The sequence below is a fragment of the Streptomyces sp. NPDC031265 genome, from assembly GCF_055570295.1.
Genome location: NZ_JBVIHM010000007.1, coordinates 1 through 42,683, shown reverse-complemented (window position 1 = coordinate 42,683; position 42,683 = coordinate 1). Strand labels below are relative to the sequence as shown.

Sequence of the window (42,683 nt, the reverse complement as noted above, 5' to 3'; positions counted from 1 at the left end):
CGACGAAGTGAAAAATCAAGCCTGTGATGCTCCGTTCCCTCCACTTGCCCAACACCGGGGGGGGCCTGGGGAAGGGGCGTTTTGCGCCGGGAGGGGTTTTCCCCCTTCGCCCGCGAGGACAACCTGGACCGCCACGCGGTCAGGCGCGGACGAGATGCGGGACCGGACCCTTTCCAAGATCGTGTGGGTGGCCGACCGCGGCTTCTCCTCCGCCGAGAACCACCGCTACCTGCGGAAGGGCGACCACGCCCACATCATCGGCGAGAAGCGGTCTCGCGGCGCTCGAGGGTCGCGGCAGACGACCTCCCTCTCCGCCTAGGACTTGCCGGGCTTCAGATCGCCGATCACCCCGATCCGGATGCCCAGCCACGGATAGGTGTGGTTGTAGAACACGTTGTCCTGCGGCTGCAGCCCGACAGCGGAGGGCCACATCTGGAAGGCCGGTGCGTTGGAGACCCCGCCGTGGAGCCGCCGCCACACCCGCAGGGAGCTCCGTCCGGAGGGGGGCGCCGTGATCGTGTCGGTCCACTCGACCGCATTGCCACCCTGGTCGAGAGTGCCCCACGGCGAGGTGGTCCTCGCCCCGCCGACCGTGCTGAGGCTGCCCTGGTAGACCTCGGCGTAGGTGCTGGGGTCAAGTCCCAATGGGTTGACGGTGGAGCAGGCTTCGGGCTGCAGTTGTCCCGGGCACCAGCTCGGAGCCGGCTTTCCGCTCGCGTGGTACGAGGCCAGTGGCTGGGTCGCCGCGTTGGTGACGTCGCCGGTGGCGGGGTTGAGGGCGGTGGGGTTGGGGGCGGTCGCGTCTCCGTCGCCGAAGACTCCCGGGTTGGTCGGGTACTTCCAGTAGGAGTAGGTGCCGCCGCCGCGCGGGTCGTAGTAGGCCGCCTTGATCCATTCGTCCTGACTCGGCAGGACGAAGCCCGAGCTGTGGGCTCGGGTCGTATTCGGCCGGGCCAAGTCGTACATTCCGCGCTCGGTCCGCGCCGACAGTTCGACCTGATAAGTGACATAGTTGAAGCGGCCGTTGCTGCTGGACCGCTTGGAGACCAGTCGGCCGTTGTAGAGCGAGTTGACGAAGCGTGCCGCCCTCAGGAAGTTTGCGAAGCCGTACGGCTTGTCCCCCCACTCCGGAAAGGCCACCGAGTAGTGGCTGCCCCTGTGGGCGCTGCCGGAGAAGTTGATTTGGCCGTACCTCGGCCATGCCGACGAGCTCTCAATCTCGTCATAGAGACCGAGGCGGTCGCGTCCCTCGGGATCGGCCGTATTCAGGAACGCCACCCACTGCTTCACGGTGACTTCGAGCTGCCCGATCTCGTAGCCATGGCGCACGCCGCCGACACTCAGACACTTGCTCGGGGTGGGAGCTTCGGCGCACGAGCGGTACAGGGCGTCCTTGAACGGGACAATGCCCACCGAAGGATTACCGGGCGCGCCGACCTTGGCGGTCCTGAGTGTGATGACCGCGCCCCTGTCGGAGGGGTTGTCCCCAGAGGGACGCGGCTCGGCAGCAGCACCGGAGCCGGCCGTCACGGAGGTGGCGAGCAACGCCGACAGCCCGCACGCCGCTACGACGGCACTGCTGAGGCGAGTACGGCGGGAAACGAAGTGCATGAGCATTCTCTTTTCGGCCATGGCAGCCCTCTCCGCGGCAACGGCCAGCGCGGATCGGACCGACGATCACTCAACGGTCGACGCCACGCTAACCTTATTCACTACTCTCCGCTTTCGCTGCGTCACGGAAACCGCATGTCTGGCCGTGGGAGGTCTGGAATTTCGGTCGCGACCGGGCGCGGGAGTGAATCCCATGGGCCGCCCGGTGCAGGAAGGAGGAAAGAGCGGAAGGCGGGTGGGGTGCCCCTATGCCTTTGGCCGAGAGGACAGTCCGTGTCCCTGACAGGCGCGGCGCGGAAGGGCCCGGTTCCCTGTGCTCGGACGCTCTGTCGAGATGTGGCAGCAGTATCGGCGACCGGCCCGAAGCCGGACTCCGAACCGCCGTCAGGTCAGGCCCGTGACGTGCCGACCCTGCCGAGATGCCGGACGAAGAACCGGGCCGAGTTGTCGACCTCGAATCCGGGCACCTGGTTATGCCTGCCCGGATAGGCGTACAACACCTTTTCCTTCGAGGCGCAGGCGTCGACCAATGCGAGACCGGATTGGCGGTTGATTTGCTCGTCGTCCCACGGGAGCAGGAACTCGATCCGAATGGTGATCTGGCTGGCCGCCTCGGTCAGGGCCTCGTACACGAAGCCCCCACCGAAGGCCGCAGCGGTGAACGTCAAGCCGCCGTAGCCGACCGGCGCTTCGGTGCCGATCTCGGGCAGAGCCTGGAGGGCGTCCAGGGTTGCCTGCCATTCCGGCACGGCGCGCTCCGCCAGTGAGCTGTTGCAGTCGACGACGATCGGGCCGATCGGCTCTCCTGCCGCCCGAGCTCGCCCGTAGCGGATTCCCCTTCCCACACGCAGAGGCTCCGCCCCGACATTCGGGGCGGAGCCTCTGTGGCCGTTGTCGCAGGCCAGGACATCTAGGAACAGCAGATCGCAGCCGGGCGGCAGCGCATCACCGACGGGCCGCGAAAAAACGGCCGCCCCGACCGTCTCCCGGCTATTCGACCACTTGGTGTCGGGCAGGAAGCGGACCTTGACACCGGTCTCGTGGCAGCAGAGCCGGCGCTGCGTGAGTCCCTGGCCGGACTGAGTAACCCCAAACTCATCCGCCGGTGTTCGCAGCTGAGGCCCGCGCCCGACACGGGAGAGCAGACCGGCATCCCGCCATACGCACCGGCTGCTGGCCAGGCGAATCCTGCATCTCACCGAGGAGATCAACGACCTCACGGCCCGGATCGGCACTGCGATCGGTTCCTGCGCACCCCAACTCCTGGGCCTCTACGGCGTCGGCCCGGACACGGCAGCGGCTTTGCTGACCACAGCCGGCGACAACCCGACCGCCTGGCCAGCAGGCATCGTTTGCCGCCCTGTGTGGTGCCAGCCCCGCGGAGGCATCGTCCGGAAAGACCCAGCGTCGCAGACTCAACCGCGGCGGCGACCGCCATGCCAATTCAGCGCTTTATGCCATTGTCACAGCCCGCCTGCCCTGGGGCGCCCGCACCCGTTCCTCCGTGGAACGACGCGTTACCGAGGGCAAGACACGACGCGAAGCCATCCGATGCCTCAAGCGCTATGTCGCCCGCGAGATCTACCAAGCCCTCCTCACCTCCAGGAGGCAATCTCCGGCACCGGCCTCCGCCGGTTGACATCCCTAGGGGCATCAAGCGTGCTCACGTCTTCCACGGCACTGTCACTGTCGCAGCGATCAAGCTATGGCTTCGGGCAGCACCCTGCTCGGCCACCCGTTGATCCACGCTTGACCTCAAGCATGCTTCAGGTTCTACGTTCATGGTCATCGGCAACAGCCAACAAAGGAGACAGTTCCCATGACCACGACCGCCGTTCCCGAGACCTACCGCAACGCTGTCGTCGCCCACATCATGGTCGACGGCGCCGCGAACGCGATCGACTTCTACACCCGAGCATTCGGTGCCGAAGAACTGTTCCGCCTCAACGGCCCGGAGGGACGCATCGTGCACGCCGAGGTCAGGATTCAGGGCTCCACCCTCATGCTGGGCGACGCCGAGGGACCACTCTTCAGTGCACCGACGGCTGTCGGCGGCACCACCGTGGGCCTACACGTCTTCGTCGCTGACGTCGATGCGCTCGCGCAGCAGGCCACCGCGGCCGGCGCGGAACTCCTGCAGCCACCGGCCGACCAGTTCCATGGCGACCGCACGACCATGTTGAAGGACCCCTACGGCCACGTCTGGGTCTTCCTCACCCACTTGGAAGACCTCACGCCGACCGAGGTGGCCCGCCGAGCCCGGGAACTCTTCCTCTGAACGATGATCCGCCGACAGTCCCTAGGGTTGCGAGCATGTCCGGAGTGGATGACCAAGCGGCTCCCCAGGTGTCGGACGACGTCTCGGACGTCGTCGTGGTGGAGGGGCATGCCCAGTCCTACCGTGGCAATGTGCATGAGGAGCTCAAGGTCGTCCTGGTGCCCGACTCCGGTTTCACCGTGCGGCGGCGCGGCACGACGTTCCGGGCGGCCCCGGGCCAGTTGGTCGCTCTGCATGCCGATGATGCGCATTCCGGAGGGCCGGATGGCGACGATCCCGCGCGCTGGCTCATCATGTGCGTGGCACCGTCGTTGATCTCCGAGGTCGCCGCGCCCGACGCGGTGCGGTTCGGTGATCCGGTGATTCGGGACGACGGGGGCCTCGCTGACCGGTTCCGGGCCGTGCACGGGTCTCTGTACGGGCTGGCCGGACGACCCGTTTCGGCGCTGACCCGGGAGACGGGGGTCCTGGACTTCGTCGCGGCACTGGCCCGGCGCACGCCCGACGTAGCGGGCGAAGCCAAGGGTACGGGGGCGGCGCGGCGTGCCCCCGAGCTCGTACGCGAGTATCTGCGGGCGCACCTCACCCGCAATGTGACGCTCGACGAACTGAGCGTGGTGGCGGGCGTGAGCAAGTACCGGTTGGTGCGCGTCTGCACGGCGTGGTTCGGACTGCCGCCGCACAAGCTGCATCTACGGCTCCGGCTCGACCGGGCACGGGAGTTGCTGCGGCGAGGCAGCGCGATCGCCGAGGCCGCGTACGCGACGGGTTTCCACGACCAGTCGCACCTGACGCGAGTGTTCGCCTCGGCGTACGGCGTCACCCCGGCCGTGTATCAGGCGACGTTCCGTGGCCCGGCCCGTCCACGCCGTGCCCCGCGCTGACGCGGGCGGGGCAAGAACGTGCAATACGGCGGGTGACCGCCGCTCCTAGGTTTCCTCCTGGGCCGAGGAGATGCCTCGGCACGATCGAAGGGGACGCACATGCCGATCGAGAAGATCGAATTCGACAACGACGGTTACCGGCTGGTGGGCGACCTGCATCTGCCCGTGCCGGGTACCGAGCCGCGCGGCGCGGTCGTGCTGACGGGCCCGTTCTCCGGAGTGAAGGACCAGGTGGTCGGGTATTACGCGGCCCGGTTCGCCGAGCGCGGATATGTGGCCCTGGCCTTCGACCACCGCAACTGGGGCGACAGCGAGGGCACGCCGCGCCAGCATGAGGACGCCACGGCCAAGGTCGCGGACCTGCGGAGCGCCGTGGGGTTCCTGGCCGGGCGGCCCGAGGTCGATGCTGAGAGGATCGCGGTGGCGGGGGTGTGCCTGGGCGGGATCTATGCCGCGCAGCTCGCCGCGTTCGACCCCCGTGTCAAGGCGGTGGCGCTGATCGCGGCGGCGTACAACAACCCCACGCTGATCCGCGAGCGGTTCGGGGCGGACAACTTCGCCGCTTTGATGGGGCAGTTCGCGCAGATCGCGCAGCAGCAGGCGGACACCGGAGAGGTCGCGTACTGGCCTGCGGTCAATCCGGAGGGCATGCCCGCCGGCAACCCCGGCCCGGAGCCCTTTGCCTACTACGGCACCGAGCGCGGAGCCCGGCCCGGCTGGGAGAACCGCTGCACCGCGCTGTCGGTGCTGCAGGAGCTGACGCTCGACGTGGACGCGTACCTGCCGCTGGTCACCGCGCCGTTGCTGATCGTGCACGGCCGCGGTGACCAGGCCGTCCCTGTGGCCGACGCGGAGGCAGCGTTCGCCAAGGTGCCCGGGCCGAAGGAGCTTCTCGTGCTGGATACGAGCAACCACATCGACCTGTACGACGACGATACGTATGTCCTGCCGGCCGTCGCCCGCGCCGCCTCCTTCTTCGACGCGAGCCTGTGATGCGGTACCGACTGCTGGGCCGGACCGGGCTTCGGGTCTCCGAAGCGTTCCTGGGCACCATGACGTTCGGCGAGGACTGGGGATGGGGCGCCGGCAAGGAGGAGTGCCGGGCGATGTTCGCCGCGTACGCGGAGGCCGGCGGGAACGTCATCGACACGGCCAACCGGTACACGGAGGGCAGCAGCGAGCGCATCGTCGGCGAACTGCTGGGATCCGACCGCGACCGCTTCGTGCTGGCCACGAAGTACACGCTGACCATGGACGGCACCGACCCCAACGCGAGCGGCAACCACCGCAAGAACCTGGCCCGTTCGGTGGAGGGAAGCCTGCAGCGCCTGGGCACCGACTACATCGACCTGCTGTGGGTGCACATCTGGGACCCCAACACGCCGGTAGAGGAGACGATGCGGGCCCTCGACGACCTCGTCCGCGCAGGCAAGGTGCTGTACATCGGTATCTCGGACGCTCCCGCGTGGTTGATCTCCCGCGCCCAGACCATGGCCGAACTGCGCGGCTGGACACCTTTCGCCGGGCTGCAGCTTCCCTACAGCCTGGTCAAGCGCGACATCGAGCGTGAACTCCTGCCCATGGCAGCGAACCTGGACCTGTCGGTGGCCGCGTGGTCGCCGCTGGCCGCCGGGGTCCTGTCCGGCAAGTTCACCCGGTCCGGCGGTGACGGTCCCTCGCGGGTCGACCGCGCCACCGTCGCCGAACGCGACCTGACGATCGCGCGGGCCGTCGACGCGGTCGCCGACGAACTCGGGGTGTCCTCCTCGCAGGTCGCCCTCGCGTGGACCAGAGCACACCAACCGTGGATCCACCCGATCCTCGGCGCCCGCAACCCGGCCCAGCTGGCCGACAACCTCGCCGCGATCGACCTGCGACTGCCGGACGACGCCGTCGTCCGGCTCGACAAGGCGAGCGCGATCGACCTCGGTTTCCCGATGGACTTCATCCTCGACACGACCAGCGACTTCGTGTACGGACCCAGCGGGCAGCGGACCGACGGCCGCCACGGACAGTACTGACACAGTGCGGTTCCCCCGGTCACGACCGGGGGGCCACGTGCGTGAGCTTGTCGGGGTTGAGGACGGCGAAGATGCCGTGGACCAGGCCGTCCTCGCGTACGTCGAACGTGACGAGCTGGCGGCCGCCGTCGACCTCGGTCCACACCGCCGGCGAGCCGTCGTTCACCTCGACCAGCCGCGTGGCGCCCAGACCGTATCGGGCGAGAAGGCCGGCCAGGAACGCCAGGACGTTCGCGCGCCCCTCGACCGGCCGCAGCGCGGCGCGGACCTTGCCGCCTCCGTCGTTCCAGACCACCACGTCCTCACTCAACAGGTCGGTCAGGGGGGTCAGATCGCCGTGCTGCGCCGCATCGAGGAAGCGCCGCAACAGCTCGCCGTGCGCGTCCGCGTCGAGGTGGAACCGTTCGCGGCCGACGGCGAGGTGACGGGCCGCGCGGCTGTGCAGTTGACGGCAGTTCGCCGCCGTTACGCCGACGATCGCGGCGATCTGGTCGTAGGGCAGCTCGAACGCCTCCCGCAGCACGAACACCGCCCGCTCCGGCGGGGCCAGACGCTCCATCAGGTGGATGGTCGCGTAGGCGAGCGAGTCTCGCAGCTCGGCGGTCTGGGCCGGACCGAACGCTTCGGCGGCGACCGGTTCGGGCAGCCACGGCCCGGTGTACGCCTCGCGCGTCACGCGCGCCGACCGCAGTTGGTCCAGGGCCAGGCGCGTGACGACGGTGACGAGGAAGGCGCGTGGGACGCGGATCTCGGCGCGGTCCTCGGCGGACCAGCGTAGATACGCCTCCTGCACCACGTCTTCGGCATCCCACATGCTGCCCAGGAGCCGGTATCCGAGGCCCAGGAGCAGCGGCCGGTACTCCTCGAAGACGGCGTCGGGGGATTCTGGTGCCGTCGGTGGTGTGGTGGTCATCGGTGGCCCCTCCGTCGGTCTTCCGTGCAGCGGATGCTCGGTCGCATCATGCCGCCTCGGCGGCGGCGGTCAGGCCCTCGCGCCAGGAGGCGTACCGGGGACGCCAGTTGAGGGTGAGGCGGGCCCGGGCGTTGTCGGCGCCGCGCAGCCGGTCCATGAACGCGACACCCCAGCCGCCGACCGCGAGCCGGGCCAGGGCAGCCGGAGCGTTCTTGGGCGCGGGTGCGCCGAGCCCGGAGGCGAAGACCGGCAGCCACGTGTGCAGCGGGGCCGGGTCGTCGTCGACGACGTTGAGGACGCCACGGGTGTCGCGGTCGAGTGCGGCGACGATCGCGGTGGCCGCGTCGTCGGCGTGTGTGAAGGAGAACACCGCGTGGCCGCCGCCGACCAGCGGAACCTTGCCCGCCCTGACCTGGGCGGTGAAGGCGCCGTCGGCGGCGTACGCGGAACCGGGGCCGTACAGGTGCCCGAACCGCAGGACGATGCCGCCCGCCGCGACCGTCTGCTCCTCCAGCGACTCCAACGCGGCGAGCACCGGCGCGAACTGGCGGGGGGTCGCATCTCGCCACAGCGGGTCGTCCTCGTTGGCGAGTCCGGCGCCCGGCTGGTAGCCGTACGCCAGCCCCTGGGCGACGACCCGCCGCACACCCGCCGCCCGGGCGGCCTGCATCAGGTTGCGGGTGCCCTCGGTGCGCAGCCGGTTGGTGAGCGCGAAGTCCCTGGCGAGGTGGCGCGGGTTGACGTCGGCGGGGATGGCGGTGAGCAGGTTGACGACCGCGTCGGCCGCGGCCTGCCGTACCGCGGCGAGCAGTCGGTCACGGTCGAGCGCGTCGGCGGTGACGACGTCCGCGCCGGTCGCTGCGAGCGCGGCGGTGCGGCGGGGGCCGCGGGACAGGGCGACCACGTCGTGGCCGACGGCGGTGAGCAGGGGGACGAGACGGCTACCGATGACGCCGCTCGCTCCGGCAACGAGAACACGCATGATGACGGACTCCAGAGTTCGTGGTCCGGCGGCCCGACATGGCGTCGGTCGCGCGCTTGCACCGTCAGGACGGGCGACCCCACGATCCCGTGACAGATAACTGCTGTGATCCAGATCACGGCGCGGGGGAGCGGTGTCGAGCCCGGCTGACCGGATGCGCGCTGCGCGATCCGGCCGCGGCAGGAAGAGGCTCGCCAGGAGTGGGCCGGCCCTCCGTCCTCCCAGGGGTGGTGGAGGTGGTCGGCCTAGGTTTGTGATGCTGCGCGCGACACCGTCTTCGACACCGCCCGCTCATCCGCGTCCGCCAGCCAGATGTCGTTTCGTGGGGGTGTCGTTGAGGTACGGAGAGTGGCGTGTGCTGGGGATATCCGAGGTTGGTTGAGACCGTATGAGCGCGGTCTCGCGGGGGCATAGACCTGCTGACTTGGGGAGGTCTCGTTCTCGTTGAGGGTTTCTCGGTGTTCCTCGGGTAGTCCCGCCCTCTAAAGGCCGGTGCGTGTTTTCCCTGGTCGCAGTGATCTGCGCCGATCCGGGGCAGCCAGGGGGACCACTACCGGCGGGGTGTGCGGGGTTGGTTCACGGTGGGCGATGATGGTTTTCGGCGAGGTGGTCCAGGCGAACGGCTTCCAGTGACGCTTTGGTGATGCGTTCGGTGCTGTCGAGAATGCTCGTGATCGCGGCTTGGCGGATCAGGTGGGTGAGGCTTCCGATCCGCCCTGCGGTCCGTTGGTGGAGGTAGGCGGCGTGGCGGGGGAGCGTGTCCGTCCGGTGCGTACGGAGATCGAGCGTTGCTTCCACTCCCGCGATCAGTTCACGGATCGGCTCGCGTTTCCCGAGCCGCGCCGGGAGCGCCCCGCATTCCACCAGGGAGGCCCGTGCGGCGAGTTGAGCCCCGCGCACCCCACTGAACAACGCGGTGGCGGTGACGTCGATGCCCGCGTACACGAACGTCGCTTTGATGCGTTCGGTGAGGTCTTTGAGCAGGTCGGCGGTTTCCGGATTGCCTTGTCAGCCACGCGCGTGTGAAGCAGTCGTATCGGCCTTCCCGCACTGTTGTCAGTGGCTCCTACTGCCGTTGGCATTGTGCCTGTCGGTGGACCCGTCCACCGCCTCCGCCTCGGGCGGCAAGGTGACCCAGGACACCCATGTTCCCCACACCGCCAGCAGCTTTGTTTGTCCCTGCCAGGGCACCCAGCGCGTCTACATCGGCTGTTCTTTCACCGGACATGCAAGAGGCGGGGCCCAGATCCGTTAAGGATGTGGGCCCCGCCTGAGAAGTTGGTTGGGAGCAGGGAGAACGCCCTGCTGTCAGGGGATCAAGCCTTGGAAGCCGTCTTCGCGTCGACCTCGGCGAAGAACTCGTCGGCCACCTCCCGGGCCCGCGGCAGATCAGCCAGTGGCTCGCCGACCATACGGCTGGCCAGCTCAGTGGCCAGACCAAAGACATCCTCGCGCAGCTCTGCCTCGGCCAGGATACGGTCGGCCTCCAGCTGCACCTTCGCCTCGGCGACCAACTCGTCACGCACCTGCTGCCCCTCTGCGCGCAGCGCGGCAATGAGCGCGACACCTTCCTCGGTTGCTGCCTGACGGGTTTGCGCAGCCTTGTGCCGAGCGGCGCTCAGCTCAGCCTGGTACTCGGCGTGGATGCGCTCGGACTCCTCGCGAGTCTCCTCCGCCCGCTCAAGACGACCTTCGATCGCGTCCTCGCGCGCCGCCAAAGTCTTCTCAAGGCGGGGGAGCAGGACCTTCGCGATGATGGCCCATACCGGCACGAAACAAATCAGTGCAACTACGAGGTCGAGGATTTTCGGTTCAAGAGGTCCCATGTTCACAATCGTATCGTCGCCCTTCAGGGCCACAGCGGCCGGCTACGAGGCCCTCTCTCCACCAAAGAGCCTGCGCAGCAAGGAGGTTGACCTCATGTACCGCAAACACTTCTGACCAAAAGGCCTCATACCGATGAATAGCACCCGACCTAGTACTGCAGCCGCAGTTAATTGACTGGCTCGCGAGCCGCTCGTTGAGCCAGTCATGGGTGGGGATGTCACGGTTGACGAGGTGCAGGGCTGGGCTGCGGGCCTGGATGGTCTGCACGCTCGGATCAGCCACTGTTTCCGCAGATCAGAGCCACGCCGCAGGGTCCTGGAGTACATGCGGGGGCTTCTGGCTCCGCTCGAACGCAAGAACGGTTGGACATTGGCTGAGCAAGCCGGCGAGCGATGCCCGGACGGCATACAGCGGCTGCTGAACCAGGCCGATTGGGACGTCGATGTCGTCCGTGACGAGGTCCGCGACTTCATCCTGGAACATCTCGCCTTGCGAGACGGGGTGTTGATCGTCGATGAGACAGGATTCATCAAGAAGGGCGTCCGTTCCGCCGGAGTGCAGAGGCAGTACACGGGCACCTCGGGGAAGATCGACAACTGCCAACTGGGTGTGTTCCTCGCCTACGCCTCCGCGGGCGGTCGGGCGCTGATCGACCGCGAGCTGTACCTGCCCACGGCATGGACCGAGGATCCGGCGCGTCGGGCCGACGCCCGGATCGGCGAGGAGATCGCGTTCGCCACCAAGCCCGCGCTCGCCCAGGCGATGCCGGCCCGGGCAGTGGCCGCCGGGGGTGCCGTTCCGGTGGGTGACCGGTGACGAGGCCTACGGCCAGAACCCCGTTCTGCGGGGCTGGCTGACCGAGCACGAGATCAGCTATGTGCTGGCTATCGCCTACAAGCACTGGCTGGGACCCCGAGGCCAGAACGCCCGCACGCTTGCGGCGATCCTGCCCGAACACGCCTGGGAGATCCGCTCGGCCGGCGACGGCGCCCACGGCCGGCGTGAGTATGCCTGGGCGCTGGTACTGCTGCCCGGCCAAGCCGACGGCTTCGACAATGCGCTGCTGATCCGCCGAAGCCTGGCAGACGGCGAGCAGGCCTACTACCTAGTGCACGCCCCCTCCGGCACCCCGCTGGCCGACATCGTCCATGCGGCCGGAGCCCGCTGGGCGATTGAGGAGACCTTCCAGGCCGCGAAGAACGAGGCTGGCCTCGACCACTACCAGGTCCGCCACTACCAGGCCTGGTACCGGCACATCACCCTCGCGATGGCAGCCGCCGCCCACTTGGCTGCAGTCCGCGCCACGGCCCACGAAAAGGGGGAGCTGGCCCCGACCTGATCCGACTGAGCATGAACGAGATCCACCGCCTGCTGGCCAAGTTTGCGTACGCCGTCCGGCACGAGGTCGAGCACATTCTGCACTGGTCCCTTTGGCGTCGGCGCCACCAACATCGCGCCCGCACCAGCCACTACCGCTGCCGCGGTCACCGACCCCCGTAACTGCTAGGTTGGCAACGCTAGTCCTGACGGGTTGCCAGTGATGCGCCCGCCCGGCCGTTTCGCGGCCGAGGCCGGAAGCGTAGGGTGCCGGGTGTGATCGAACTGAACTTTCGGGCGATGGACCGGAATCGTCCGGCAAAGTCGTACCTGGTGCTGGCACTTGTCGTCCTGGTCGTCGAAGGGTTCGCGGCGTTCGTCAAGCTCGGCGCGGTGGGCTTCTTCTGGCTGACGGGCGGAAGCATCGCCCTCCTCGCCCCGCTTGTCCTCCTGTCGTCCCGGAGCTGGAGCAGGGTCGGGGCCGAGGGAATAACCATCTGTTGGGGCCTTGGGCATGGCCGCACCTACCCCTGGCACGAGATCCGGTGGATCGACGTGCGCGAGACCAAGGGCCAGGGCTCGTCGTCGTACGCGGTCCGGATATTCCTGGAGGGCGGGCGGCGTCGTTCGCTGCCCGGGCTCTACCGCAGCGACATGCATCCCGCCCCCGACTTCGACGAGCAGTTCCAGCGGGTCGTCAACTGGTGGGAGCTGAGCACGGACCAGACCGCACGGGTCCGGCCCCCGAAGCAGTTCCGGGACCGGCTGACTCCCACCGTGATCGGCCTCGTCGTCGTACCCGTAGCCGTTGTCGTCGTGATGGTCGTCGCTCTCGTGATCCTCGCGCCGCACTAGGGTCTTCTCCTGACCGGCTCGGCGCTGATCCGAGCGTGCAGACCATCCAGGCCCGCAGTCCAGCCGTGCACCTCGTCAACCGTGACATCCCCACCCATGACTGGCGCAACGAGCGGCTCGCGGGCAGTCACGTCAACTGCGGCTGCAGTACTAGCAGGGCTCGACGGCCGGGGGTGTCCACCCCCGCCATCCGTGGTCGGCACTCCACGCCGCTTTGACTCGGTCCTCCCTGCCTCGTATCGTGCCCCGCCAACCCAAGAAGACCGCCGCCCCGAAGTCCTGAAATCAACCAGCGGGTTACTTTGCTCCTGGGGACAGAGCTGGGAGTCCGGGGCCCACCCTGCAGGCCGAGTTGAAGAACCTGCCCTGGCGGGACATCCCGCTGCTGGACAAGAACCGCACCGCCGGTCACGGCCGCGACGAGATCCGCCGCCTCAAGGCCGCCACCGTGACCGGCCTCGCCTTCCCGCACGCCGTCCAGGCCCTGCAGATCGTGCGCCGCCGCCGAGACATCCGCACCGGAAAGGTAACCATCGAGCGCGTCTACGCGGTCACCAGCCTGAGCGCCGAGCAGGCCACCGCGGCCCAACTCGCCACGATCGTGCGCGGGCACTGGCAGGTCGAGGCCCTGCACCACGTGAGAGATGAGAGACGTGACCTTCCGCGAAGACGCATGCCGCGTCCGGACCGGCAACGCACCCCGAGCCCTGGCCACACTCCGCAACCTCGCGATCGCCCTGACCCACCTCGTCGGCTGGACCAACCACGCCAAAGCGGCCGACCACTACCGGTCACGTCCCGAGCACGCACTCGACCTCATCGCGCCCACCAGCTGAGAAAGATCGTTCCCTAGGCTCGGACCTGTGTGTTCACCCCCTTTTTAGCCCGTACGTGGGCGGAGTCGAGGGTGACCCGGGAGACGTCGATCAGTCCGGCGTCGTCGATGGTGGCTGATTGCTCTGTTGTGCTGGTGAACCTCGAGCAGGGCCCTTTGCGGCCTGGGCCGACGTCGGCGGTACCGAGCGAGGACGTCGCTTCCCCCTGGCGGCTATCGGCACTCTGCGGCAAGAGTTCCGCTCGCCCCGGACCTTCGGGTCCGGGGCGAGCGGAGCGTTGGCGTTGCTGCTCGATGGTCGGTCAGATGAGGGTGTTGTACGTGTTCCAGCCGGTGCCGATCTTGGTGCGGGCGGCGAACGGAGATGCCGGGTTGCCGGTTCCGCGGTAGTGCCAGAGTCCGCCGTCACTGTCGACGGCGAGGAGGTCGGCTTTGCCGTCGCCGGTGGTGTCGGCGGTGGTGAGGATGCGGGTGTAGGTGTTCCAGCCGCCGCCGATGTGGGCGCGCGTCGAGTAAGGGGCGGCGGGGTTCCCGGTGCCCCGGTAGAGCCAGAGGACGCCGTCGCGGTCGCGGGCGAGCAGGTCCGCTTTGCCGTCGCCGGTCAGGTCGACCCCGCCGATGAGTTCCGTGTATGCGTTCCAGCCGCCGCCGACCTTGGTGCGGGTCTGGAACGGGGAGGCCGGGTTGTCGGTGCCCCGGTAGAGCCAGAGGACGCCGTCGCGGTCGCGGGCGAGCAGGTCGGCCTTGCCGTCTCCTGTCAGGTCGCCTGCGCCGGTCAGTATCGTGTAGGTCTGCCATCCCCCGCCAATCTTGGTCCGAGACGCGAAGGGGCTCGTGATGTTGCCCGTGGCCTTGTAGTACCAGAGGGTGCCGGAACCGTCTCGGGCCACGAGGTCGCCGGTGCCGTCGGCCTTGAGCGTGGAGAGCTTGGTGAGCGTGTTGTATGTCTGCCAGCCGCCACCGACCTGGGTACGGCGGGTGTAGTGGGAGGGGTCGCGGTCGGGGCTGGACTGGTACTGCCACAGCACTCCCGCGCGGTCGCGGCCGTAGAACGCGGCGCGGGCCGTCGCGGGCAGGGTGCCGTCGATGAACTCAAAGGTCTTGCGGATACTGCCGTAGACGACTCCGCTTCGGTCGAACGTCTCGATGGTGCCGTTCAGGTAGCCGGCCGGGAGGCTCCACTGGGCCTTGAGGCGCAGCTGCTGCACGACGGGGTACCGGTCGTCAGGCCAGGTCTGCTGGGGAAGTTCCAGGATGAGGGAGCCATCCGCGGTGATGATCCAGGCGAGGGGCGTGAAGGTGGTGCCGTCGCCGGAGTACTGGACCTGCAGGGCCTGGGCGAGCTGGCCGGCGGTGTAGCCCTTGTCGGCGATCTCCTCGGCGGTGAACAGCCAGCGGTTGCGGGTCGCGGCGGGCGGGGTCCGCATGGTCATGCGGGTCTCCAGCCGGATCTCGGCGGGTTCTGCCTGCCCGGTAACGACGGGGATGGTGGGCTGCCAGCCGGATCCCTGGCCGGGAGAGGTCCACGTGGATCCCAGGAGGGCCTGGCCGACCGTCATGGTGGTTTCGGGAGAGGTTCCTCGGGCGTTCCACAGTGTGTCGGTGGCGCCGTCGACGACATAGGCCCCGACGTACAGCGTGCGGGCCACCAAGCCATCGGCGGCCACGTGCAGGTGAATGGTGCCGGGGGTCAGCGCGGCTCCGGGGATTCCGTCGTGGTCGCTGTCTTCCTTGCCGAATTCGGCGTAGCGGGGGCGGCCGGGAAACTGGTGCGTGGTGACCGGGACACCCGAGTCGTCGGTCAGAGTGAGGTTCTCGTCGCCCGGGGCACCGAGGGTGAGCAGGAGATAGGAGTCGGCCTCAGGCGGGACGGTGAGGGTGATGTCGATGTCGCCGGCTGACCCGTAAACATCGATGGCCTCGGACGTGTGCAATGACAGAACGGGATTGGTCGTCTGCGCGGCCGCGCTCTGCAAGGGGGTGACACCGAGGGCGGTGCCGAAGACCGCTGCTGTCACCGCTGCGCGGTGCCGTCTGCCTATGTGCATGGAGGGACTTTCTCACGGGCCGCCGCCGGTTTTGGCGGCGGGCGCGGGCGGGTGTGGAGGGAGTGGGCGCGGCTGGTGCCGGCAGGGCGTCCTGCTGGCACCAGCCGGGGCCTGTGACGTTGGGTGCCGGGCCCGGGCGGGTCCGGCACCGGGGCATCAGCTGAAGTTGTTGAGCAGGTGGACGCGGTCGAAGGTCCAGCTGGTGGCGGTGGACCAGCCCGGCAGGGGGTTGTTGAACCCGCTGCCGGTCGAGAGCCAGGTCAGCATCTTCACGGTGCCGTTGTCGAAGCCGTACATTGCGCCGATGTCGTCGCGCCCGTCTCCGTCGTAGTCACCCGCGACGATCTTCATGTTGGGGTAGTAGTAGCCGCCTGCCGGGGCCTGCCAGCCGATCTTGGGGTTGTCGAACTTCCCGTCCGTGGTGGCGTTGCTGACGAAGGTGTGCAGCGCGTCTCCGCCGTCGGCCTGGTCGTACCAGGCAGCGATGTCGTCCTTTCCGTCGCCGTTGAAGTCGCCGGCCACGATGTGGGTGCGGGCGAACTGGAAGTTGGTTGCCTGCCAGGAAGCTGTGCGGTCGTTGAAGCCGCCGTCCTCGCGGGCGAGGAAGCTGTGCATCTGCACGTGCCCGTCGCTGTACCCGTAGAGCACCCCGAGGTCGGAGCGTCCGTCACCGTCGAAGTCACCGGACGTGAACTGCATGTTGCGTACGTCGTAGTTGCCCGCGGGCGCAGAGTACGACGCCAGAGGAGCGTTGAAGCCGCCCCGGATGTCCGCGGTGAAGGTGAACAGCCGGTCGCTGCCGTCTCCGTAGGCGTACCAGACCGCGAGATCGTCGCGTCCATCGCCGTTGAAGTCTCCCGAGCGCATCGTCATGTTCCCGAACGCCCAGTGTCCGGCCGGAGCGCCCCAGGACGCCGTCGGCTGGCCGAAGCCGCCACCTTCTTGTCCGAGTGCCGTGTAGAGCTTGACGCTTCCGTCGTTGTAGCCGTACAGGGCCGCCATGTCGGCACGCCCGTCGCCGTTGTAGTCGCCGGTGGTGAACTTCATGTTGCCCGCGAACCAGTCGCCGCTGATGGCCGAAGCCTTGGGGGCGGCGGTGAAGCTGCCGTCCGAGCTCGACAGGAACGTGTGCATCCCGTCATGGCCGTCGCCGAAGTCGTACCAGTCCGCCAGATCGTCGCGGCCGTCGCCGTCGTAGTCGTGCTGCAGCGCGGTACCGCTGGACCACTGGGCCTGGCCGACGGAGTTGTACACGACCAGATTTCCTCGGTCCTGCAGGAGCGCGTATCCGTTGGCGGTTCCGGAGGACGCCGACCAGCCGAGTGTGCCGTCGGCCTTGTGGATGGCGAGCGTGCCGTCGCTCTGCATGACGGCCGTGGCGCCGGCTCCGCCGGAGGGCGACGACCACAGGGCCTTGCCGGCATTGGAGGTGATGCTGAGGGTGCCGGTGGTGAAGGTCAGCTTGGCGGAACGGGACTTGAAGGTCTGCCCTTCGGTGATCACCGTCCCGGAGGGAATGCGGATGCCACCGGTGCTGCCGTCGATGGTGAAGTTGCTGCCGAAGCTGGAGACGGTACGACCGGAGAGCTTGCCGGCCCAGCCGACCATGGTGTTGTCGGCCTGGCGCGCCCACAGGTCGGGCACCGGGTTGCTCTTGTCGTCCTTGTCGCCCGTGAGGTCGCCGATGGAGCTCAGGATGGGGTAGCGGGCTGTGGTGTAGCCGGAGCCGATCTTCGCCGAGTGCTGGGGGTCGAGGCTGCCCCACTTGGACAGGTCGAGCTTCTCGTCGCCGGGCTGCGAGTCCGCCGTGGGCTGACCGAAGGAAACGAACAGGTCGCCGGTGGCGATCTCCCGCAGCCACAGGTCGGGCAGTCCATCGCCGTTGGTGTCGCCCGGTGCGATCACCGTGTACTTGTCCCAGTCGGTACCGCCGACGGCGACCGGGCCACCCTTGCGGGACAGGTCGAGGTTGGTGTCACCGCGGTAGAGGTAGAGCAGCTTGCCTTCCTTGACGAGGAGCTCGGTCACCCTGTCGCGGTTGAGATCGCCTGCGGCCACGATCTGGTCGGCGTCCTTCCAGTGATCGTCGGCGGTGTAGCACTCCAGCGTCTCGTCGACCTCGGGGCAGGCGACCGAGAGCTCGCGGCCGAGCGCGGCTTCGCCGAGTCCGCTCTGCTCCAGCATGCCGTCTCCGTCGTTGGCGTACGTCCACAGTCGCTTCCGCTTCTGGGCCGGGTCGTACTCAAGCGATACGAGGTCGGTGGCGCTGTTCTGCCGCCATCCGCCCCGGTAGGTGATCTCGGTGTTGCTGAACGACTTACCGCCGCTGGCAGCAGCGGAGAACTGGCCATTTCCCTGTCCCGTGTGGGTGAGCAGGGTGCCGTTGGAGTCGACACTCCAGAGGTCGTTGTTACCGTCGCCGTTCAGGTCACCCGGCAGGTCTCGTTCGCCACGGCTGTTGGCGTAGTAGAGGTAGCTGGCTGGGTTGGACCGGTTTCCGGCGGCGTCAACGCTGTATGCGTACACGAAGTGCGGCCCCTCACCCGGGGGCCGGATCGGTGCGGACACCACCCCCGCCTGGCAGGCGCCCGCAGTGGCCTTCTGCGGGGACGGATTCGTGTCGGTCCACCACCAGATGGAGTCGACGTCCTTCACCGTGTTGGGGTCGAAGGTGAAGCAGCCCAGGTCCTTGGCCTTGCCCGTGTGGGCACGGTCCCAGCCAGCCGTGCCGTTCGGGAACTCTGCGGACTTGATGAGCGGCGGGTACGTGGGCCGGTCGCGGTCCACGGAGAACGTGCAGGTCGGGCTCGGCTTGGACTCCGCCTGCTGGTTGTCGGCAGCCGTGACGTTCCAGGTGTAGCTGCCGGTGGGCAGATCGGCGTCCGCGACCGGCAGGGTTGCGACCGACCAGTTGGCCGCGTCGACGGTCTTCTGCAGGAAGGGCTGGCTCTCTCCGGCCCTGGTCACCGAGAAGTGGGCGTGGAGGGGGCCGGCGTCGTCCTGTCGCACCCTGGCGTACAGGCTGATGTGGGTGTTGCCCACGGAACTTCCGGCTTGGCAGCTGGTGTACGGGAAAGTGCCCAGCCCGTCCGGCCGCTCCGGTACCCGGTTGAACTTGGTTTCCAGGACGGCCGTCTTGGGGTCGAACTTCTTCCAGCTGAAGGTGTTTTCTTCCGGCTGGTCGCCCTTCTCGTCCTCGGCTGTCGCGCTCAGCCCGAGGGTGATGCTGGCCTTGCCCTGGTCGGCGACCGTCTTCATCTTCGGGGTCACGTCGAACTCGAGGTTGCCCGCCGGGCAGGAGGAGCTGCTCCAGCCCTTGGACTCGTCAACGGTCTTCAGCGGTGTGCTGCCGACCCGTCCGGGCTGGTTGTTCCAGTTGGTCTTGCGGGAGATGGGGCCGGTCTCCCACAGCTGCACGGGACGGGCCTGGCAGGACCACGACCACACGTTCTTGATCCGGAACGTGGACTGGACGACCTTGGCGCCCTTGAGTTTGGCGGTGTCCATCTGGAAGAACGAGCGGGATACGCCGTCGGTCTCGTGCTCGAACCCGACGCGCGCCACGTCCTTGGCGTCGTAGTAGGAGTTGGTGGGCCACTTCTTGTAGACGCGGGTCCAGTGCTGGCGCTCGCTGTAGCTCGACCCGCTCCACAGCGGGTCGATGTAGACCGGGTACTTGGTGTCGGAAGCCCCGAGGAGCGTCTGGTCCGGGACGATGCTGAGCGTGCTGCTGCTCAGGCTCGAGGGCATCAGGGAGCTCTTGGCGCCGGCCGGCTGGTCAAAGCCCGAGCCGGTCGCCGACGCGGGGGCGGTGAGGCCTGTCTTGACCTGGCCGCCGTCGCTGCTGAGGGTGGTGGAGTCCCACATCACCGGAGGCGGGCTGGAGAACACCGCCTGGCCGGCCGGGTCGACGGCGGAGATGACACCCGTGTCGGCGTCCTTGGACACTGCCAGGCCCGCGGCCTGCAGGGAGTACTTGACTGTCTCCAGTTCGGGGTTCTTGGCCGCCTCTGCGGTCTTGACCACCAGAAGTTGCGAGAAGCCGTCGACCTCGGCCTTCAGCTGCATGTCGACGTCGGGCAGCACGTTCGCGTAGGTCGCGACGTTCTCCGCCAGCGTGGGCTTGGGGAGCGTGCGGGGCCAACCGAGCGTCAGGGTGCGGCCGTCGCGTATGCCCTTGAGCAGCAGCCCGTCGCCGCCGCCGGAGAACACCACACTCACCGTCGAGGCCTTCGGCACCACGCTGCCGTCAGCGGCGAAGACCAGGGTGGGATCGGCGGCGACCCAGGCGCCGTCGCGGAAGACGCGGATCGGTGAGCCGTAGCGCTTGACGGAGAACGAGCCGTCCGGGTTCGCCCACTCATCCGAGGACTCGGTCCGCGCTGAGACCACCTCGGCAGGCTGACCCGACGCCTGAGCCGCAGCCAGAGCTCGCTCCTCCTCCGGCAGCCCGCTGTCGGCCGGGGCGTCGGTTGCGGCTGCGGACACGCTTCCTTGCGGCGCGGCGCTTGCGGGTGCCGAAGCCAGGAAGCCGGTCACGCCGACAGCGCCGCCCACCCCCATGGCCAGTATGCGTCTGAGTCGCCGTCGGGAGACGTACCCCCGGCGTGTAATCGACATCGTGCGACCTTTCGCGTGTAGACAGAAAATAAGCAGCAGCTTATATCGCGCGAATTGGAAGCAGAGAGCCGGGTATCGGCGCTGTTTCATTTCAGAGGAACGGCAAAAGGCGAGTAAATCTTACACGTGTAAAGGTGAGGTAAATGTGGGCAAATATGACACTCTCCAGCCCTAGACGCGCGACTGACCTGCATGGTTGTACTGACAGTGACTTGAAGTTTGCCCTCTGAATTAGTAGTCACGCACCCTCGTGTTGCATCTGGGTATTTACGGCCAGCGGCATGGTGGAAATCAAGCCAACGGCTCCCCTTGCTATCGTTCGGCCGTAATTTTTTGAACCATTCAAGGGGTGGAAGCGTGGCCAGATTTGGCATGCGCGGGCTCACGGTCGCCTTGGCCGTAGCCACAATGACGGGAGCGTTGCCGACCATGTCGGTCGCAGCGGCGGATCCCGGGCCGAAACTACCGGGGCTGGTCCAGCCCAAGGCTGTTCCCGTGACGAAGGTCGCCGCCGGGGGCAAGCAGCGTCGTGACGACGCCGCCCTGCACCGCTGGAGGGGAACACCGCGCGTCACCTGGCCCGCGGCGGGATCCGCCGACATCGACCTCACGGGCACGGGAGCGCGGCGTGCGCCAGCGGCCGCTGCTCGAGGGGCCGCCAAGCTCCCCGTGACGGTGTCGCCAGCAAGCTCGAAGACACGCGAGGGCAGCCGCCCGGCGAAGGTGAAGGTCTCGGTCGCCGACCGTACCAAGGCGCGCCAGGTCGGCGTCGAGGGCGTCCTGCTGTCGGTGGGCCGCACGGACGGCGCCACGACCGGCGGTCCGGCCGAAGTCAGCGTGGACTACTCCTCGTTCGGTTCCGCCTACGGCGGCGACTGGTCCAGCCGCCTGCGCCTGGTCCAGATGCCTGCCTGTGCGCTGAGCACGCCGGACAAGGTCGAGTGCCGGACCCAGACGCCTCTGGGCACGCGTAATGACGCAAAGTCGAAAACACTGACCGCCACGGTGGAGATCGGCCCGCAGAGCGGCACTACCGCTTCCGTACGCCCTGGTGTCAGGAGCGCGCTGGTCGGCGGTGCGACCGTGCTGGCGGCGACGGCAGGCTCCGAAGGAGCGGGCGGCGACTACAAGGCCACCTCGCTTCAGCCCTCTGGTTCGTGGACTGCGGGGGGCTCCAGCGGCGCCTTTACCTGGAACTACCCCCTCGGCACTCCTGCTGTGCCCGGCGGGCTGCAGCCCAAGCTGAGCCTGGATTACTCCTCGCAGACCGCCGACGGCCGCACCTCGTCCACCAATAGCCAAGCTGATTGGGCGGGTGACGGCTGGTCGCTGCAGCCCGGTTTCATCGAGCGCCGCTACAAGCCCTGTGACGACGACAAGGACGGCGCCACCAACAGCACTAAGGTCGGCGATCTGTGCTGGCAGTCCAACGACAACGCCACCCTCTCTCTGGGCGGTAAGAGCACGGAGCTGGTCTACCAGGCGGGCAAGGGCTGGCACCCGGCCTCCGACTCCGGCGAGAAGGTCGAAAAGCTCACCGAGTCCGACTACGCGACGGCCAACGGGGACAACAACGGGGAGCACTGGAAGGTCACCGCGACTGACGGGACCCAGTACTTCTTCGGCCTCAACCGGCTGCCGGGCTGGCGCGACGACAACCCCGCCACCACCGACAAGGACCCCGACCCGGTCACGAACTCGACACTGACGGTGCCGGTCTTCGGCAACCAGTCGGGCGAGCCCTGCTATGACTCCTCCTTCGGCTCCGCCTCCTGCGACCAGGGCTGGCGCTGGAACCTGGACTACGTCGTCGATGCGCACGGCAACGCGATGGCGTACTACTGGAACAAGGAGACCAACAACTACGCCCGCAACATGTCGCTGACCACGGGCACGGGCACCCCGGCCAAGTACAACCCGTCCGGCTACCTCGACCACATCGACTACGGACTGCGCTCGAACGCCGTCTACACCGGCAAGGCCATGGGCCAGGTCGCCTTCGGCGTTGACGACCGATGCCTGCAGGACTGCACCTTCGACGCAGCCCACGCCGCGAACTGGCCTGACGTTCCGCTCGACCAGTTCTGCAAGGACGGTGACGACTGCAAGGGCAAGAGTTCCCCCACGTTCTGGTCCCGCAAGCGCCTGACCACCGTCATCACCAGGGTGCTGACCGGCGGAGCGTACAAGAACGTCGACTCCTGGAAGCTTGACCAGGACTTCCCCGACGGCGCGGGCGACGGCATCCACCGCCCGATGTGGCTCAAGTCCATCACCCGCACCGGCCTGGCGGGCGGCACCGCCCAGCTGCCGCCGGTGATGTTCAAGGGCCAGGGCCTGTCCAACCGGGTCGACAAGACCGGCGACGGCCTCGCCCCGTTCTTCCGCATGCGGCTGAGCCAGATCACCACCGAGACGGGCGGCACCATCGGCGTCACCTACGCCGAGGAACCCGACTGCAGCCCGACGAACCTGCCGCCGACGGACGGCTCGAACACCTCCCGCTGCTACTCGGTGAAGTGGCCGTACGAGGGCGAGAAGGCCAAGCGCGACTGGTTCGTCACCTACCCCGTCACCCAGGTCCTCCAGGGCGACAACCTCGCCGAGACCCCCGACGTCGAAACCGACTACACCTACCTCGGCGGCGTGGCCTGGACGAAGAGCACGGACGAGTTCACCAAGGCCGAGGACCGCACCTACTCCATCAACCGCGGCTACGGGAAGGTCCAGACACGGACCGGAACCCCCAACGAGACCCGGACGCTGACCGAGACGCGCTACTTCCGCGGCGTCGACGGCGCGGAAGCCGAAGACTCGGCCGGCGCTAAGGTAACCGACCGCGAGCAGTTCGCCGGAATGGCCCGGGAGAAGGCGACCTACAACGGGAACGACACCAAGAAGCTCGTCTCCGCGACCTCGTACACGCCCTGGCTCTCGGCCGTGACCGCAACGCGCACCCGCACGGGTCTGCCGGACCTGGAGGCGTACCACACCGGCACGGAGTCGGAGCGCACCCGCACCCCCGTGAGCGGTGACCGCGAGCGCACTACCAAGATCACCCGTAGCTTCGACGAGTACGGCATGGTCTCCAACGTCTCCGATCTCGGCGACGAGGACGTGAACCGGGACGAGACCTGCACCACCACCAGCTACACCCGCAACACCAGCAAGTGGATGCTGGACAAGGTGGCCCGGGTCGTCGTCGCCAGCGTGCCGTGCACCCTCGGCGCGCAGTTCCCGGGCAACATGATCAGCGACACCCGCACCTTCTACGACGGCGCCAGCTCGCTGACCGCCGCGCCGACCAAGGGTGAGGTCACCAAGACCCAGAAGCTCAAGGGGAACGCCACCGGCACCGAGGACTCCGACTGGGACACCGTCTCCAGCACTCCCTCCACGTGCGGCAGCGACAGCAAGCAACTCTGCTATGACCAGTACGGCCGCGCCCTGGCCACCACGGATGCCTACGGCAAGACCACCACGACCGCCTACCTTCCCGCCGACGGGGAGCCCACCACCAAGACATCGGTGACCAACACGCGCGGCCAGGCGGTCGTCACCACGTTCGACCCGCTGCGCGGGCTGCCGACCACCGTCACGGACGCCAACAACGGTGTCACCAGCACGGCCTACGATCCGCTGGGTCGCAAAACAGGTGTCTGGCTGCCCACGCACACCCAGGCCGCCTTCGCGCAGTACCCGAACTACAAGTACGACTACCTGGTCCGCAACGACGGCCCGATCATCGTCACCACCGGCAAGCTCAACAGCCACTCCACCTACACCACCAGCTACGACTTCTACGACGGACTCCTGCGCCCGCGTCAGACTCAGACCATCGCGCCGGACGACTCCGGACGCGTGGTGAGCGAGACGTTCTACAACAGCCGCGGTGAAGCCTGGTGGTCCTCGGGCACCTACTGGGCCGAGGGCAAGGCTGAACCGGTCCTGGTGACTGGCAAGACCACCACCTACCCCAACTCGACGGAGACCGAGTTCGACGGGGCCGGCCGCCCCACCGCCGTCATCTCCAAGCACCTCGGTGACGAGACCAAGCGCACCACCACCAGCTACACCGGTGACACGACCACCGTCACCCCGCCCCAGGGCGGCACCACGACCAAGACGGTCGTGGATGCGCGCGGCCGCAAGACGGCCGTGTACAACAATGGCGACCCCAAGCCGGCCGTCAGCTACGCCTACAACAGCCTGGGCCAGCTCGCCGAGGCGCAGGACGCAGTCGGTGCCAAGTGGACGTACGCCTACGACCTACGGGGCCGCCAGATCCGTGCGGACGACCCGGACAAGGGCACTTCCACTACCACGTATGACCAAGGCGACCGGGTCACGGACGTCAAGGACGCCCGGGGTATCACCCTGCACACCGACTACGACGACCTGGGACGACGCACCAAGCTCACCCAGGGCACCACGGTCCTGTCGGAGTGGACGTACGACGGCGCGGTCAACGGCAAGGGCAAGCCCTACACCGCCACGCGTTATGTCGACGGCAAGCCGTACACGAACACCAACCTGTCCTACACGCTCAACGGTGACCCGGTCGGCATCCAGGCCACCATCCCCGACAGCCAGGGCGCGTTGGCCGGCACCTACAAGTGGACCACCGCCTACGACGCGGTGACCCGCCTGCCGCAGTGGACCCAGCAGCCCGCCATCGGCGGCCTGCCACTAGAGAAGCTGTACTACGGCATCACAGGCAGCACCGACCTGCCCGACACCCTCTACGCGGGCAGCGACCCGATCGTCTCCCACACGCTGTACGACCACTACGGCCGCACCCAGCGCGAGGAATACGGGGCGCTCGGCAAGAAGGTCTACGCCTCCTACACGTACGACGACCACACCAGCGCGCTCACGAGCGTGACCACCGACCGTGACCTGGGCCCCGCCCGGATCGACGACACCCGCTACACCTACGACCCGGCAGGCAACATCACGTCCATCACCACCGGCTCCGGCCAGGACACCGCCCGCACCGTCGACACGCAGTGCTTCGTCACGGACAACCTGCGCCGCATCACGCAGGCGTGGACGGCCACCGACCAGTGCAAGACGACGCCGACCGATGCGTCCTCGGCCACAGTCGGCGGGCCGGACGCCTACTGGACGTCGTACACCTACGACGCGGTCGGCAACCGCACCACCGAAACCCAGCACAAGACCACGAGCGGCCCGGCAGCCGACGCCGTACGCACCTACACGGCCCCGGCCGCAAGCAAGCACGCCCTGCCACAGGTCACCGAGACGGGCCCCACAGCCCACACCGAGACATATGGCTACGACCAAGCGGGCAACACCACCAGCCGCAAAACCGGCACCACAGCTGACCAGACACTGACCTGGGACACCGAGGGCCACCTCGCCACCGTCACCCAGAGCAGCGCCACCACCAACTACCTCTACGACGCCGACGGCAACCGCCTCACCCGCACCGACTCCACCGGCACCACCCTCTACCTACCTGGCGGCAACGAACTCGTACTGAAGTCGGGCACAGTCACCGGCACCCGCTACTACAGCTACAGCGGCAAGACCGCCGCGGTCCGCACCGCAGGCAAGCTCACCTTCCTGCTACCCGACCCGCACGGCACCACCACCAGCCAGGTCGACGTCACCACCCAGGCGATAACGCGCCGCAGGACCACGATCTTCGGCGCCCCGCGGGGCACGGCACCCACGACGTGGACCGGCGACAAGGGCTTCGTCGGCGGCACCAAGGACCTCGACACCGGCCTCACCCACCTCGGCGCCCGCGAATACGACCCGAAGACGGGCCGCTTCATCAGCGTTGACCCCCTCCTCGAAACCGGAAAACCGCAATCCATGGCGGGGTATACCTACGCCGAAAACAACCCGGTGGCAGCGTCGGATCCCACCGGGTTCGCATCGATCAGCTGCGAAATGGGTAAGGACTGCACTTCCGACGAAATCGCGAGCGAAGAGACCAGCACACCGCCCCAGAGCCCACCCAGTTCCGGGTCTTCGTCCTCGGGGTCTTCGGCCGGAGGGGGAGCGGTTGCGAAGACAACATGCAACTCGCAATGCATGGCTCAATTCTACTTCCGGCAGTGGCAGCTGCAGAATCTGCGGCAGCAGCGTGCTGATGCGATCCGAATGGGATTCGGTTCAAATTCTCTAACTGGGGTACCGGTCAAGATTTCGGACGATTGTGACGAGAAGTGCCGAGCAATTCTACTCGAACTGCAGATCCAGTCACTAAGTGGGCCTGCATCGGCGCCCGGCGGGCATGGAGAGTCCGCTTGGGGAAAGGCTAAGTCTCTATTGGGTAAGGGGGTGGGAAAAATCAGTAAGGGCGTAGACAAGCTGACCCCGTTCTCGAATACCGCTGGCGTTTGTGTCAGCTTCGGCGCAAGTGTCGGATTTGGGTATGAGGTGTCAGGCTGCTTCATTCGAACCAATCGACCGGACGGGAAGACGGATTATGGATTGAGCGGGACGATTGAGGAGCAGTCAGGAGGCGGAGCAGGAACATCTATGGGGGCAGGCCTCATGTTCAGTAATGCCGACGACTTCAATCAGGTTCGCGGTATGTCTTCAGGGTTTGGCGCTTCGGCGGGGCTTGGTCTTGGGGTGAGCGTCAGCCAGCGGGGAACCTACGCCACGCGAAACAGTGACGGTGATACCGTCCAAAGTATTTACACCGGGTTCGGCCCGACGGCGGGTGTGGAAGGAAACTTCGGATCCGGCAAGACGGGTATCACCAGACTCTTCACCTGGTGATATGCTAGCCGTGTAGCCGGACTGCGGCACTTTCGGTATGCGGTCCGGCTGCCGGTTGCTTTCTCCGCCGTAAAAGCCTCGAATTCAACTCGCTTTGGAGGTTCACCGTTAACGCGCTATGGGGTCTCGCGGTTGGCGTAATCGGTCTTATCGTTGCATGTGACTACCGAAATTCGGCGATACGTGTCTACGATCTCATTTCAAGATTCACTCCAGGGGGGGCACCTGACCCAAGATTCTTCACCCCCAATACCGTCAGATTCGTTTGGGGGGTTCTGGGGATTACAGGTGCGACGGTCTTCACTTTCCACGTCGTCGAAGCTTTGTCGGGCTGAAGCCGGTTACCTCGATTCGAGCCGCTTGCCATAAATGCAAAAATAGGCGCCCGCCCTACTGATGTCAGCCTCTACGAGGCGTGAATGGCGCCTCGGTCGCCGAGGCAGCCAGCCGAACAATGGGTTCGGTGTGGCCGGTGGTCATGAGCAGCTCCTTCAGGAGGACGCGGCAAAGGGGGCGCCGTGCCCGCTGAACTGCGTGCACACGGCTTTGGGTGGTGAGGTCGTCAGTTCTGGACGGGATGTCGATGATCACCAGCCGTGCGTCGGTGCTCACCTGCGTCAGACTGAGCCTTTTTCAACCTGACCGCGATGCCGGGCTGTTGGGGGTCAACGGGCTGTACGTAACGACGAAGCTCCTGGTAGACGGGTTCTCGACGAAGATCATCCGTGTCCGCCAGGAGCTTCTCGTGCTTGTCTACCCGTCCTCGATTGATCTGTCCAGCAGCACCCTGCGGTACCTGACCGCGCAGCTCGCAGTTCGGCAACGGGAGATCGGTACGCGGTGGCGACGACTGCCCGCCGGCCGTCAGGCCCTGCTCGCCTTGGCCCACCTGCGGTGCGGAGACACCTATGCCCAGCTTGCCGCCGGGTTCGGAATCGGCATCGCGACTGTCTACCGGTACATACGCGAGGCCATCGAAGTCCTGGCCGCTCTCGCACCGACCCTGGCCGAGTCGATGGAGACCGCCCGGACGAAGGCATTCGTGATCCTGGACGGCACCCTGCTGCCGATCGACCGGATTGCCGCTGACACCCCGTACTACTCGGGCAAACACAAACGGCACGGCATGAACGTGCAGGTCCTCACCGACCCGTTCGGCCGACTGCTCTGGGCGTCCCCGGCCCTGCCCGGCTCCACCCACGACCTGACGGCCGCACGAACCCACGGGATCGTCGACGCGCTCGCCGCCGCGGGACTGAAATGCTGGGCGGACAAGGCGTACCAAGGCGCCGGCCGACACATCCGAGTCCCCTTCCGTGGCCGCCGGCTCAAGCGATGGAAGCGACGACACAACAGCAGCCACGCCAAGATCCGGTGCCTCGGCGAGCAGGCCATGGCCGTCCTGAAAGGCTGGCGCCTACTGCGGAAGCTCCGCTGCAGCCCCAACCGGATCACCAACATCGTGAAGGCTGTCCTCATCCTTCACCACGCCTCAACCTGAGGTTGGAAAAGGCTCAGTGTCTGTCTGATCAAGTCGCCTTCGCGTCAGCACCGTGTACTGCCAGGGCTGCCTCAGCGGCTGGCCACGCTGGCCGATCCGCGCCGCCGACGCGGGACGCGTCACCCGTTCGTGAGTGTGCTGCTGATCGCCGGTTCGGCCGTGCTGGCCGGCGCCCGCTCGTTCGCGGCCATCGGCCAGTGGGCGAAGTCTGCCCCGCAGGAGGCCCTGGCCCGGCTCGGCGCTCGCACCACGGCCGCCTTCAATCTCCGTGTCGCGCCGAGCGCGGCGACCATCCGCCGAGTCCTGAACGCCGTCTGCCCCGGCGGGCTCGCGGACCTGCTCGGTGCCGACCCGACCGGAACGGACACCCTGGCCGTCGACAGCAAGAGCGCCCGCGGCTCGCGCACCGCCACCGGCCCCGCCGCACACCTGCTGGCCGCGATGACCGGCACCGGCCTGGCCGTCACCCAGCTGCGGGTGCCGGACAAGACCAACGAGATCGCCTGCTTTGCCGCCCTGCTGGAACCGTTCGACCTGACCGGCGTGACGGTGACCGCCGACGCGCTGCATACCCAACGCGACCACGCACGCTTCCTGGTGGAGGAGAAGAGAGCCCACTACCTCATGGTGGTCAAGGCCAACCAGCCCGGACTGCTGCGTCAGTTGAGGTTGCTGCCGTGGAAACTCGCCACCGCACGGCGCTACGACCGCGAGACGGGGCACGGCCGCAAGGAAACGAGAGCGACCAGGGCCCTGACCGTCACCGAACTGGGGCTGGACTTTCCGCACGCGGTCCAGGCCGCGAGGATTCTGCGCCACCGCACCGACCTGCGCTCGGGCAAGGTCACACGGCAGACGATCTACGCACTCACCGACCTCACAGCCCGCCAGGCATCCCCACAGCGCCTCGGACAGCTGGCTCGCTCCCAGTGGGTGATCGAGAATCGGCTCCACTTCGTCCGCGACACCGCCTTCGCCGAGGACGCCTCGAAGATTCGCACGGGACAGGGGCCACAGAACATGGCCACCTTCCGCAGCTTCGCGATCAACCAACTACGAGCAGCAGGTCATACCAACATCGTCGCCGGTATCCGCGAGATGTCTTACGAGCCCTTCCACCGCCCGCTGGACCTCCTCGGCCTGGCCTGATCAGCAACGATCCAAGATCGTCAGACCTTGCAACAGCCCTGGGCCACCGGGAAAGACTTACATATCGAACGCGTGAGCGGGAAGGCGTTGGTGGACGTTGTCCGGATCCCGCTCGGGAGGCTGTCACTCCGCAAAGTGAACGACGTTTTCCCGCAGAGCCCCGTGCTGCGCTAGCGTCCCTGTCGCGCCCAAGCGCCGCCCCCGTGCCGGGGGATGAACCAGTGCACGCATCGGTCTGGGACCCGCAGACCGACGCCCGCCGCGAAGTCCCCCCGCCCCCTGGGGCGCCACCCAGTTGACCACCATCCTCGCGGGCCAGGCCGACCGCACCGCGAAAGAGATGACGGCTCTGGCCAACCGGGCCAGCCTGGACGGTGGCAGGCGGGAGGCGGTTGACATCTGCTGCCGTTATCTGGCCGGGCACCTTGACCGGCTCCGCTACTACACCGCGCTCGCAGGCGGCTGGCCGATCGCCACCGGTGCCGTTGAGGGCGCCTGCCGTCATCTGATCGGCGGCCCTCTCGACATCACTCGCGCCCGCTGGGGACTCACCGGCGCCGAAGCGATTGTGTCTTGATCGAAAACGGCGACCTCGACACCTACTGGCGGCATCACACCCGCGGGAGCACGAACGCCTCTACCCAGCCCCTGATCAACGGGACTACGGCCGCACGGCTGAACAGGAGATACGGGATCTCCTGTCCCGAACCTCCCCGCAATACGCGGCGGGGGCGGTGTCAACCAGATCGGGGTGCTCACCCCGGCCGCGACGCGCACGCAGCGCATGGCCCTGCGCTGGCTGACCCGGCGCCCCGCCCAGCGCATCGCCCTGGGCACCGTCGCCGGATCGCTGCGGCTCGCCCCCGCGGCCGTCGCGCTCGTCAGTCTGGTCGTCGGCCTGTTCGCCATCCGCCGCGGAGTCCCGGTCGACGTCGCCCTGCCGGCGACGCTCCTCGCCCCGCTGCTCGCCGAACACCTGCCCGACCAGCTGGACAGCCGGGCCCGCGAACATGTCCGCATGGTCGAAGGCGACGTCGCCTGCCGCTACCTTCAGCGCCTCGCCGTCCTGAACACCTCCCTCGTCCAGGCCGCCGCCGGCAGCGACCGCTACGAACTGCGCCGCTCGGCCGAGGTCGGCCAGGGCTTGCTGTGGGATGCCGCAGGCCTCCTCCAGACCCAGGACAGCCGCTCGGCCTCAGCCGACCTCATCGCCCGCGAACGGCTGATGCTCCAACTCGCCGACCAGGTCGCTCAGATCCTCAAGCGCAGCGAAGAGGACGGCACAGCCGACGCGAACCAGGCCTCCGACCCCGGCCGCCCCCTGGGCCCGTACCCGCCTGGCCGCCGCCCGACAACCCATCCGGCAGTTCGCCACGCACCGAACCCACCGCTGCAGAAGGGAACCCTCCCCATGTCCCAGCCCGAACCCGCCCCGGCCATCCCCACGGACGTCTACCTCCTGTTCGCGCACGAGCCCTACTACCCGGCCCCCGCCCAAGAGATCAACACCACCGTCCTGGCCGCAGCCTCCCTGCTGCACCCCCGCGTACGGCAGCCCGACGGCGCCCGCATCCACGGCCGCCTCGTCCACGGCCGCCAGCCCGGCGAGATCGTGCCGCTGTCCACGCTCACCCACGAACTCGACGGAGGCACGCGCTGGCCGGAGGTCGGCGACTGGGAAGCAGCCACCGAAGACCTGCTGCAGCTCATCCGCGACCATGACTGCGACGCCCTCAGCCTGGGCCTGCCGGAAATCGCCCGGGCCCTGCTGTGCGTCGGCCCGCACAGCGAGGTCCGCACCGTCGACCCCACGTCCGGGGCACATCGGGCGTACGGGCCCGCCCACCGGATCGGGATCCTTGTCGAGGTCGGCCGACACCTGGCCTGGGCGGAAAAAGGATCTCCCCTGTGGCCCGGTGACGGCTTGCTTTCCCCGGTCAACTCCGTTGATGGCAACTGACGTTCGGCTAGGAAGCGTACGAAGTCTGGGCAGAGCCGCAATCCCGTTCACCCCTTTGCGACCGACGGCGGGACGCCTGCCGAACACGCCCGCCTGCGCGCCCGAGTGGTCACCCCCTCGGGGACTCCTCCGAACTCTCCGAGCCAACTGCGCTGTGCACAGGGAAATGCCCGTTGGTGGCGTGTTATCGCTCTGTTAAGGGGTGGTGCCAGCATCGTCCGCGTCGGCCACGAAGGTGCGACTCGCTCCAGCGGTCAGCTGCCGGAAGGCTGCGGCAGTCGGCTGGCAATTCAGCTCCACGGACGAGAAAAGAGACTGGCGTGAAGAAGATTTCCTTTGGACGCGTAGCCAAGGTCGCCGTTCCGGCAGCCGCCGCGCTGGCGCTGGTGACGGCCGGAGACGCGACCGCCGCGACGGAGTACACGGGCCATGTGACCGCGAGCTACGGCAACGCCACGCTGATGACGTACGCCACCAACTCGAACCTGGGCCTGCAGACCCTGGTGGCCGACACCGCGGCCGACAGCCACTCGGTCCAGCTGAACTGGACGGTGCACATCCCCGGCGGCGAGCAGGTCGCCGACGACTCCTTCGAGATGGGGGCGGGCAGCGGCAGTGGCCAGGGCAGGACGTTCTGGTACTCGCCGTCCACCCTGAAGGGCAACACGACGGGGTACATCGAGTACAACATCTGCAAGTACTCGGGCGGGTTCAACAGCTCGTGCACCCAGACGTACTCGGTCCGGTTCGACATCAGCTGACAGCGGCCCGGCCGGCGATCCGGCACGGGGCCGGAGCCGCTGTTCCCCGTGCCGGCGCACGCCGCACGTGGGCAGCGGAGCTCCGATCTCCTGGTGGGGGCGGTTCACAGGCGAAAGCCGGATGAACGAGAGGGCCAGTTGGACAATGCTGTGGGGGTGCCTCCCCGGGAGCGGAGAGGTCTCGATCACCGCGGCAGCCCAGCCATGCGGCACTCGCGGGCTCGTCGCTGGCGTCGCGTGCATAGTGGAGGGCCGCGTCGGCGGCCGGGCTACCAGCGGCACCCAGGTCCCTCGGATGAAGCCTCGGACACGCCTAGGGCCTGTCCGGCGGATCATGTGACTTCCTCGCTCCGAGCTCGTTGACGTGTCCATGGGGCGGGGAGATCTCACGAACGAGGAATGGGCCCGGCTGAAGCCACATCTGCCGAAGTCCGGCAAGCGGGGAGGCCGTTGGGCGGGCCATCGAAGGATCATCAACGGGATCTTGTACCGGAACCGTACGGGGGTACCCTGGCGGGATCTGCCTGCGCGTTTCGGCAAGTGGAAGACCGTGTACGAGCGCCACAGACGCTGGTCCGCGGACGGCACGTGGGACAGGCTCTTCGCGGCCGTCCTGGCCGACGCCGACGCGGAAGGCCGCATCGACTGGTCGATGGTGAGCGTGGACTCCACCTCCTGCCGGGCCCACCAGCACGCCGCCGGAGCCCGCAAGAAACGCCCGCGAGTGCCGGGAAAAGAGCAACGCCCCGGCAGCACCGCCCCGACGAGGGACTCGGACGCTCTCGGGGCGGCCTCACCTGCAAGATCCACCTTGCCGGGGAAGGCGGACGGCGTCCCCTGGCCCTGCTCATCACGCCAGGCCAGTGGGGCGACGCTCCACAGTTCATCCCCGTCATGGACCGCATCCGAGTCGCTCGCCTCGATGGCGGACGCCCGCGCACCCGGCCGGACCATCTCGGAGGCGACAAGGCGTATTCCTCGCGCCGCAACCGCCGCTACCTGCGACGACGCCAGATCAAGCACACCATCCCCGAACCGAAGAACCAGCGCGCCAACCGCCAGAGCCGGGGCAACAGGGGCGGCCGGCCCGCCAGCTTCGACAAGACAATTTACAAGCGCAGGAACGAAGTGGAGCGGACGATCAACGCTCTCAAGAACTTCCGGGCCGTGGCCACCAGGTTCGACAAGCGCGCCTATGTCTTCCACGGCACCATCACTCTGGCCTCGATCCGCCTGTGGCTCAGGCCGTGATCAGGCAGATAAAGCGGTGGTCGTCCGCCCAGCTAGCCTGACACGATCTGGGTGTGACCACGTTGTTCCTGATGGTCGGCCTGCCCGGGGCCGGAAAGACCACGCGAGCTCGACAGCTCGCCGAAGAGCACGGCGCGCTGCGCCTGACGCCCGACGACTGGATGATTCCCCTGTTCGGAACGGCAGAGGCGGACGGGAAGCGCGACGTGCTGGAAGGGCGCATGCTCTGGCTCGCCTTGGAGGCGGTCAGGCTGGGCACCAACGTTGTCGTGGACTACGGCTGTTGGTCCCGGGGCGAACGGTCCGCGATCCGCTGGTTGGTGGAGGCCGAGGGCGCGCGCTTCTGCATGGTCTACCTGCCGGTAAACGGTGAGACACAACGCGCCCGGATCGCCCATCGCTGGACCGCCGCCCCCGAGGAGACGCTCCCGATGACCGAGGCCGACATCCTGCACGGACGGGCGCACTTCGAGGAACCCGACGCGGCGGAGCTGGGAGGACGCGGGGCCGAAAGCCCACCCCCCGGCTGGGCGAACTGGCGAGAGTGGGCCGCCAACCGATGGCCGTCTTTCGCGTGACTGTTTCGGTCCAACACGGGGTGACGCGGCTCTGGGGCAGGATCTTCGGTCAGCAATGGGTGCGCCCTGAAAACTCGACAACACAGCCGCGCCGGGCGCACTCGCGCCAGCCCATAGAGATCCGCCGGACAGGCCCTAGGCACCGCGGAGCCTGCCGGGCAGGTCCGTGTCCTACACCACGACGTGTGTCACAGCCGCCGCCCGGAGCTGACGGTGCTGCGTGAGCGCTGGTTGTGTGCGCTCCCCTCGGATCACTGGCAGATCACCCGCGCGGCACAACGCCTGCCGCATCGCATGCCCAGCTTGCCCGGCACTGCAGGGCAAGCCGCGCGGTAGAGACGGGTACGAAACTGGGCGCGATGCGGTCGGCCTACCACGCCGACCGCATCGAGGAATACCGCAACCCCACCGTCCCTCCCGGCCAGTCGACGGACGAGCCGGCTGCTGCTGCGCCCAGCCTGCTGCCATGGACAGCCCAGCCCAAGAGACCTGCGCCCCGCCATCTGCTGGAGCAGCTGCGGGCGGAGGCCCGGGCAGGGGCGCAGCGCCATGCCAAGAGCCACCGCGGCTGAGCCACCGGCCCCGGCGAGCCGGGGCCTGCCTCAGCGGCTGGAACGACTTGCTTGTGCCGGTGGCCGGTGTCAGCGGTGCTTTCAGCCGGTGGGATTCGTCTGCTCTGTGGGAGTACACCGCGGTGAGCAGTACTGCGGCGGATAGGCCGGAGCTTCCACGTGCGGGGAGAAAGGTGCGGTGCCGCAGGCCGGGCAGCCGTCGGCTTCCTTCTGCAGACGGCGGGCCTCATCGCGCGCGATCCGTCTCAAGCCGCACTCGTTCGCGGCCGATGGCATGGCGCACGGCCAGAGCCTCGGCTTCATCCCAGAAGATCTCCTCGATGTCGTCCTCGTCTTCGAAGAGTGTGCGCAGCAGGGCGTCGATGATGTCCGTGCTGCTGCCTTGGGCGACTGCGGCTTTGACGAGAAGTGCAGCGTTGCGATGGCCTCCCACGCGTTCGGGATCTGCGTCGTGGGCGTCACGGTGGGCCTGGGCCCACCACGCGGTCATTTGAAGCAGGGTGGCGGTGTCACAGGTGGCGAGGTGTCTGTAGCAGCGGTCGATGCTGCTGTAGATGATCGGCGGCTGGGTGCAGTGCGGTGTGGGGCACAGGGGCACCGTCCAGTCCTCCAGCAGGCCGATCTGGAGGCGTACGGGGTCGGACCAGCGGCTGGCCGGCGTGACCACCATGAACTGGCGGCTGACCAATTCCACGGCCAGCCGCATGCCGATCCCCTCGCGGGACAGAGCGCCCGCCAGGAAGAGCACCGTGCCGGTCGGGATCGCACGGCCGAGGACGACTGGCCGTGCGAGTCCGTGTGAATGTGTGATTTTGTGTCAGCGGGGTGGGCGTCAGCCGGATCGGACTGTGTGTAGTCGGCTGAGCTGGCTGCTTGCTGTGCTGGGGGTGCTGATCTTGGGTGTCACCGGGTGACTAAATAGCTGTCATGGTCTGCGAGTTGCATGTAGCACACCTGGTGGACGGCTGACGTGGAGATGCCCATTCCTGTGCACGGCGCCCGGGTGCGGGGTGTGCTGGTGGTATGACTGCTCCGCGTTCATCACCCGCTACCGCCACCCCGGTCCTGGGGGAGGGGAAGGGATCGCCGTCTGCCGCTTCCCCGGCGTTGACGCTGGCCTCGCCTGTGCAGGATCGGGCGTTGGTCCGGCAGGTGGTGGTGCGGCGTCTGCTGTCCCTTCGTGAGGCGGGCACGTTGGAGACGGTGCATGTGCGGATCGCTGCCGATACAGCCGGGGTGCATGTCCGGACGGTGTGGCATTGGCTGGCCCAGGCGAAGAGCGCGGGACGGGTGGTGGGATCCCGACGGCGTGCGGCTTTCACGGTCACGGACGAGTTGTGGGCCCGTTTGTCGGATCTGGGCGGGAACGTCAAGGCTCTCCATCGCTGGATGCAGGAGCAGGCCGCAGCCGGGGCGCCGGGGCTGGATTCGCCCCGCGCGGTGCGTCTTCCGGCGCTGACGACGCTGCATGACGCGGTACGCCGGGAGAAACGAGCCGGCCGCGCCCTGGAGATCTCCCGCCCTGCTTATGCCCGCCGGGACCCGGAGGGTTATGACCGTGCGCTGGCCGAGCTTGCCCTGCCGGGCACGGTTGATGAGACAGGTCAGCCCACCGCACCCGCCGCCGAGACCAGAGCTGGCGACCGCGACGGTTCCCCGGATCAGCCAAGCCCGCCGCCGTTCGGCCACGGGGTACGCCTCTACGCCCCGGGCGCGCTCGTCGTGTCCACCCGCCAGCTCGGCGAGGTCACCGAAGCACTCGCTCACACCGTCGCCGCACGAGGTGTGCTGTGCGTGTACGGGGACACCGGGCACGGCAAGACGGTCGCCATCGACCAGGCCCTGCGCCAGCTGCCGCGCCGCGTTCCGGTGCACCGCGCGCTGGTCGCGGTGAAGCCAGCCCTGCCGCAGCTGCGTGCCGCGCTGCTGACCGCGTTCGGCTTGCCCGCCACGGCGTTGACGAACCGGACCGACGCCACTGACCGGGCTCTTCTGGACGCGCTGCAGATACCGGGCGTGCTGGTCATTGATGATGTCCAGCGGATTGCCGCCCCGGAGCCGGACTACCTGCGCCTGCTTATCGACGCTCCCACCACCAAGACGTCCCTCGTGCTGTGCGGGGCCGGTGCCGAGCGCACCCTGGCCCGGGCTCCCGCGCTGGCTTCCCGCATCCTCACCTGGCAGCACATGCCACGCCTCGACACCGCTCAAGTCCCCACCGTGCTGCGCCTGTTCCACCCGCTGTGGGACACCGCCACGGACACCGACCTGCTTCACGCGGACGAGACATGCACCCGCGGGAACTTCCATACCTGGGCGAAGATCACCTCGCACGCGTACGCGGCCCTGGCCCGCACTCCCCAGCCCCTGGTGGATCACGCGCTGCTCACCCGGGCCTGCTCCCGTCTGGGCCCCACCCTGTGACCGAACCCCCTTCCAGGGCAGGCATTCCATGAACGCGACCACTCCCGGTACCGCAGCCGTCCCCGAGCCCTCGCCCCCCTTGACCGAACCGGCCTTGGACGCCGTGTCGTTGACCGCCTTGCGGGCCCCGGCGGTGCGCCGTCTGCTCGCTTTGCGCGCGGCACGCCGGCTCACCCGCGCCCACGTGCACACCACAGCCCAGTGCCTGAACGTCTCCGACCGCACGGTGTGGCGCTGGCTCGCCGACGCCACCACGACACCCACCTCCGCCGCCCGCCCGGGAGCGCGCCGTGCCGACCGGTTCGAGATCACCGACGAGATCCGGGTGCTGCTGGCGTACTGGCACGGCAATGCTTCCGCGGTCCACCGCGAGCTCGTCGCCCGAGCCCGCAAGGCCCCTCCGCCCGAGCCCGCCACCGAGGCTCCGCTTGCGACGTCGGGGCTGAGCCTCCCAGCTGCTCCGGCGGCTCTGCCCGGTGGGGCGCCGCCGTCGGCGGTGCCGTTGCTGGATCCGGTTCCGTCGCTGGCGACGTTTCTACGGGCGATGCGCCGGGATCTGACAGCGGGGGAGCGGGCCGGCTACCGCCACGGCCCACAAGCGGCCCGTGCGCTGGATGTGTTCGCCAAGCGCCCCCGCATGTGGCGCAACCACACCTGGGAGGCCGATCACGTCCAGGCCCCGCTACAAGTGGAGGCGGACGGCGACTTCGTGGCCCCGTACGTCACGTGGTTCATCGACTGCGCGACCAAGGCCATCACCGGCCTCGCCGTCACCCCCAGTACCCCGAGCCGCGCCTCGGTCCTGACCGCGCTGCGCTCCGCCGTCCTGCGCACCAGCCCGTACGGCCCCTTCGGCGGCCTGCCCGAACACGTCAGGTTCGACCGCGGCCGCGACTTCCTCTCCCGCACCGTCACCACCGCGCTGACCGCGCTGAACGCGGACATCACCATCCTGCCGCCCCACAGTCCCCACCTGAAAGGCAGCATCGAGAACCTCAACCTCAGCGTCTCCCGCATGCTGTTCACGGCCCTGCCCGGCTACGCCCCCAAGAAGCCCCGCCGCCGTCCCGACCGCGAGCCTGAGACGGCCTTGCCCCTGCCGTTCGAGGCGTTCACCGAGCACCTGCTGGCCTGGGCACAGTGGTGGAACACCGAGCACCGCCCCGCCGAACTGCACGGCGCCACCCCGCTTCAGGCGTGGCAGGCCGATCCGACCCCGCTCAACGACGTCCCGCCCGAGGATGTGTGGTCGTTCACGCTGGAGGACGACGGCCGCACCCGCACCATCACCAGCCACGGCGTGCGCTTCCGTAACCGCGACTACATCGCCGACTGGATGACCGGCCAGGCCGGCCGTGAGGTCACCGTCCGCTTCATGCCCCACCACACTCACGAGATCGAGATCTGCGACCTGCACGGCCGCCGCCTGTGCACCGCTCACCTCGCCGACAGGCCACCGACGAACAACGCGCCGCGCTGCGCCACGCACGCACCCGGCGCGCCCGCCGCCTGCGGGCCGAGGCGAAATCCGCCGAGCAACTGCGCCACACCCGCTTCGCCCCCACAACCGAACCAGCCCAGGCGCGCCGCCTGGACACGGTCACCGCCACCGAGGCCGCCCGGGAACTGGCCCACCACCACGAAGGCGACCTCGCCCAGCTGGCGCTGCCCGACCTGATCCCGCCCGCACCGCCCCCGGCCGACTGGGCCATTTCCGACGCCCTCAAGGCCCGCACCCGGCCCGCCACCCCGGCACCCGGCCCAGCCTGCGAGGAGGACACCCTGTGACCCGCCAGCTCCCGCCCGCCCCCACCGACCAGTACGTCACCCTGCCCGAGGCCCGCCTGGTCAGCACCCGCGCGCTGCTCACCGCCCGGGAGAACCTCGCCGACACCATCACCGCCCGCGCGATGATGTGCGTCCACGGCGGCGCCGGCTTCGGCAAGACCATGGCCGTCACCAGCTGCCTGCGCGCCCTCGAACCCGACGAGGACATCCGCCGCATCACCTTCCACGCCCGCGCCACCACCCGCGCGGTGCGCCACGAACTGCACGCCGCCCTCGAACTGCCCGGCCCACCCCCGCGCTACGCCAGCGAGTTCGACCACCTCCTCAAAAACGCGCTGGCCACCCATCCGCGCACGCTCGTCCTGGACGAAGCCCAGTGGCTCCAAAGCGACCAGCTGGAATACGTCCGATACCTCTGGGATGACCCCTACACCCAGCTCGCCGTCATCTTCGTCGGCGGCGAGGGCTGCCATCACACGCTGCGCAGGGAGCCGATGCTCTCCTCCCGGATCTTCATCTGGCAGCACTTCACCCGCCTCACCCCCGACGAAGTCCTCCAGACGATTCCGCTCTACCACCCCATCTGGGCCGCCGCCGACCCCGACGACATCACCTTCGCCGACAGCCGCGCCGCCCACGGCAACTTCCGCAACTGGGCCCGCCTGACCGCCCACACCCACACCGCCCTGGAACGCACCGGCCGCTCCCGCGTCGATCAAGAAGTACTCCGCTGGGCCTTCAGCCGCCTCGGCTCGGGCACATAGCCCCTCCACCACCCCGCGCCGCCCCGACGCGCACCGTCTGCTCATGCCAAGCCACCGGATCACGACTTCTGTCCCCTCGGCCTCTTCCTGCGCGGGAGGATAGGCCTGCCCGTTTCCGTCGTCTGCCGAGGAACCTGCTCCATGCCACCCACCGCTGAGCCCGCGGCCACGACTCCTGCTCCCGCTCCCCGGACTGCGGTCCCTCGCCGGGTACTGCGCTCTGATCAGCAGCAGGCGGTGGACAGCGGGGCCCGCCACCTGAGGAAGCCCGGGAGCCGTGGGCACCTGGTGTCGGCGTGTGGGACGGGCAAGACGTTGATCGCGCTGCGTACCGCCGAGGCCCTGGACGCCGCCCACCTCCTGATCGCCGTTCCTTCGTTGGATTTGATCGGCCAGTGGGCGGCTGCGGCCCGCGCGGATGGGCGGCGTGAGCCGTTGATGGCGGTGTCCTCGCTGCGGGCGGAGAAGCATCCGCTGCTGGCGGCGGCGGGAGCGGTGAGTACGAACTCGGGGGAGTACCTGGCGTACTGGCTGGGCCGGCACAAGAGGGCGACGGTGTTCGTCACGCTCGACTCGCTGCCCCGGATCGAGGAGAGCCTGCGCTCCCCGTTCGCCGCTCCCGTCTTCGATCTGCTGATCGTGGACGAAGCGCACCGGACGGCAGGGCCCTGGAACAAGCAGTGGACCATGATCCACGACCAGGCCCGCATCCGGGCCCAGCGGCGCCTGTATCTGACCGCAACCCCGTATGAGTGGGAGGCCCCGCGCCTGACCGAGGTCCCCGACGAGCACCCGCAGCCCAAGCGCACCGCAGCCACGGCTCCTGCGTGGGAGGCCCCCTCGCTGATCGCCTCCATGGACGACTCGACGACCTTCGGGAAGCGCCTGCACACGTACTCGCACGCGGATGCGATCGAGGACGGTGTCCTGGCCGACTACCAGCTGCTGATCCCCACGGTCACCGACACCGACCTGCGCACCGTCCTGACCAATCAGGACGACGCGCACGCTGGTTTCGCTCCCACCGCCCGGCGGACGACCGCGCTGCACCTGGCGGTCCTCAAGGCCATGACCGCCCACGACCTGCGCCATGTGATCGTGTACTTCCAGCAGGTCGCGGACGCCGCCGACTTCGCCCGCCAGTTCCCCCACACCCTGCGCACCCTCCCCACCGAGCAGCGCCCCGACTGGGCTGACGATCTGGTCGTGCAATCGATCAACGGCACCCACACCCCCCACCAGCGCACCAAGATCCTGGCCCGCTTCGAACAAGCCGACCGCGCCGTCATCACCAACGCCCAAGTCCTGGGCGAGGGAGTGGACCTGCCGGCCGTCGACGGCATCGTCTTCGCCGACCGCACCGCGAGTGTCCGCCGGATCGTCCAAGCCCTCGGCCGCGCCCTCCGTAAGCCCCCTGCTGTCGACCGCAAGACGGCGAGCCTGATCGTTCCCGGCTACCTCCCGCCCGAAGCGGACCCCACCGATCTCCTGGGCACTCCCTACGAAGCCCTCTGGCTCATCACCGCAGCGCTACGCCACCACGACCAGTCCATCACCGCCCGCGCCCCGCGCAAGAACACCAAGCACCGCCTCGACCGGGACGCCCACCGTCTGATCGCGCGCCGGTTCCGCTTCGACTTCACCCTCGACCCCGGCCACATCGCCCGCGCGATGGACCTCATCGCCTGGCCCGCCAGCGGCGCTGTCCTTTCCGAGCCCCGCCGCGCGGGCCTGGCCGCCGCCATCCGCTACCACGAAGAACACGGCCACCTGCGCGTGCCCACCGACTTCGAAGATGCCTACGGCTACCGCCTCGGCGCCTTCATCACCGGCCAGCGCACCGCCTACCACCAACAGGCCCTCGCCCCCGACTGGATCACCGAGCTCGAAGACCTCGGCATGATCTGGGACGACCACGAAGCCACCTGGCAGGCCAACCTGGCCACCCTCGAAGCCTTCCACATAGAACACGGCCACCTCGCCATCCCCACCACCGCCCCCGGCGGTCAGTTCCTCGTCGTCCAACGCGGCCTCGCCCGCAACAACGCCCTCCCCACCGACCGCGAAGCCCAGCTCACCGCGCTCGATCCCACCTGGACGCTGCCGCACGGACCGGACTGGCACCGCAAGTACCACCTGCTGCGCCACCACATCGAAACCGGCAACGACCCCACCACGCTGCACCGGGACACGGTGATCGACGGCGTGAAGGCCGGTAGTTGGCTGCACCGCCAGTTCACCACCTGGCCCCAACTCGACCCCGGCCAGCGTGATCTCCTCACCCGCCTCGGCTTGACCCCCGATCAAGTCCCGCTCCCGGCACCGAAGACCGCTTCCCCTGCAACCGGTCCGCGCCGCCGCCGTTCCTTCGAGCACAACGCGACGCTGCTGCGGGCCTTCGTGGAGCGGCACGGCCGTCCGCCCGGCGCCCGGGAAGGGATCGAGGCGGACGGCGTACGCGTCATGATCGGTCCGTGGTTGTGCAAGACGCGCACCAAATACCAGAACAGTCAACTCACCGAAGAACAAGGCCAGTTGATGCAAGAGATCCTCGGCGAGAACTGGACCGGGACCACCGATGCGGCCGGGGAAGGCCCCCCGGAACTCTCGAAGATCGGTTAGTTTTTTCTGCATCCAAAGAGCACAGGAACAGCGCCAGGTCCGCTACGATGGAAGCCTGAAGCGGGAGCGCCTCCATGACCTCGAGGAGCAGCAAACCAACGGTCTCTCACCGCCCAGACCGTGAGGGTGCCTCACCCCCGGCTCGCCGAGGCTCGACAGATGAGCCGTCAAGACCGTCACTAACTGCGCTTTCAGGAATCCGCGGAGCGGATTCCGTCAGGCCGGATCGCGGAGCGATCCGAGCCGCGGACAACGGAGTTGGCCGCACCGGCCACGGAGTGGCCGGCTAAGCCGCGCGGAGCGCGGCGCTCTTCCGTCGCGTAGCGACGGCGCGTCGTGTCTGCGGAGCAGACCGCGCGC

At 68.2% G+C, this 42,683-nt stretch carries 28 protein-coding genes and 4 pseudogenes; 22 read left to right on the top strand and 10 right to left on the bottom strand.

Annotated features, from left to right (window positions below; all coding sequences use genetic code 11):
• The first annotated feature begins 154 nt into the window (after positions 1-154).
• Positions 155-319 carry a hypothetical protein gene (locus ACZ499_RS13320; RefSeq protein ID WP_468674615.1) on the top strand — a complete coding sequence of 55 codons (165 nt, stop codon included), beginning with the start codon at positions 155-157 and terminating at the stop codon, positions 317-319.
• Here ACZ499_RS13320 and ACZ499_RS13315 read toward each other — a convergent pair.
• Both ACZ499_RS13315 and ACZ499_RS13310 read right to left on the bottom strand, forming a co-directional pair.
• The gene (locus ACZ499_RS13315) at positions 316-1,611 is read right to left on the bottom strand and encodes a hypothetical protein (RefSeq protein WP_468674613.1); all 1,296 of its coding nucleotides are present in this window, start codon (positions 1,609-1,611) and stop codon (positions 316-318) included. The genes ACZ499_RS13320 and ACZ499_RS13315 overlap by 4 nt on opposite strands.
• A gap of 389 nt (positions 1,612-2,000) precedes the next feature.
• Positions 2,001-2,846, bottom strand: a complete 846-nt coding sequence (locus tag ACZ499_RS13310; protein WP_468674612.1) for a hypothetical protein — start codon at positions 2,844-2,846, stop codon at positions 2,001-2,003.
• 125 nt (positions 2,847-2,971) lie between these two features.
• Here ACZ499_RS13310 and ACZ499_RS13305 point away from each other — a divergent pair, with 125 nt between their 5' ends.
• From ACZ499_RS13305 to ACZ499_RS13285, 5 genes are all read left to right on the top strand, one after another.
• Positions 2,972-3,250 (top strand): transposase, encoded by a 279-nt coding sequence (locus ACZ499_RS13305; protein WP_468675012.1) that lies wholly within the window; start codon positions 2,972-2,974, stop codon positions 3,248-3,250.
• 180 nt (positions 3,251-3,430) lie between these two features.
• Positions 3,431-3,889, top strand: a complete 459-nt coding sequence (locus ACZ499_RS13300) for a VOC family protein (protein WP_468674610.1) — start codon at positions 3,431-3,433, stop codon at positions 3,887-3,889.
• A gap of 35 nt (positions 3,890-3,924) precedes the next feature.
• The gene (locus ACZ499_RS13295; RefSeq protein ID WP_468674608.1) at positions 3,925-4,773 is read left to right on the top strand and encodes a helix-turn-helix domain-containing protein; all 849 of its coding nucleotides are present in this window, start codon (positions 3,925-3,927) and stop codon (positions 4,771-4,773) included.
• A 99-nt stretch (positions 4,774-4,872) separates the two neighbouring features.
• Complete coding sequence (locus ACZ499_RS13290; RefSeq protein WP_468674606.1) at positions 4,873-5,766, top strand: alpha/beta hydrolase; 894 nt, start codon at positions 4,873-4,875, stop codon at positions 5,764-5,766.
• A complete protein-coding gene (locus ACZ499_RS13285; protein WP_468674604.1) occupies positions 5,766-6,794 on the top strand; it encodes an aldo/keto reductase in 1,029 nt (342 codons plus the stop codon). Before ACZ499_RS13290 ends, ACZ499_RS13285 begins: the two co-directional genes overlap by 1 nt.
• 19 nt (positions 6,795-6,813) lie before the next feature.
• Here the strand turns inward: ACZ499_RS13285 and ACZ499_RS13280 are convergent, their stop codons facing one another.
• The 4 genes and pseudogenes from ACZ499_RS13280 to ACZ499_RS13265 all read right to left on the bottom strand — a co-directional run bounded on the left by ACZ499_RS13280 (position 6,814) and on the right by ACZ499_RS13265 (position 10,548).
• Positions 6,814-7,707: an RNA polymerase sigma-70 factor gene (locus tag ACZ499_RS13280; protein WP_468674601.1), complete on the bottom strand. Its 894-nt coding sequence runs from the start codon at positions 7,705-7,707 to the stop codon at positions 6,814-6,816.
• Positions 7,708-7,753: 46 nt separating this feature from the next.
• Entirely contained in the window at positions 7,754-8,689 is a 936-nt protein-coding gene (locus ACZ499_RS13275) for an NAD-dependent epimerase/dehydratase family protein (protein ID WP_468674598.1), read from the bottom strand.
• Between the two features lie 576 nt (positions 8,690-9,265).
• Positions 9,266-9,685, bottom strand: a pseudogene (locus ACZ499_RS13270) (ATP/GTP-binding protein); the annotation flags it as partial.
• Between the two features lie 320 nt (positions 9,686-10,005).
• Entirely contained in the window at positions 10,006-10,548 is a 543-nt protein-coding gene (locus tag ACZ499_RS13265; protein WP_468674596.1) for a F0F1 ATP synthase subunit B family protein, read from the bottom strand.
• Positions 10,549-10,720: 172 nt separating this feature from the next.
• Here ACZ499_RS13265 and ACZ499_RS13260 point away from each other — a divergent pair.
• The 3 genes and pseudogenes from ACZ499_RS13260 (at position 10,721) to ACZ499_RS13250 (ending at position 13,524) form a co-directional block, all read left to right on the top strand.
• Positions 10,721-11,855, top strand: a pseudogene (locus ACZ499_RS13260) (IS701 family transposase).
• Between the two features lie 278 nt (positions 11,856-12,133).
• The gene (locus ACZ499_RS13255) at positions 12,134-12,688 is read left to right on the top strand and encodes a hypothetical protein (RefSeq protein WP_468674595.1); all 555 of its coding nucleotides are present in this window, start codon (positions 12,134-12,136) and stop codon (positions 12,686-12,688) included.
• Positions 12,689-13,332: 644 nt separating this feature from the next.
• Positions 13,333-13,524 carry a hypothetical protein gene (locus ACZ499_RS13250; RefSeq protein WP_468674593.1) on the top strand — a complete coding sequence of 64 codons (192 nt, stop codon included), beginning with the start codon at positions 13,333-13,335 and terminating at the stop codon, positions 13,522-13,524.
• Positions 13,525-13,541: 17 nt separating this feature from the next.
• On the opposite strand, the pseudogene ACZ499_RS13245 reads toward ACZ499_RS13250, so the two are convergent.
• The 3 genes and pseudogenes from ACZ499_RS13245 to ACZ499_RS13235 all read right to left on the bottom strand — a co-directional run.
• Positions 13,542-13,633, bottom strand: a pseudogene (locus tag ACZ499_RS13245) (IS5/IS1182 family transposase); the annotation flags it as partial.
• Between the two features lie 192 nt (positions 13,634-13,825).
• Positions 13,826-15,571, bottom strand: coding sequence for an FG-GAP repeat domain-containing protein (locus ACZ499_RS13240; protein ID WP_468674591.1), 1,746 nt, complete (start codon positions 15,569-15,571; stop codon positions 13,826-13,828).
• Positions 15,572-15,727: 156 nt separating this feature from the next.
• Positions 15,728-20,059: an FG-GAP-like repeat-containing protein gene (locus ACZ499_RS13235; RefSeq protein ID WP_468674590.1), complete on the bottom strand. Its 4,332-nt coding sequence runs from the start codon at positions 20,057-20,059 to the stop codon at positions 15,728-15,730.
• A 627-nt stretch (positions 20,060-20,686) separates the two neighbouring features.
• Between ACZ499_RS13235 and ACZ499_RS13230 the strand changes: the two genes are divergently transcribed.
• The 9 genes and pseudogenes from ACZ499_RS13230 (at position 20,687) to ACZ499_RS13190 (ending at position 34,725) form a co-directional block, all read left to right on the top strand.
• Positions 20,687-26,953 (top strand): RHS repeat domain-containing protein, encoded by a 6,267-nt coding sequence (locus ACZ499_RS13230; RefSeq protein WP_468674588.1) that lies wholly within the window; start codon positions 20,687-20,689, stop codon positions 26,951-26,953.
• A gap of 745 nt (positions 26,954-27,698) precedes the next feature.
• Positions 27,699-28,454, top strand: coding sequence for a transposase family protein (locus ACZ499_RS13225; protein ID WP_468675009.1), 756 nt, complete (start codon positions 27,699-27,701; stop codon positions 28,452-28,454).
• Between the two features lie 24 nt (positions 28,455-28,478).
• Positions 28,479-29,603 carry an ISAs1 family transposase gene (locus ACZ499_RS13220; protein WP_468675005.1) on the top strand — a complete coding sequence of 375 codons (1,125 nt, stop codon included), beginning with the start codon at positions 28,479-28,481 and terminating at the stop codon, positions 29,601-29,603.
• Between the two features lie 280 nt (positions 29,604-29,883).
• Positions 29,884-30,280, top strand: a pseudogene (locus ACZ499_RS13215) (ISKra4 family transposase); the annotation flags it as partial.
• Between the two features lie 74 nt (positions 30,281-30,354).
• On the top strand, positions 30,355-31,563 hold the full coding sequence (locus ACZ499_RS13210; RefSeq protein WP_468674587.1) for a hypothetical protein: 1,209 nt from the start codon (positions 30,355-30,357) through the stop codon (positions 31,561-31,563).
• 320 nt (positions 31,564-31,883) lie between these two features.
• Positions 31,884-32,324: a hypothetical protein gene (locus tag ACZ499_RS13205; RefSeq protein ID WP_468674584.1), complete on the top strand. Its 441-nt coding sequence runs from the start codon at positions 31,884-31,886 to the stop codon at positions 32,322-32,324.
• A gap of 370 nt (positions 32,325-32,694) precedes the next feature.
• A protein-coding gene (locus ACZ499_RS13200) for an IS5 family transposase (protein WP_468674582.1) occupies positions 32,695-33,575 on the top strand; the annotation gives its coding sequence in 2 pieces (ribosomal slippage) (positions 32,695-33,058 and positions 33,058-33,575; 882 coding nt in all).
• 53 nt (positions 33,576-33,628) lie between these two features.
• On the top strand, positions 33,629-34,153 hold the full coding sequence (locus tag ACZ499_RS13195; protein WP_468674580.1) for a P-loop nucleotide/nucleoside kinase family protein: 525 nt from the start codon (positions 33,629-33,631) through the stop codon (positions 34,151-34,153).
• Between the two features lie 359 nt (positions 34,154-34,512).
• On the top strand, positions 34,513-34,725 hold the full coding sequence (locus tag ACZ499_RS13190) for a hypothetical protein (RefSeq protein ID WP_468674579.1): 213 nt from the start codon (positions 34,513-34,515) through the stop codon (positions 34,723-34,725).
• A gap of 226 nt (positions 34,726-34,951) precedes the next feature.
• Here the strand turns inward: ACZ499_RS13190 and ACZ499_RS13185 are convergent, their stop codons facing one another.
• On the bottom strand, positions 34,952-35,431 hold the full coding sequence (locus ACZ499_RS13185; protein WP_468674577.1) for a hypothetical protein: 480 nt from the start codon (positions 35,429-35,431) through the stop codon (positions 34,952-34,954).
• 401 nt (positions 35,432-35,832) lie between these two features.
• Between ACZ499_RS13185 and ACZ499_RS13180 the strand changes: the two genes are divergently transcribed.
• From ACZ499_RS13180 to ACZ499_RS13165, 4 genes are all read left to right on the top strand, one after another.
• Entirely contained in the window at positions 35,833-37,149 is a 1,317-nt protein-coding gene (locus ACZ499_RS13180; RefSeq protein ID WP_468674576.1) for an AAA family ATPase, read from the top strand.
• Positions 37,150-37,252: 103 nt separating this feature from the next.
• Complete coding sequence (locus tag ACZ499_RS13175; protein WP_468674573.1) at positions 37,253-38,827, top strand: transposase; 1,575 nt, start codon at positions 37,253-37,255, stop codon at positions 38,825-38,827.
• A gap of 106 nt (positions 38,828-38,933) precedes the next feature.
• A complete protein-coding gene (locus ACZ499_RS13170) occupies positions 38,934-39,701 on the top strand; it encodes an AAA family ATPase (RefSeq protein ID WP_468674571.1) in 768 nt (255 codons plus the stop codon).
• 141 nt (positions 39,702-39,842) lie between these two features.
• Positions 39,843-42,323 carry a helicase associated domain-containing protein gene (locus ACZ499_RS13165; RefSeq protein ID WP_468674569.1) on the top strand — a complete coding sequence of 827 codons (2,481 nt, stop codon included), beginning with the start codon at positions 39,843-39,845 and terminating at the stop codon, positions 42,321-42,323.
• Positions 42,324-42,683 lie beyond the last annotated feature (360 nt).

Excerpts from the sequence above, each read along its gene's own strand:
- ACZ499_RS13320 (WP_468674615.1), top strand. The coding sequence starts at position 155 with ATGCGGGACCGGACCCTTTCCAAGATCGTGTGGGTGGCCGACCGCGGC.
- ACZ499_RS13315 (WP_468674613.1), bottom strand. The coding sequence starts at position 1,611 with ATGCACTTCGTTTCCCGCCGTACTCGCCTCAGCAGTGCCGTCGTAGCG.
- ACZ499_RS13300 (WP_468674610.1), top strand. The coding sequence starts at position 3,431 with ATGACCACGACCGCCGTTCCCGAGACCTACCGCAACGCTGTCGTCGCC.
- ACZ499_RS13295 (WP_468674608.1), top strand. The coding sequence starts at position 3,925 with ATGTCCGGAGTGGATGACCAAGCGGCTCCCCAGGTGTCGGACGACGTC.
- ACZ499_RS13290 (WP_468674606.1), top strand. The coding sequence starts at position 4,873 with ATGCCGATCGAGAAGATCGAATTCGACAACGACGGTTACCGGCTGGTG.
- ACZ499_RS13285 (WP_468674604.1), top strand. The coding sequence starts at position 5,766 with ATGCGGTACCGACTGCTGGGCCGGACCGGGCTTCGGGTCTCCGAAGCG.
- ACZ499_RS13280 (WP_468674601.1), bottom strand. The coding sequence starts at position 7,707 with ATGACCACCACACCACCGACGGCACCAGAATCCCCCGACGCCGTCTTC.
- ACZ499_RS13275 (WP_468674598.1), bottom strand. The coding sequence starts at position 8,689 with ATGCGTGTTCTCGTTGCCGGAGCGAGCGGCGTCATCGGTAGCCGTCTC.
- ACZ499_RS13255 (WP_468674595.1), top strand. The coding sequence starts at position 12,134 with ATGGACCGGAATCGTCCGGCAAAGTCGTACCTGGTGCTGGCACTTGTC.
- ACZ499_RS13250 (WP_468674593.1), top strand. The coding sequence starts at position 13,333 with ATGAGAGACGTGACCTTCCGCGAAGACGCATGCCGCGTCCGGACCGGC.
- ACZ499_RS13240 (WP_468674591.1), bottom strand. The coding sequence starts at position 15,571 with ATGCACATAGGCAGACGGCACCGCGCAGCGGTGACAGCAGCGGTCTTC.
- ACZ499_RS13190 (WP_468674579.1), top strand. The coding sequence starts at position 34,513 with ATGCGGTCGGCCTACCACGCCGACCGCATCGAGGAATACCGCAACCCC.
- ACZ499_RS13185 (WP_468674577.1), bottom strand. The coding sequence starts at position 35,431 with ATGCGGCTGGCCGTGGAATTGGTCAGCCGCCAGTTCATGGTGGTCACG.
- ACZ499_RS13165 (WP_468674569.1), top strand. The coding sequence starts at position 39,843 with ATGCCACCCACCGCTGAGCCCGCGGCCACGACTCCTGCTCCCGCTCCC.